The organism is Enterobacter sp. Ap-1006, from assembly GCF_011752835.1.
GTDB lineage: Bacteria > Pseudomonadota > Gammaproteobacteria > Enterobacterales > Enterobacteriaceae > Cedecea.
In genome coordinates this window covers 57,672-114,417 of the sequence record NZ_VWWU01000008.1, presented here as the reverse complement: position 1 = coordinate 114,417, position 56,746 = coordinate 57,672, and the positions used below count along the sequence as shown (strand labels likewise).

The following is a 56,746-nucleotide window of genomic DNA, read 5'->3' as shown; positions in this document are numbered from 1 at the left end:
GAGCCGCAGGGTTGGCGTAGTGAACCGCCAGCTCGTCATCCACGAGCAGGATGCTGTTGATGAGAGAATTCAGAATCTGCCCAGCATCGGGCAGCGCGCCAGTTGCCATACAGCAGTCTCCGTGCACCGTTTTAGTGCATTATAGTCTTTGAGTGACAAAAAACAGCGTCACAGGAGGATCCGATGGAGAAAAAAGCCCATCCGAAGATGGGCCAAAGTTTCCACGGCAACAAAAACTCCTAACGCCCTTCGCGCTACAGTTGCGTTGGCTGCCCTCACTCACCCTGGTCACATAGTTATCTATGCTCCCAGGGATTCACTCAGTTACCGTCTTACTGCAACACGAAACTCGTTGGATTTCTAAATTATTAGACGCTGTAGTACAGCTCGAACTCTACCGGGTGCGGAGTCATGCGAACGCGGTCGTTTTCTTCGATACGCAGCGCGATGTAAGCATCGATCGCGTCGTCGGTGAATACGCCGCCCGCAGTCAGGAACTCACGGTCTTCGTTCAGTGCATTCAGTGCTTCTTCCAGAGAGCCAGCAACCTGTGGGATCTCTTTCGCTTCTTCTGGCGGCAGGTCATACAGGTTTTTATCCATGGCTTCGCCAGGGTGGATCTTGTTCTTAATGCCGTCCAGACCGGCCATCAGCAGCGCTGCGAAGCACAGGTATGGGTTAGCCGCTGGGTCCGGGAAGCGCACTTCGATACGACGTGCTTTCGGAGACGCAACAACCGGGATACGGATAGAAGCAGAACGGTTACGGGCAGAGTAAGCCAGCATAACTGGAGCTTCGTAGCCTGGGACCAGACGCTTATAGGAGTTGGTGGTTGGGTTCGCCAGGGCGTTGATTGCTTTAGCGTGTTTGATAACACCACCGATGTAGTACAGCGCTTGCTCAGACAGGCCAGCATATTTGTCACCGGAGAACAGGTTTACGCCGTTCTTGGACAGGGACATGTGGCAGTGCATGCCGGAACCGTTATCGCCAAACATTGGTTTTGGCATAAAGGTCGCGGTTTTGCCGTAAGCGTGAGCCACGTTGTGTACAACGTATTTGTAGATCTGAATTTCGTCAGCTTTTTTGGTCATGGTGTTGAAGCGGGTTGCCACTTCGTTCTGACCAGCGGTCGCCACTTCGTGGTGATGAGCTTCAACAACCAGGCCCATCTGCTCCATGGTCAGACACATCGCAGAACGCAGGTCCTGAGAAGAGTCGACCGGTGGCACTGGGAAGTAACCGCCTTTCACCGCTGGACGGTGGCCTTTGTTTCCGCCTTCGTATTTGGTGCCGGTGTTCCATGCGCCTTCGATATCATCGATAGCTACGTGGGAGCCGGAGATAGAGCTGCCGAAGCGAATGTCGTCGAACAGGAAGAATTCTGGCTCTGGCCCGAACAGAACGGTGTCTGCGATGCCGGTAGAGCGCAGGTAGTCTTCAGCGCGTTTTGCAATAGAACGCGGGTCACGGTCGTAGCCCTGCATGGTGCCTGGCTCGAGAATGTCACAGCGGATAATTAGGGTAGAGTCCGCGAAGAACGGGTCGATTACCGCCGTGGTTGGATCTGGCATCAGCACCATGTCGGATTCGTTGATACCTTTCCAGCCACCAATCGAGGAGCCGTCAAACATTTTGCCTTCTTCGAAGAAGTCAGCATTTACCTGATGAGCAGGAATAGTGACGTGCTGTTCTTTACCTTTAGTGTCGGTAAAGCGCAGATCAACAAACTTAACTTCATGCTCATTCAGCATCGTCAAAACGTGTTCAGCGGACATACTTAAACTCTCCCGGATTGGTGTAGTCGTCGTGGTAACGAGGTAATCAAACACTTCTTAATGTGGCTTTTCGCCATAAAATGTTTAAAGCGAAATCTGTGCCAACTTTTAAATCACCCTAAAAAGGCGCTATCATGCGCACCATAGTGCAAAAGGGCTGCACCAGGATGAATAATTTGCACCAATATAGTGCTTCAGTATGAAACCTGAGCACCATATTGGTGCAATTTACGTTATGGCTCCCTTTTTAGCTCCGTGAAAGCGATCACAAACCCTTACTTTCTGCATTGTTTGTAAAGGTTCTTTGTGATCCTGTTCTGTCCTTCGATTAATACGTGTACAATAACGCGCTATTTCTAATGCCTGAGGCAAAGTTGTGATCGAAAATCTGCGTAATATCGCCATCATCGCGCACGTTGACCACGGTAAAACTACCCTGGTTGATAAGCTGCTGCAGCAGTCTGGTACCTTCAGTGAGCGTGCTGAAACTACTGAACGCGTGATGGACTCCAATGACCTGGAGAAAGAGCGTGGGATTACCATCCTCGCTAAAAACACCGCTATCAAATGGAATGACTATCGTATCAACATCGTTGATACCCCAGGACACGCCGACTTCGGTGGTGAAGTTGAGCGCGTAATGTCAATGGTTGACTCCGTTCTGCTGGTGGTTGACGCAATGGATGGCCCAATGCCGCAGACGCGCTTCGTAACCAAGAAGGCGTTTGCCCATGGTTTGAAGCCGATCGTGGTTATCAACAAAGTTGACCGCCCTGGCGCGCGTCCTGACTGGGTTGTGGATCAGGTCTTTGACCTGTTCGTTAACCTTGATGCGACCGACGAACAGCTCGACTTCCCAATCATCTATGCATCCGCACTGAACGGTATCGCGGGTATGGATCACACTGATATGGCGGAAGACATGACCCCTCTGTACCAGGCTATCGTTGATCGCGTACCGGCACCAAGCGTTGACCTCGATGGTCCACTGCAGATGCAAATTTCCCAGCTGGACTACAACAACTACGTTGGTGTTATCGGCATCGGCCGCATCAAACGCGGTAAAGTGAAGCCAAACCAGCAGATCACTATCATTGATAGCGAAGGGAAAACCCGTAACGGTAAAGTCGGTAAAGTGCTGACCCACCTGGGCCTGGAGCGTATCGAGTCTACCGAAGCTGAAGCTGGCGACATCATCGCTATCACCGGCTTGGGCGAGCTGAACATCTCCGACACCATTTGCGACCCGCAAAATGTTGAAGCGCTGCCGGCGCTGTCCGTAGATGAACCAACTGTTTCCATGTTCTTCAACGTCAACACTTCTCCGTTCTGCGGTAAAGAAGGTAAGTTCGTAACCTCTCGTCAGATTCTTGATCGTCTGAACAAAGAGCTGGTTCACAACGTTGCGCTGCGTGTTGAAGAAACCGAAGATGCGGACGCATTCCGCGTTTCCGGTCGTGGTGAACTGCACCTGTCCGTTCTGATTGAAAACATGCGTCGTGAAGGTTTCGAACTGGCGGTATCCCGTCCGAAAGTTATCTTCCGCGAAATCGACGGCCGCAAACAAGAGCCGTTCGAGAACGTGACTCTGGACGTTGAAGAGCAGCATCAGGGTTCCGTGATGCAGGCGCTCGGTGAGCGTAAAGGCGACCTGAAAAACATGAATCCAGACGGCAAAGGCCGCGTGCGTCTTGACTACGTTATCCCAAGCCGTGGTCTGATCGGCTTCCGTAACGAATTCATGACCATGACCTCCGGTACCGGTCTGCTGTACTCCACCTTCAGCCACTATGACGATATTCGTCAGGGCGAAGTGGGCCAGCGCCAGAACGGCGTACTGATCTCCAACGGTCAGGGTAAAGCGGTTGCGTTTGCGCTGTTCGGTCTGCAGGATCGCGGCAAGCTGTTCCTGGGCCACGGGGCTGAAGTTTACGAAGGCCAGATTATCGGCATCCACAGTCGTTCCAACGACCTGACCGTAAACTGCCTGACCGGTAAGAAGCTGACCAACATGCGTGCTTCCGGTACTGACGAAGCGACCACCCTGGTTCCTGCGCAGAAAATGACCCTGGAGCAAGCTCTGGAGTTCATCGATGACGACGAACTGGTAGAAGTGACCCCGCTGTCCGTGCGTATCCGTAAGCGCCACCTGACTGAAAACGACCGTAAACGTGCGGGTCGTGGTAGCAAAGAAGCTTAAGTTTCTTTTCCGCAGTCTGCTGAAGCCCTGCCTGTAAAGGCGGGGCTTTTTTATTTCTGCCTTAGAATGCGCAACCTCGCCTTCCTCTGATAGTCAAAGCCAGCCTTTCCCGCTACAGTTATTTCTCCATGTCGGAAAGGAGGTGCGCATGCTGTATATCTTTGATTTAGGTAACGTCATCGTTGATATCGACTTTAATCGCGTGCTCGGCGTCTGGAGCGATTACAGCCGGGTGCCGTTAGCCAACCTGCAGAAAAGTTTCGCGATGGGAGAAACCTTCCATCAGCATGAACGTGGGCAGATAACGGATGAAGTATTTGCCGAACGCCTGTGCCACGAAATGGACGTGGCGCTGAGCTACGAGCAGTTTGCCGCGGGCTGGCAGGCTATTTTTGTAGGCCTGCGCAAAGACACCATTGGCATCATGCAGAAGCTGCGCGAGCAGGGGCATCGCGTGGTGGTGCTTTCCAACACCAACCGCCTGCATACCGGTTTCTGGCCTGATGAATACCCGGAAGTGGCGCAGTCGGCCGATAAAATCTACCTCTCCCAGGAAATGGGGATGCGCAAGCCGGACGCGGAAATCTACCTTAAAGTGCTGCAGGAAGAGGGATTCTCTGCCGATCAGGCCGTATTCTTCGATGATAATGCCGACAATATTCACGGTGCACGAGCGTTGGGCATCACCAGCATTCAAGTGATCGACAAGCAGACTATCCCCGACTGGTTTGCTAAACAGGGATGATTAAAAGCGTGCCCCGTAAAACTGTGCATCGCCTCAGGCCTCTCTGGGCCTGGGGCAAACTGCTGTGGCAGCGTATCGACCAGGACAACATGACGACTCTGGCGGGTAACCTTGCTTATGTGTCATTGCTGTCTCTGGTGCCGCTGGTGGCGGTTGTCTTTGCGCTGTTTGCCGCCTTCCCGATGTTTGCTGATATCAGCGTTCAGCTGCGCCACTTCATCTTTGCCAATTTTATGCCCGCCACTGGCGACGTAATTCAGCGTTACATCGAACAGTTTGTCGCGAATTCCAACAGAATGACGGCGGTGGGGGCCATCGGTCTGATCGTCACCTCGCTGTTGCTGATGTATGCGGTAGATAGCGCGTTGAACACTATCTGGCGCAGTAAGCGCGTGAGGCCAAAGGTGTACTCCTTTGCCATTTACTGGATGATCCTGACGCTCGGGCCGCTGCTGGCCGGGGCCAGCCTGGCGATAAGCTCTTACCTCCTTTCTCTACGCTGGGCCTCAGAACTCAACAGCATGCTTGATGAAGTCCTGCGTATTTTTCCTCTGCTGCTTTCCTGGCTTGCGTTCTGGCTGCTCTACAGCCTGGTGCCGACGACCAGCGTGCGGGCAAAGGACGCCATGATAGGCTCGCTGGTTGCCGCGCTGCTGTTTGAACTGGGTAAGAAGGGATTTGCCCTCTATATCACCATGTTCCCCTCTTACCAGCTGATTTACGGCGTGCTGGCGGTGATCCCCATATTATTTGTCTGGGTCTACTGGACCTGGTGTATCGTGTTGCTGGGGGCGGAAATCACCGCTTCGTTGGGCGACTACCGTAAATTGCGACAGGCTGCAGAGCAGGAAGAACTGGAAGAACAATGATTGCATTAATTCAGCGCGTTACCCGTGCCAGCGTCACCGTGGAGGGTGAAGTGACGGGTGAAATTGGTCCCGGACTTTTGGTGTTGCTGGGTGTCGAAAAAGAAGATAACGAACAGAAAGCGAATCGCCTGTGCGAGCGTGTATTAGGGTATCGAATTTTCAGCGACGAGCAGGGCAAGATGAACCTGAACGTCCAGCAGGCGGGCGGCAGCCTGCTGGTGGTGTCTCAATTTACGCTGGCTGCGGACACGGAACGCGGGATGCGTCCGAGCTTCTCCGGTGGCGCAGCGCCACAGCAGGCTGAAGCCCTTTATGAATATTTTGTCGAGCGCTGCAAACAACAAGGTATCGACGCCCCAACCGGGCGATTCGCCGCCGATATGCAGGTTTCGCTAATTAATGACGGGCCGGTGACGTTCTGGCTGCAGGTGTAACCCTCGCCATCCGGCTCGCGCAACGAGAGAATAATGTATGTATCACCTTCGTGTGCCACAAACAGAAGAAGAACTAGATCGTTATTACCAGTTCCGCTGGGAAATGTTGCGCAAACCGCTGCATCAGCCAAAAGGTTCCGAGCGCGACGCCTGGGATGCAATGGCGCATCATCAGATGGTGGTCGATGAAGAGGGCAATACCGTTGCCGTGGGCCGCCTCTATATCAATGCCGATAACGAAGCCGCGATTCGCTTTATGGCGGTGCACCCGTCGGTTCAGGATAAAGGCTTAGGGACGCTGGTGGCGATGGCGCTGGAGTCCGTGGCGCGCCAGGAAGGCGTTAAGCGCGTGACCTGTAGCGCACGTGAAGATGCTGTTCCATTTTTTGCCAAGCTTGGCTTTGTGAATCAGGGGGAAATCACCACCCCGCAAACCACGCCGGTACGCCACTTCCTGATGATTAAGCCGGTCGCTACGCTTGATGACATCTTGCATCGGGGCGACTGGTGCGGGCAGCTTCAACAGGCATGGTACGAACATATTCCGCTGAGCGAGAAAATGGGCGTGCGTATTCAGCAGTATACCGGGCAAAAATTCATCACCACGATGCCGGAAACGGGCAACCAAAACCCGCACCACACGCTCTTCGCGGGGAGTTTGTTCTCGCTTGCCACCTTAACCGGCTGGGGGCTTATCTGGCTGATGCTGCGTGAGCGGCATCTCGGCGGGACGATTATTCTGGCCGATGCCCATATCCGTTATAGCAAACCGATCACCGGAAAACCGGGGGCTACGGCTGACCTGGGGTCGCTGAGTGGCGATCTGGACAGGCTGGCCCGGGGCCGCAAAGCTCGCGTAGCGCTTGAAGTCGAGCTTTACGGCAATGACACGCCCGGCGCGGTGTTTGAAGGTGTCTATCTGGTGCTGCCAGCTAAGCCGTTCGGCCCTCTGGAAGAGGGCGGAAACGAAGAGGAATAGGTCAGGATGCAGGCTACGCGCCGGGCACATCTCCGTTACGCATAGTCTGCTGAATCTGTTGCCCACTGGCGCTGGTGGCCTGCAGGGTGCCATTTACGGTGGGCTTCAGCGCAGTGCCTGCGGCCACCTGCCCGGTCGCCGAAAGCTGCAGATTTCCGTTCCCCTCGAGCGGCAGAGCAGGCCAGCCCCAGGCGTGCAACACATTCACCGGCACGCTCTGGCCCTTCAGGCTAACGCTCACCGCACGCAGAGGCGTCTGGCTTACGTTTGCCCTGGCTTCCAGTAAGCCTTCACCCGCGAACGCACTTAGCTCCGTTATCGCGACCTGGCTCTGGTTCGCCGTCAGCGACAGCGACGGGCGCCGCACGTCAACGCGGTTAAAGGTGGCCGCCGCGGCATTAAACGAGGCATTGCCGGACCAAATACCCCACTGATGATCTCGTGCCAGCTGGATATTCGTGGCGGTGCCATCCAGCCCGGTGAGCTGGAATGGCCAGTCTGGGTCGATATCGATAACCAGATTACGGTTTGCCGAAAACTTTTTCACCGTAACGCTGTTCAGCCAGTCAGGCAGTTTCTCCATCCACAGGGCCTTCCAGTTGGACGGGAGCGTGTATTCCAGCCCGCCTACGACCACTTCATCCATCACCGCTTGATTACCGTCGCGCAACCATTGCCCGGAAGCTCGAACCAGACCGCCCTCCCAGCGCGAGCTAAATTGCCGGAGCGTGGCACCTGCCGGGGCAAAATCGACGTTCACGATCGGATCCTGCAAATGCAGCGAACCGTTAATGAATTCGCTGGCGTTCATCGACAGCTGGCCGTCATCGCTTTGCCATCCCCCGTTCGCCAGCGACAGATTCCGCAGGCTAAGGGCAAGGTCGCTTACCGCCCACTCTTTCCCTTCCAGTCGTGCATCGGTTATTTCAAGGCGATCGATAGTTAACGAGGGAACAGATGTTACTGGCGCAAGAAAATCGGTGAGTGATTTTGCCGTTTGAAGGCGAATGTCATTGAGGCGCAGGCTGCCCACCTGCCATGAGCCGTCGGCGTTGCGGTGGGCATTACCCGTCAGCGAGCCGCGAGCAACGTCCGCCCCGATAGTGGTCAGCGTGACCTGTTCATTATTCAGCGTCCCTTGCAGCAGGACGTTGCTGGCGTTAATCCCGTTGAGCGTCAGAGAACCTGCGCTGAAAGCGATAGTGGCCTTGTCACCCAGCACTTTTCCGGCCTGCGGCAGCCAGGGGGCCACGCCGCCTTCAACGCGCTGGGCGCTGAGATTCCACTCGCTATCCGGGCTGTTAATCGCCATATCCTGCAACTGCAGCTTATCTGCCTCAAGCGGGAGTGGAACCGCATTTGCGCTGAGATTTAACGTCCCTTGCTGGAGCAAAATAGTGTCGACATAGAGAGGCTGAGAAAACTGGCGCGTACTCAGGCCAATATCCACGCTCTTCGCGACCAGAGTAGCGGGCTGGCCGGTGCGGCCAAAAGTAACGTTATGGAACACCAGATGGGTGGGCGAAGACCAGTCATGCGCCATCTCATTGAAAGAGAGGTGGTAGCTCGTTTTTTCATTCACCCAGCTGCTGATTTGGCCCGCGCCCCAGCGGGTTTGCAGCAGGATGTAAAACGCAACCAGCGCCAGTATCACAAGGCCCAACAGGATAAGAACCAGCTTTCCGAGGAATTTCATTGCCTTCCACCCCTTTCAGTTTCGCTAAGGGTGTTATGCCCGATTTACTGCTGTAGCTCAAGGAGGGGATTGTCAAAGGAGATTTCGCGCCGGCAAAAAATCATTGCCGGCGCGTAAGGGCGTTACTCTTTTTCTGGCGGGAAAATCAGATTAAGCACGATGGCCGTGATCCCACCGGCAGCAATGCCCGAAGAGAGTAGGGTTTTCAGCCAGTCAGGCGCGAACTGAAGGATCAGTGGCTGCTGGGACACGCCAAGGCCAACGGCGAGCGACAGGGCGATGATCATAATCGCGCGGCGGTTCAGCGGCTCGCGGGAGACGATACGCACCCCGGAAGCGGCAATGGTGCCGAACATCACAATCGTTGCGCCGCCGAGAACAGGTTCAGGAATATGCTGCACAAAGCCGCTTACTGCCGGGAAGAGGCCCAGCACGATCAGCATCAGGGCGACAACAAAGCCCACATAGCGGCTGGCGACGCCGGTCAATTGAATAACCCCGTTGTTCTGGCCAAAGCAGGAATTCGGAAAGGTATTGAACACGGCAGAAACGCAGGAATTCAGACCATTAGCCAGTACGCCTCCCTTCAGGCGCTTCATGTACAGCGGGCCGGAAACGGGCTGTTCGGAGACGTCGGAGGTGGCGGTGATGTCGCCGATGGTTTCCAGCGAAGTCACCATAAACACCAGCATCAGCGGGATCAGCAGGCTCCAGTCGATGCCAAGTCCGTAATACAGCGGCGTGGGGACCATGATTAGGTCGGTGTTCGCGGCCTGAGTCGTGGCTGGCAGCATGTCCAGAGCCCAGGCGAGCAGATAACCCACGGCCATCGCGATGACCAGGGACGCTACGCGCAGGTACGGATTACGCTGGCGGTTCAGCAGGATAATAACCAGCAGAACTGCGCCTGCCAGCAGCAGATTTTTCGGTGCGCCAAAAGTGTGATCGGCCATGGCGCCATAGCCACCGCCGATAGAGGTCAGCCCAACCTGAATCAGGGACAGGCCGATAATCATGACCACCACGCCGGAAACCAGAGGAGTGATGATACGACGAGCAAGATGCAGCACGCGTGAAATCAGCATTTCCGTGCAGCTGGCAAGCATCAGCGTGCCAAAGAGTGCCGCCATCATCGTCGGCACGTCCGCACCGCCATTTTTCAGCGCCATGCCGCCCATAATCAGCGGAGAGACAAAGTTAAAGCTGGTGCCCTGAATCGACAGCAAACCTGAACCTACTGGCCCCCAGGCTTTGATTTGAATAATCGAAGCCACGCCAGAGGCAAACAAAGACATGCTGATAATGTGCTGCGTGTCCGATGCCGGTAACCCCAACGCCTGGCAAATTAACAATGCCGGTGTAATCACAGCCACAAACATCGCCAGCAGGTGTTGGCAGGCGGCAAAAAGGGTTTGTGGCAGCGGCGGGCGGTCTTCAAGGCGATAAATTAGTTCGCTCGGGCGAGTCTGCGCAACCGGTTGCGCATTATCTGACTCTACGGCATTCACGGACATCAGTGACGATCTCATGGCTGGAAAAGCGCTGATTTTAACGGACTGAACGGCAAAAGCAAACGATTGCTAGCCTAATGGGATAAGAGCGAAATGTCATAAATTGAGCATTAGTTATAACGAAGGCGCATTTTTTGGTTAAAATGCGCCGGCTGATTTCATCCATGAAGGAAATAACAGCGAAGGATAATTAAGCGCGAATGATGGATGCGCAATAAAAGGAGCCCTGCAATGTTTCATCTTGATACCCTTTCTACCCTGGTGGCCGCCACGTTAGTGCTGCTTCTGGGGCGTAAAATGGTCCACTCGGTCCCTTTCCTCAAAAAATACACTATTCCTGAACCCGTGGCCGGTGGGCTGCTGGTGGCGATAGCCCTGCTTGTCCTGAAAAAGAGCATGGGCTGGGAAATTGAGTTTGATATGAGCCTCAAAGATCCTTTGATGCTCGCTTTCTTTGCCACAATCGGCCTGAATGCGAATATCGCCAGTTTGCGCAAAGGCGGGAAAGTGGTGGGGATTTTCCTGTTTATCGTCGTTGGGCTACTGGTCATGCAGAACGCCATTGGCATCGGTATGGCCAGCATGTTGGGGCTCGATCCGCTGATGGGGCTGCTGGCAGGTTCGATAACGTTGTCCGGCGGGCACGGTACCGGTGCAGCCTGGGGCAAACTCTTTACCGAACGCTATGGTTTCCAGAATGCGACGGAAGTTGCTATGGCCTGTGCGACTTTTGGCCTGGTGCTGGGCGGTTTAATTGGTGGCCCGGTTGCTCGCTACCTGGTTAAACATTCGTCTACGCCGAATGGTGCGCCTGAAGATAACGAGATCCCCGGCGCGTTTGAAAAGCCAGATGTCGGGCGGGTCATTACCTCTTTGGTAATGATTGAAACCATCGCCCTGATTGCTATCTGCCTGACGGTAGGGCGTGTCGTTGCTGAGTTATTGCAGGGCACACCTTTTGAGCTGCCGACGTTTGTCTGCGTGCTGTTTATTGGTGTGATTCTCAGTAATTTGCTCGCGGCCGTGGGCTTCTATCGTGTCTTCGAGCGGGCGGTTTCCGTACTGGGCAACGTCAGCCTTTCGCTGTTCCTGGCGATGGCGTTAATGAGCCTTAAACTTTGGGAACTGGCCTCTCTGGCGTTACCGATGCTGGCTATTCTGGCCGTACAAACGTTGTTTATGGCGCTGTACGCCATTTTTGTCACCTGGCGTTTGATGGGCAAAAACTACGATGCGGCGGTGCTGGCCGCCGGTCACTGTGGTTTTGGCATGGGTGCCACACCGACGGCGATTGCTAATATGCAGGCGATTACCGAACGATTTGGCCCGTCCCATATGGCGTTTCTGGTGGTGCCGATGGTGGGAGCGTTCTTTATCGACATCGTGAATGCGGTGGTGATCAAGCTGTTCCTGATGCTACCGCTGTTTGCTTAAGCGTTGGAGTAACGCTCGGTTTCCGGCATCCAGCGTTCGATCAGCGCCTTAGCCTGTTCAGGATAGCGTTCGTGGATATGGCGCGCCAGGCGCTGAACCTGCGGGATCATTCCCTGGTCCCGCAGCAGATCGGCCACTTTGAATTCTGCGTTACCCGTCTGGCGAGTTCCTAGCAGCTCGCCAGGCCCGCGGATCTCCAGGTCTTTTTGCGCAATCACAAAACCATCATTACTGTCTCTCAGCACCTGCAGGCGAAGCTGTGCCGTTTTGGATAGCGGGGATTTATACAGAAGCACGCAGTGAGAGGCCACGGCGCCACGGCCAACACGGCCGCGGAGCTGGTGGAGTTGCGCAAGCCCTAAACGCTCAGGGTTTTCGATGATCATCAGGCTGGCGTTGGGAACATCCACGCCGACTTCAATCACCGTGGTGGCGACCAGAAGATGCAGTTCGCCCTGCTTGAAGGCCTGCATTACCGCCTGTTTTTCCTGTGGCTTCATGCGCCCGTGTACCAGACCAACGTTAAGCTCCGGGAGGGCGGTTTTTAGCTCTTCCCAGGTCACTTCCGCAGCCTGGGCCTCCAGCAGTTCAGACTCTTCAATCAGCGTACAAACCCAGTATGCCTGACGTTTTTCGTCGCGGCAGGCGTTGCGTACTCGCTCAATTATCTCGCTGCGGCGGGTGTCCGCTATTGCCACGGTAGTGACTGGCGTTCGTCCCGGCGGCAATTCATCGATGACTGAGGTATCGAGGTCGGCATAGGCAGTCATCGCCAGCGTGCGTGGAATCGGCGTTGCGGTCATGATCAGTTGATGAGGATGGAAGCCCTGAATCTGACCTTTTTCCCACAGCGCCAGGCGTTGATGCACGCCAAAACGGTGCTGCTCATCAATGATAACCAGCGCCAGCCCGGCAAACTGAACCTGCTCCTGGAAAATAGCGTGAGTGCCAACCACCATCGAAACCTGGCCGCTGGCAATGGCTTCCTGTTGCGCAATCCGGGCTTTGCCTTTTTGCTTCCCGGCCAGCCAGCCTACCTCGATACCTAATGGTTCAAACCACTGACGGAAGTTATTGGCGTGTTGCTCAGCCAGCAACTCGGTGGGGGCCATCAGGCCAACCTGCTTACCGTGTGCGATAGCACGAAGGGCTGCCAGGGCGGCAACCAGCGTTTTACCGGAACCTACGTCGCCCTGCACCAGGCGCATCATAGGTACGTCCAGCGCCATATCTCGTTCTATTTCTGAGACTACTCGTTCCTGAGCCCCGGTAGGCTTAAAGGGCAGGGCAGCAAGTAACTGGTTTTTTAGTTCGTCGTGATTAACCAGCGGTAGCGCATGGTAGCGCTGTGCCCCGGCTCGTAGCGCCAGCATACTCAGATTATGGGCAAGTAGCTCTTCGAGGATTAATCTCTGCTGAGCCGGATGTTTACCGGTTTCCAGATCGGCCAGTTTCATGTCCGGCGGCGGCCTGTGCAAGGTGCGTAATGCCTCCGGCAGGCTCATCATGCCCTGACTCAGTTCGGCGGGCAGAAGTTCGGTAATTGCGCAGGTATCCAGCAGCTCGAGTGCCTGATCGGTCAACTTACGTAGCGTAGCCTGGCGGATTCCCTCGGTCGTCGGGTAAACCGGCGTGAGCGTTTCCTGCAGATCCGGCGTACTGAGGTCGCCCTGAATGCGGTATTCAGGGTGGAACATCTCGGCACCGTATTTGCCACGTTTGGCTTCACCGTAGGCGAGCACGCGCTTGCCGGCAGAAAGGCTGTTTTTCATCGCGGCGTTGAAATTGAAAAAACGCATCGTGAGAATGCCGGTGCCGTCGCTAATCTGGCAGGTCATCATCCGGCGTCCGCCGAAGGTGATATTGCTGTTCAGCACTTCGCCTTCCACCGTGGCGTACAGGCCCGGCTGAAGGTCGTTAATGGGGTAAAGATGGGTACGGTCTTCGTAGCGAAGCGGCAGGTGCAGCAGCAGATCCTGGATGGTATGCAGGCCTATTTTGGCCAGCTTTCCGCTCTGGCTGGCGCCCACTCCGGCAAGCGTGCTTAGCGGTATGGCATCCAGCAGGCGGCCTTTCATGGCTTATTTCGCCGACTGCATCGTGGCCCACCATGCGGCATCAGCTTCTATCTCACCCTGCTGATTCACATGTGGGTACGGTAAGCCTTTCCGGCGGGAAACGTTCGCCAGCACAGGATAGCCACCTTCAAACAGCAGTCTCTGTTGCTCAGCTTCCGGTAACGTACTGTTTTCACGCTGATACATGCCTGCGTTTTGGCGCTGGCGCTGGGCTTCGTACAAAATCAGCGCCGAGGCGACGGACACGTTCAGGGATTGCACCATACCGATCATAGGAATAATGATGTCCTGATCGGCAAGCGCGAGCGCCTCTTCGGTAATGCCGGTTTTTTCCTGACCCATCAGAATGCAGGTGGGGCGAGTGTAATCTATCTCACGGAAGTCGACGGCTTTATCGGAAAGATGAGTCGCCAGAATTTGCATGCCGCAGCTTTTGAGCTGCCGGACGGCTTCGCCGATAGTCTTGTGTGTTTTGACTTGAACCCAGGAATTACTTCCTGCGGCGGAAGACGCCATGGTGCGCATACGGCTTCCTGGCCAAACGGCGTGCACTTCATGCACGCCCACGGCGTCGGCGGTACGGATGATGGCGGAGACGTTATGGGGCTTGTGCACCTGCTCCATACAAACGGTCAGGTCCGGCTGGCGTCTGGCGAGCATCTCGCAAATACGCGCATAACGTTGAGGATTCATAACTCTAGTTTCTGTTGCGGGTCACTTTAATCACATCCGGCATCACGCGAATCTTGCGCATGATGTTCGCCAGATGGACGCGATCCCGGGCTGTCAGGCGAATGAAGGCGCTGTATACGCGGCCGTCTTTCTCTTCGGTGTTCAGGCTCTGGATGTTAGAGCCCGCAGTGTTGATTGCCGCGGTCAGGTTTGCCAGCGCACCCTGGTGGTTAAACATGTCCACCTTGATCTCGGTGATAAACTCTTGCTCGGTCTCTTTATCCCATTCCACGGCCATAAACTTCTCGGGCTCTTTCTGGTAGCCACGAATGTTTCGACAAGACTCATGGTGGATAACCAGCCCTTTACCTGGGCTGACGTGAGCGACGATAGGATCTCCCGGAATTGGGCGGCAGCACTTGGCGAAGGTAATCAGAACGCCGTCTGCACCTTTGATTGGCAGGTTGCTGTGGTTTGCTGCAGGCGCTGTGCCTGGCTGAGCAGCAACTGGTGATTCTCCTTGCAGGTTTTTCGCCACGACGACGCTCATTGCGTTCCCGAGGCCAATTTCGGCCAGCAGGTCATCAAGTGACGCAAGCTTCATGCGGTCCAGTTCACGCTGGAGATTTTCGGCAGGAATTTCAGCCAGTTTACGGCTGCCACCGAGCGCATGGTTGAGCAGGCGACGCCCTAAACTGACGGAATCATCACGCTTCAGATTTTTCAGCATTTGGCGAATTTTGGCGCGAGCTTTGGAGCTGACAACAAAATTAAGCCATGCGGCGTTTGGACGTGCCCCGGGTGCGGTGATGATTTCGATAGTCTGCCCGCTGGTCAACGACTGTGAAAGCGGGTAAGGCTGGCGATCGACGCGAGCGCCTACGCAGGCGTGACCGATATCGGTATGTACCGCGTAGGCGAAGTCCACCGGCGTTGCGCCTGCGGGCAACTCTACAATGCGGCCTTCCGGGGTGAAAACGTAAATCTCATCCGGGAACAGATCGGATTTTACGCTCTCAATGAATTCAAATGAGCTACCGGCGCTTTGCTGCAGCTCCAGCAGGCTTTGCATCCAGCGCTGAGCGCGGATTTGTGCCGTCGTGCTGCTTTCGCCTTGCTCTTTATAAGCCCAGTGCGCAGCAACCCCCATTTCCGCCATCTGATCCATGTCTTCAGTACGGATTTGCACTTCAACCGGGACGCCGTGCGGCCCAATCATTGAGGTGTGCAGGGACTGATAGCCGTTCGCTTTCGGGATGGCGATATAGTCTTTCACCCGCCCTGGACGAGGTTTATAGAGGCTGTGCATCTGCCCGAGGACGCGATAGCAGGTATCCATGTCGTGGACAATGACGCGAAACGCGTAGATATCCATGATCGAATGGAAACGCTGTTCTTTGAGCGTCATCTTGCAGTAAATAGAGTAAAGGTGCTTTTCGCGACCGCTAACGCGGCAGGCAATGCCTGCCTCCTGAAGACGCCCGTCGATTTCAGAGAGGATTTTTTGAATCATCTCTTTGCGGTTACCTCGCGCCGCTTTTACCACTTCTTTAATGACGCGGTAGCGGTTCGGATAAAGCGCTTCAAAGCCAAGCTCTTCCAGTTCGGTTTTCAGGTGATGAATACCGAGGCGGTGAGCGAGTGGGCTATAAATTTCGAGGGTTTCACGGGCAATACGGCGGCGTTTATCTGGGCGCAATGACCCAAGCGTGCGCATATTGTGCGTGCGGTCGGCAAGCTTGATCAAAATGACGCGAATATCCTGCACCATCGCCATGATCATTTTGCGGAAGTTTTCGGCCTGAGCCTCTTTCTTATCGCGGAACTTCAGTTTATCTAGCTTAGAAACCCCTTCCACCAGTTCGGCAACGCTTTTGCCAAACAGCTGTTCCATATCCTGGTAGGTGGCCGGGGTGTCTTCAATCACGTCATGCAGAAGCGCTGCCATTAGCGTTTCATGGTCGAGTTTCATCTCGGCCAGGATACAGGCAACGGCGACGGGATGGGTGATATAGGGTTCACCGCTTGAACGAGTTTGTCCCTCGTGAGCATCACGTGCGACAAGGTATGCCTGCCGGAGGCGCTTAATTTGCTCCTCTGGCAGATAGTTTTGAATCAGCTGATTCAGGCTTTCAAACAGATACAAGGGCTACCCGCAGGCTAATTAACGACGACCTTCAGCAATAGCAGTCACGGCCTGCAGTTCTGCGGCTTCCTGCTCTTGCTGTTCCTGGCGCTCACGAACATCGAGAATCTGGTTGGTGATCAACCCTTCTTCGATTTCACGCAGTGCGATAACGGTCGTTTTATCGTTTTCTTCCGGTACCAGCGGATCTTTACCGCCAACCTGCATCTGACGAGCGCGACGCGCGGCCACAAGTACCAGGTCAAAACGGTTACCAATTTTCTCTACAGCGTCCTGAACGGTTACGCGTGCCATAATTAAAATGCTCCACAGGTGAAGAAATGACTGGGCATGATACTGAAACTGGTGTCAGTCTGCCAATAGTTTGCTGATTAAAGCGTCATGTCGCATCTTTTGGCGACCCATTCGTAGACGCTCGGCACGAATGATTATCTTTAAATCAGACAGGGCAGTGTCGAAGTCATCATTAACGATAAGGTAATCATACTCCGCATAGTGACTCATTTCTGCAACGGCTTGCGCCATGCGTTTTGCAATCACCTCTTCGCTATCCTGACCGCGACCACGCAGGCGGCGGTCCAGTTCGTCTTTTGACGGCGGCAGAATAAAGATACTGCGGGATTGCGGCATTTTCTTACGAATTTGCTCTGCACCCTGCCAGTCGATATCCAAAAACACATCTACGCCGGTCGCCAGCACATTTTCGATCGCCTGGCGGGATGTACCGTAGTAGTTACCAAATACTTCCGCGTGCTCAAGAAAAGCGTCTTCAGCGATCATCTGCTGGAATTCGTCTTTGCTGACAAAGAAGTAATGTTCCCCGTGATTTTCACCTGGGCGTTCACCGCGAGTGGTGTGCGAGATGGAAACCTGGGTGTCATACAGCGGTTGCGTCTTTAACAAAGCCTGGATGAGGCTGGATTTACCCGCGCCACTTGGAGCGGAAACAATATAAAGCGTGCCTTGAGCCATGAGTTCTAACTTAATCGGTATGCATAAAGGGAAGAGCGTCTACCGGCATATTATACACACCGCTGCCTCAGTACGTAGGTTTTGTCATTGCCAGGTGCGTTTTTTCTCGTGTTTTAAGCGATGTTTTCCACCTTTTTGTCATTCTCGATGCAACGAGATTAGTTTTTAGGGACGTATCTCGTACGCAGGATCTTTCATGCTCGCGATTGATGCGGGACACGGTTATACCTCCCCGGAGAAAGGAAATGGAGGGTGGTATGAAAGGGGTCGCGTTAGCAGTTTTTGTCATTTTACTGGGAGTTTCATCAACGGTAATGGCATCTTGTCCAGCATGGTCTGATGTCAGAACACAGAAGGAGATTGAACGCCTTACGCACCAGCTATCCCTCTGGGATGACGCCTATTACCAGCAGGGAAAGAGTTTGGTGAGTGATGCCGTTTACGATGACTTAAAGGAGACACTGTCTGCCTGGAGGCGCTGCATTAAACAGGGGCAAGAGGCAGAATCTGCAAGGATGGGAGCAGCAGGAAACTCGTCTCATCCTGTTGCGCATACAGGGCTGAAAAAGCTACCGGATAAACGAGCTGTCGAGCTATGGGCTGCAGGCCGACAGAACTTATGGGTACAGCCCAAAGTAGATGGGGTGGCTATCACACTGGTCTATCAACAAGGGCGGTTAGTGAAAATGCTAAGCCGTGGCAATGGCATTAAAGGAGAGGACTGGACGCATAAAGCTGCCGGTATTGATGCCATACCCCTTCATCTTGCTGGACCTCTTGCCAACAGCGTGCTGCAAGGCGAGCTCTTCCTGAAACGGGAAGGCCATATTCAAAGCCTGGCTGGAGGTGTGAATGCGAGATCTAAAGTTGCCGGGGAAATGCTTCGTACCGGGGCGGTTAGCGATCCACACTCGCTGGGCATTTTTATCTGGGCATGGCCAGATGGCCCCAAAAGCTATGCTGAAAAAGGCAGTATATTGCGTGATGCAGGATTTTCTCTGACTGCTCTATGGTCCCGGCCTGTAACAAACATTGATGAAATTGCCCGCTTACGTGAGGGGTGGTTTCGCCAGTCTCTCCCCTTTGTCACGGATGGCATTGTGATTCGTCAGGAACGTGAACCCGAGGCTAAATTCTGGCAGCCGGGGCAGGGGGAGTGGGCCATCGCGTGGAAATATCCTCCTGCTGAGCAAATCGCCGTGGTCCGTAACGTTGATTTTGCCGTAGGGCGAACGGGTAAGGTGTCCGTCGTGCTTGAATTGGAAGAGGTTCAGCTCGACGATAAACGTGTTCGACGAGTGAATATCGGTTCTCTAAAGCGCTGGCAGGAATGGGATGTTGTGGCCGGTGATAAAGTAAAAATAAGTCTGGCGGGACAGGGAATACCTCGGATGGACGAAGTCGTCTGGCGCGTCAGTCAGCGAGATACATCCATACCGGAAATGGTGGCTTTTACACCGGTGACTTGCCTTTATGCTTCATCTGAATGCGCAGAACAATTTATTGCCCGTCTGACGGGGATGAGCCAAAAGCGAGTTCTGGATTTGGCTGGCGTTAGTCAAAGCACCTGGCGCCATCTACACATGACGTCACGCTTTCAGCACGTTTTTTCATGGCTGGATTTGAACAAGACAATTCTGTCTGGTTTACCGGGAATTTCAGTGAAAAAAGCCGAGCTGTTATGGCATCAGTTTTCTCTGTCCCGAAAACAGCCGTTTATCCGCTGGGTATTGGCCTTAGGGATGCCGCTGCCGCGAAGTGCGCATGCCGTTCTTAAAGACAAACACTGGCAGCAGCTTGGCGACTGGGATCAATCCCGATGGCAAACTTTACCCGGTGTGGGAGCTAAGCGGGCAAGTCAGTTAGTCGATTTTATGCAGCATCCACAGGTGATTGCCCTGGCCGCCTTCCTTGGCCAGCATAACATCCCGGGTTTTGGTCATCAGTGATCGGCGTGTTTGTAATGGAATACAGGTAGCCCAAGCCGCAGACGCAGTGCCAGTAGCCGAGTGCTAAAGCCGAATAATAAGGTTGCTATAACCACGACGTCATGGCTGCTGACGTAGTGCTGCAGCGCGATATACAGCACGGCTGAAGCAAAGGCGATACCAGCGTACAGTTCTTTCTGGAACACGAGGGGAATTCGTTTGCAGAACATATCTCTTAGCACACCCCCAAAGACGCCGGTGACAACGGCGGCAATGGTCGCAATGATTGGGCCTTCGCCCATATCCAAAGCAACCTGCGCACCGATAATAGAAAAGACAACGAGCCCCAGCGCATCCAGTACCAAAAAGAGTTTGCGTAGGTGCGGCATTACGGGAGCCATGATGGTTGTGAGTACTGCCGCAACGGCAACAATCACTACGTACTCAGGGTGTTTCACCCAGCCGAGGGGATAGTGGCCCAGCAGAATATCGCGAACAGAACCACCGCCCAGCGCCGTGGCAGTGGCGATAATAATGACGCCAAACGTATCCATGCGACGGCGCCCGGCGGCCAGGGCCCCGGTCATGGCTTCCGCCGTAATACCAATCAAATAAAGAATGTGTAGCAGCATATTTGTCCCCTCAGAATACCGGCAGAGGGTAACGTTTTGTGCACTATGTCACGATTGAGATTTTCTAAGCTGAATGAATATGGATTAGTTTTATTTATCCAAAATATAAAATTTGTCCTTTATATTTGGGTGTTTTCAGGTTCTTTTAAAATTAAATGGATTAGTAGAAGTATTTAAGGAGGCGCAATGAAAATATCGGCGATGTTAAAAGCGCTAGCAAATGGCATCAATCCAGAAACTGGAGAGGTGCTTGGCGCTAAATCAACAGCCAATAAGCCGGAAGCGATAAGAGCGCTGTTTGCCCTGGCTGAGGAGCTGTCGGTGAGCCCGGAAAAACAGAAAAAGCCCAGGCTAACCCCTGAGGAGAGACAGCAGCGTAACCTTGCCGAAGGACGTCCGGCTAAGTCTCATTTTCCCTGGGCCGAAGAAGAGAAACTGATTCTTGCAGAGCGATTTGAGCAAACTGGCGCTATCGAAACCCTGGGGGATGAGTTTGAACGTTCTCCGAGAGCGGTAGCTATTCAGCTTGAAAAGATGAGGCTTATCACTGCGGAGCAGCTATTGGCGTATACCTAGTACGCATCAAAAGAAAAAGCCTGCTGAACGCAGGCTTATGTCACGCTATTCGATATTGAATCTGAATGTTGAGTGTGGTTATAAGTATATTGATTTTTAATGTTTTTGTTTATTCTTGCTTTCGAGTAACTACACCCTTAAGTACAACGAAAACAGACGCTATACTTAATTGCTCAAAGTATAGCGGCCATTCTTGCGTGCAAAAACCAACCGAGAAAAAACAGCGCTCACTGAACAGCGATGACACGTTAGATGCTCTGAAAACGTTGTAGTCACGTTCTGAGCAAATTTTCGATAAAAGTAAATAGCTTCAATGATATGCTATATAAAAGAAAGCCTAGGTAAACCGCATTAGAGTTCGGGTGTCACAGAACCCCGAACCGCAAGCGGCTAAAATCTAAACCAAGTAGCAAAGATAGATAGACTACCCACGTAGCACAGGACGGGGGTTTTAGATATTACATATATTGAAAAAGGAAAAAATATGAATACATATGCAAAAGAAATCGGGGATAAGTTATTTAGAGAAACTAGTGACTTTCAATCAATAATTGATGATGCTGAAATGCAGATAGCATTAAATAATGAGGAGGATAAGGAGAGATTTTGGGATTTTTTAATTGCCGAGATAAATTCTTGGCCTTCATCTGGTTTAGAGAATTTCGGAGTAAGTAGTTTTAATAAGGAAGTTAAAGAGTCAAGAGAGAAAATAAAAAAAGCAATTGAGCTGAAAATGAAACAAAAAGGTAAAGACAAAAAATGACATCCGAAGAATATGCAAAGAAAATATCTGAAAGATTAAATGATAATGTTTCAGACTATGAAAACATATTGAATAATGCAGAAAGAGTATTGAATGATTCGAATATATCACAAATGAATAAAGATATATTTTGGATAACACTATCTAATATATTCAACTCAGATCAACAAATATCAGAAAATGTTAGTAATAAAAACTTAAATCGTGAGGTATTAGCTGCGAGACAAGCAATTGCAAATAGAATCATATCTTTAAAAAAATAGGTGGATTAGAGCATGGATCAAGAAACATATAACCTTTTTACTGTATGGATATATTCTATTTCTGGAGTTGTAGCAGCAGGAATGCTGATTGCTGCATTAGTTCAACTGGGCAGGATAAAAGACCAGTTAAATCAGGGGAATACACAACTATCAAACACGGCAACCCAAATAGGATTAGCCGTTGAGGCAAATGATGCGCTAACTAAACAAGTTAAAGAGGCAGTAGATGCCAATAAAATAAATAGACTTATAGCATTGCTCGATGTGGAAAAAGTGATAAATGCGAATAGAATGGAATTGTCAAAAGTATCAAACTATATAAGTTTGAATGTTAAAAACATGAGTAGTGATGAATTGGATAGTATGAGTTTACATCAAGCTCAATGCATTGAAAATTATTTGAACAGCGTAGATAGACTATGCTTCTGTTTATTAAATGCATATTTTGATGATACCGAATTAAGAAAAGAATTTAGAGAAATGATAACCGATACATATAAGGATTATAATGATGAAGTGATAAAAGGAGTTCACTTTAGGAATATAGTTCGACTATATAATAAATGGGCTGATAGCTAATAGATGCGCACAATGCATTTTATGCTAAAGATAAAACTTCGCCATTCCGGTGAACACAAACTGCATTCTACCGGAATGGATCAGAACCTTGTTCTAACATAAAATGATACATTATGCGCACCAAGATTGTAGAGGCTCAATGCTAATATCTATTCATGATTAGCACGGAGTTTTTCTTAAACGTCATTGATAAGATTATTGGCCATTTCACTGAGCATCTGGGTGTCTGCTATTCGGACGTCCTCCACGCAGTAACAGCGCAAGGTGAAGGACTTTTCCCAGAACTGGAAGCCCATCCCCAGAGCGTTGTTGTGGAAAATGAATAGACATTCCTGATGAGCCACTGACTAGACATTTTCACTGAGCTTTGACAAAAGGAGGTCTATGCCATGTTACGAATAGCAGTTTTGCCCAAAATGGGGCTGCAAAAGTTTTTTTGGGTGAAATCGGTCCAATAGGCTAATAATAATGAAAAATCGGGTTGACTATAGCTCAGAGATGTTGTTATTAATATATTTGGAAGGGCAGGTTTTTCCTCTTACCTACGTAAGGGTGGCTCTAATAAAGAACAGCTTACTTTTTGGCTGTTGTTGGGCTTCGGCTCACTGATCCTACGGGATGTTCAACGGTTCTCAATAGTTCCTGTCCCTTCTTTCTTCAAACTAACAGGGGGATTTGTGCGGGATAATATTTGGTTTACTTACAAAGCTCGTATAAACGCACATCATCGTCTTGAATTGATGGAAAAACATTCGCAGTTTCTTCTTGTCTGGTATGCTATTTTGGGAGCGGTGCTTTCTGTTATAACAATACGTTATCCTAAGATTATTGGAGATAATACAGATATTTGGGCTGCTATTCTGTCTATTGTTTTACTCGGTGTGTCGCTAGTAGTATCTAATCTGGATTTTCGTGGACGAGCTATTGCAATGCGAAAAAATTATTTAGCTCTCCAGAAATTATATGCTGAAATTCCTCAAGAACACTCTCTCACGTCAGCTCAAATTGCAGCATATAATGATCTCTTGAGTGAGGTTGAGAACCATAAAGAAATCGACGATAAAATGGCGAGAGTTTCCTCCCATTTAACATTAACAACGCGAAACCCAACTATAGAAGAGATAAAAGAAGTTAGACGTTTTAAAATAGTAAGGATCACCATTATATCTCTATTGTATTTAACTCCTTTGATTCTGATGTGGATTAATTATGAATGCGGCGCGTAAGTTTAAAGGGAAATTTTCCATAAGGAATCTTAAATCTATTTATCAAAACAAAATAAAAAGTTCTGGTGCTATTGGTATAGATAGAGTCCGTCCATCGAATTTAGAAAAAAACCTTAATGATGAACTGGAAATTATTTCAAAAAAAGTTAATGCTGGAATCTATAAATTCACAGCATACAAAGAAAAATTAATTTCAAAAGGTGCAAACTCTAATCCTAGACAAATTTCAATTCCCACTGCTAGAGATAGAATAACTCTAAGAGCATTATGTGAGTGCTTGTCAGATGTATTTCCCGAAGCGAGACTTAAGTTACCACATACCGTCATGGATTCTTTGAAAGAGGCATTGCACGAGAAAAAATTCACAGAATATGCCAAGATTGATCTTAAATCTTTTTACCCTTCAATTGAACACTCACTTATAGAACACGCGATAAAAAGCCGAATCAGGAAAAAAGAATTTAGAACACTAATTATGTCGGCATTAGCTGTACCTACAGTTAATGAATTTAAGGGTAGTAAGCATGCCATGCCGAATACAAAAGGCGTCCCTCAAGGTTTAGCTATTTCTAATATCCTTGCCGAAATATCACTTGGAAAGCTTGATAATGAATTGTCATCTGATCCTAATATATGGTTTAAAAGATATGTTGATGACATATTAATTTTAACTACTTCCGGTCAAGCAAGTATCGTAGCAGAAAATGTTATCAGAAAATTAGAATCAATAGAGCTGAAACCACATCCGCTCAACGAAGAAAACTCTAAATCAGTAGTGGGTGTGATAGGTACACCCTTTAGTTTTTTAGGGTATCAAATTATTGGTGAAGAACTTTTAATTAAAAGGGATAGTATTCTTCGTTTTGAGTCATCACTCGCAAAGATATTCACTGCCTATAGACACGCGCTTTCGCAGGCTAAAAATAAGCGGGATAAAGAAAAAGCAATCGCTTATTGTAAATGGAAACTCAATTTAAGAATTACAGGTTGTATTTTCGGTGGTAAACGTCTTGGTTGGGTTTCTTATTTTTCTCAGATTTCAAGTACCGCTCAATTACGAGCAGTTAACCATACTGTTACAAATTTTATTAAGCGGTTTGGACTGGGTGATGATATAAAAGCAAAATCCTTGATAAAGACATTTTATGAAATAAATCGTGGAGTGGCATTTACATCAAGATATATCCCCAATTTTGACAATCTCACTATAGAACAGAAACGTGAAGTAGTTTCTATGTGGATTGGGAGAGAGGCAGCTAACAAATTGAGGGACTCTGAGGTGGAAAGGAAGTTTAATTACAAGATAACATCCGCAGTTAAAGAGCTTGAAGAGGATATCACGGGGATATCTTAAGTAAAATATTTTTAAGTAGCATGACCTTTTTTATTACAGCCAATGTGTGTTTTTATAATGTAGCGTGACGTGGTAGCTATAGTGATTTCTAATTTTAATTACGGCAGTTACTGATGGGTGAAGTTGAAATAGATAAATTGCTTTATTATGGTGGTTATCCTGGAAAAGGCTATGATTAATCATAGCCTTTTCCTAATTGAAATTTTTACGTTAAATAAATAGATATGAAGTAATAGATTTTATCTTCTGGTTTGTGGATTTGTTCGATCTGACTCTTTGTTATGTAGAAAGAAAACAGACGATATGTTAAATATGCTGCTTAATCGTTCAACACAGAGCGACCACTGCTCCCAAATTGTATTCTTATTGAGTAGCTCAATTTCATGCTTAACGATTATGCCAATGACCTCACGGGGCAAACGTGAGTTCTGCATGTTTCGCACTATAGAGCGTTTCAATGCCGCTATGCTGGGTTCTGCTGGAATCGCGCGAATGTATCCCTTAGTTAGTAGCTCATATGCTAAATCGTCCGAGTAGACTTGAAGTCGTTCGAAAGGGTTTCCCATACTCAGAAGGTGAGCCAGCATCAGGGCATTACCTCTCTTGCTCGTAGGCGTGGCATTGGGTTGGTATCGGGACTCGATACGCAAGAATTGCCGATGCTCATTCAGATTGATATTAATGAATCTGGATTTCTCCCGAAAAGTGAGTTGTTTGCTTCCATGAGCATCTATCTTCTCATAGCAAAGAATATATAAAATAGAACGTGAACTGCCGATCCTGACACTCGGTAAACTCTTTTTATTATTGCGATACGATGTTTTTCCTGCTCGTTCCAATCCCCATATATAGTTATCTAACTGACAACCATAAATATCGACAGCAACATCTATTCGTGTAATCCATGATCGTGCCAATAGGTGATAAAATACTTCCCCTAATCGTTGATTCATCCACGATAGTAGATGATCGATCTTACTTGCAGTCAGATGTTGGGGGTGGAAATCTAAGCGTATACCTCCTGAGTTATGATTTATTGGTGAATAGTCAATTCGTAATAAAACAGGAGAGTTTTCTTTGATTCCCATGATTAATAGCGCGTTACGATAGGGTTTACCTTTTTTGTTTTTTATGTATCTCACTCTATATTTTTTATAGTTAAATTTTCTCATTTTTCTAAGTTTAGAATATACTCTCTTCTTCTCAGCTTTGTTGAGGAAGCAACTTACAATTGCAAGTCCATCAATTCGCATTTTTAATGAATGTCCAAAATTGTCCTTACCAATTCTCATAGAAGAACAAAATTCGATATTGTGCTTATTTAATAGCATTGTTATTCCTTACGGCTAATAGCCATATATAGAATAGAGAACAATGACAGTTGATACTTACCCTAATAGGGTGTAAATGCTCCTAATGGCTATTGAAGCATGTTTAACTGATATATTCTCTATTCAGACATACTATGTGTGTGTATATAACGTGCTATTAGACATACTATGTGTGTGTATATAACGTGCTATTAGAGCAACGGTATATTAGTTATGGGAGGGTTAATTCGTATGTTCCTGCGCTAAAGGTACTTTTTGGCGACTCATAATCCATTGAAGTATTTCTTCCTCTCGCCATGCAATCGCACGAGAAGAATTACTTTGGTCATTTGTCCCACCTGTTAAGCGAACTGGTTCAGGGAAGTGGCCTGCTTTGATCTGGCGATACAGCGTTGCACGGGATATAGCGCACAATTCAAGAACCATTTTCATCTTGATCAAACGTGAAAAATTCATCTCAAAACCTGTTCGATTTGCGTATCGGATTGATACGAAGATTCTTTACAGTTTTCGATTTATACGTTTTTATACTGGTTTTTGTAAATCTGACGATCAGATTTTTTGTTGTTTAATGCATTGATATTAAATGTTATTTTTTTCTGGATTTGGGGTTAAATTATCTGATCGTCAGATTTATAAAAAATGATTTTAATCTGATCATCAGATCCAATCTTGACAATCGTGTATCGAACATTAATCTGATCGTCAGATCTGATATTTTTAACGCGTGGTTGGAATAAGAATGACGAAAAAAACAAAAGCAGAAAAAGCTAATGAATTAGTTGTTAGAAGAAAAAGGGATGTTGAATATCAAAATAAGCGTAAAGAGAAACTTGAAAAACTTGGCGAACATAGTATTACAATAAGATTGGATAATACCGATTATGAGTCGTTATCGGATATTTGCGAAATTTTAGGATATCAACGTCCAGAGGCAAAAAAACGTAACCTGATAGAAATTTACTCAGCTAGTTTGATTCACTTGCTTCGTATTGAAAGGGAATCATCGATTTACAAACCTAAATCACGAACAGCTAAAAAATTTTATCGGTTATATAAAATTGTGAATCATTTAAAACATGATAAAAATTACTCTGATAATGAAATCATAGCAAAGATGACATCTGATAAAATGCTCACCCCCTTATCGGTGATTAAAGGCGGGAAAAATTCTTCGTGGAGTGAAAAAGCACTAAAAAGAGTGTTGGATAAAGAAAAGGTAATTGAGACGTTAAAGCAATTAGATCACGATTTTAAAAAACCTTTACCCATTAAGTCATCAGGAATAGAATAATATTCCTGTCTGAAATAACTCTTGATATTTATTACTGTTTGGTATATTCATCAAGAAGCATAATCAATATACGCCTCTGCTTATGTGTCAGCCGAGGCCAAATTTTTTCAAATCGGCTTTTCAGATCCGCATCCTTTACTGGTACATATTCGAGTTGTTTCTGTTTATGGCTATCTGGTTCCGTGAAACAATCAATGAAAAACCAGCTAATTGGTGTATCAAGTGTAATGGCGATATTCACCAGATGCGCCACGTTGATCTTGTTTGTTCCGCGCTCGTATCGCGATAGTTGTTGGTGAGATATATCAACGAGTTCTGCTAAATGCTGAGCTGTTATTCCCAGTTCTTTACGACGCATTTGAATGCGTTGGCCTACCTGTTTGTCTGCACTGTCCGAAGATAACTGAGCCATACGTACCACTCTTCACCTATAAAATGTCTATAGATGGAATTTTGTGGTCATTTTGCTCTTGTATGAACATCATCTATGGATTATAAATGTATTTTGCGCATCTATAGCCATAGTGATGAAGGGAAGGGAGCAAGAGATTGGATACCTCGTAATCAGCCGCTTTTACGAGAGCAAAAGTTCATTTTGTTCCCGTAATAAGAGATCTTTTTGATAAGTCTATAACAAACTCTTAAACGAATAGCTTGTTTGGCATGGCTGATGAGAAAACAAGAAATATTGATTATCGAATCACGCAGTGATCAGGATATTTATGATGGCAGATGCGAAGGAGATACATTAAAACGTGTACTTCAACTACAGGGTGTTAATGCAAAAAGCATAGAGGTGATTAATGAGAAAATGTTTATTAAAGCTTTAAACATAGCCAAGCGAGAAAATATAAAATACATTCATATCAGTGCGCACGGTTTTGATGAAGGTTTTTCTCTTACTGACGGTGATATTGTTACGTGGCGTGATTTCGACCGTCTTGCATGGCCAATTTTACGAGGGAAGTGTATTTGTTTCTCAAGTTGCTCTGTTGGCAATGGAGTAGCAGAATTATTTACTCTGCATAAATCTTTCTGCAATGCAATTGTTGCTCCAACTAGAAATATTAGTTGGGGGGAAGGGTTGGTTGCATATTCTGCATTTTACCATCGAACACAATCACACGAAAAGTCATCTTCCCAAAATGTAAAAGTAATGAATCATATCGTTGGTGCAGGAACTTTTAAACTTATCGAGTCACCTTATATTTTACGAACCTATACGATTGGAGCCTTCATGAACAATATTTTATGAATAAATCGCGTGTTTTATTAAAGTTAACTTGTCGTTAAGATAAACGACAAATTAACTAGGTTTAGAGATTAACTATTTTTGAATGGGTGGATTATGAGCGAGAATCTTTCTGCTTCACAGAAAAAAATCAAGAATGAAATAGTTCTTAGAGCTATCGGGTATGGCGCTGGCATCGCATTATTAATTGCGGGTGCTGTTTATTTTATTTTTGCTATTGAACCTATGTTTGCGAGAATAGGTTTGTCCTTAATAGTATTTACGGCATCTTTTTTTATTGCAACTAAGGTTACTATTTATTTTCTCTCTGGTGATTATCAATGTGAGGCTTGCAATGCAACATATAGTATTGAGCTTCTTGATACAGAAGAGATATTTTTATCCGCTATACCTCGTAGTGCAGTCAAAAATGGAGGTCGGGTAACATCAGGTGATCGTGAAGGTAAGCATATTTTAATACATGAAAATTGGACGGAAGAAAAATATGATGTCACCAGAAAATATCGTTGTGTTGTTTGTGGTGACACATATCAGGAGCAAGGGGTGGAAACAAGGAAAACTAGCTTTTCAAGTACCAAAACATATCGGTAACCATCTGTTATATAAAAGATAAATATTTTTATATTATAATGGAATTATGATGAAAAAGATAACGATAGCATTTATTTTAATCACGAGTGTATCTCTGGCACATGCTGGCGAATATGTTAAACGTAATGGTATTTTATCCCTTTCTCCGAGAGGTGAGATTGCTGAATTCAATATTAATGCTTCACATGGTGATACATCAATATGTGAAGTATATGGTGAAGCTATATCAATTGGGGCAGAGAAAGGGTTACGTAATCAATGGGTGTATAGCGATAAAGAAAGTATGTGCGCAGTAGTTATCAGTGAACAACAAAATGGCACTATACAGGTTATTACTGACAAATGTGACAACTACTGCGGCGTATCAGCTATAGGTGCTATGGATGGGAAATACAAGAAGAAGTAATTAGTTTGGGAATGCCAATTTCCAACCTGAAATAGTTCAGGTTGGAAATAAGGGGTTTAAAATAGAGGAAAACTTACGCAATATCCTTTCTTAATGGCGTTACGTTATAATTTTCACCTTTTTCTAAAGATAAGAGTAAATTAATCCATAGCTCTAATGCTGCTTTACGTTCATCAAAATATTGGTAACGATTATAAATACCTTCAACGCCCTTGATACGGTGATTTAAGCAACGTTCAGCAACTATGGGATCTATTCCCAGCGCGGCCAGATGTGAGCGTGCTGTACGCCGGAAATCATGAATAGTGAAGTTAGGGACGTTAGGCATGTTAGCTTTAATTTTTCCTAACGCTACAGATAATGTACTTTCCTGAATATGGGGGATCATTCGATGCTGCATTTTTCTGGCCGGAAGAACCCACTTACTATTAAATGACATACAATGAAGTTCCTGTAGCCATTCAAGCGCAGGAGCAGGAATAGGGATATCGATCGCATCGCCGTTTTTTACCCGTTCAGCAGGCAGATGCCAGATGGCATTTTTAAAGTCGAATTCTTCCCATGCAGCGCCGCAAAACTCCATTTTTCGGCAGCAGAAAACCAGAATAAGTTTCATGGTTAACTCATTTTGACGTGAGAAACCCTTTGTCTTTGGCATGGTCTGGAAGAACTGCACGAGTTCTTCACGACTGAGCCAGCGCTCCCGGCTTTGTTCCTGTCCACCAGCATCAGCGATTTCAAAAGCGCCAGTAGGATTCGTTTCCAACATATGCCGTTTTATGCCGTAATCGAATATGCGGCGAGTCCATCTCAACACATCGTTAGCGATTGTCGGTGCACCACGCTGAACGATTTTTTGCAGCATGTCATCAATATGGAAGGGACGAACATCTTCTATTCTGAGGTGCCCGATATTAGGGTTGATGTCCTTGTCTATGCGACGGCGCAGAATGTCCGGATGCTTCCAGCGGGTCAGGATCTGGCGTTCAAAGTATTCGGCGGCTAACTCTGAAACACGTAATGCGTGTTTTTCTTCCTCCATTTTCTTCAACGCTTCTGCTTTGCGTTCTTGCTTCTCTCCCGCTACGTCATGGCCCAGAGCGACACGAGCGGAAAGCTCTTTAGCGATTTCCCGCGCTTTGGCAAGTGAAATGCTGGAGTAGTAGCCAATGAGCATCACTCTGGCTTTACCCGCCATTTTGTAACGAAAGCGCCAGAATGGGGCGCTATATGTCTCTGGAAAACAGATATATAGCCCATTTCCATCGGAGCGTCCCGCGAAATTTTCTTTGTTTTTTATCCATGTACGAATCTGTATGTCTGTCAATTTGCTCATATGTCACTCGTTACCAGATGGGGTGTACTTAAAGTGGTGTGCATAAAACCGAGTAAGTACACCTTTAAGTACACCTAAAACATGCGCTGTAGTGATACGATATGAGACTATATAAAACAAAAAAAGCCATTTTTTACAATGGCTTTTTTAGGCGGTGAGATGCGATGAGACTCTATGAGATCGCGTGAAACACTACTCGATATTCTGAATCTGTTCGCGCATCTGCTCGATCAGGACTTTCAGCTCGATAGCTGAATTGGTCACGTCGGCATTGATAGACTTGGAGGCCAGAGTATTCGACTCGCGGTTAAACTCCTGCATCATAAAGTCGAGGCGACGACCAACGGCTTCTTTCTTTTTCAGGATGTTGTAGGTCTCTTTGACGTGGGCTTCCAGACGGTCCAGCTCTTCCGCGACGTCAATGCGCTGTGCCATCAGCACCAGTTCTTGTTCAAGGCGGTTGTTCTCAAGCTGAACTTCGGCCTCTTCCAGCTTGTTAACCAGGCGCTCGCGCTGCCATTTCACTACTTCTGGCATTTGTGCACGGACTTTAACCACTTCGGCGCTGACGCCTTCCAGGCGTTGTTCAATCAGCCCTTTCAGGGCCTGACCTTCGGTTTCACGGGCAACAATAAAGTCGTCCAGGGCGCCATCAAGAGCGGAAAGGATTTCAGCGGTGATCGCATCAAGATCCTGCTCCTGAGCGGCCATCACGCCTGGCCAGCGTAGAATATCAACCGGGTTGATTTCGCCTTCATCGCTTTGCATTTTGACCCAGTTAGCGGCCTCAACCAGCTGCTTAGCCAGCTTTTCATTAAGAATCAGCGATCCTTGTGAACGGGCATCGGGCTCAAAGCGCAGGTTGCATTCAATTTTGCCGCGGGTGAGGCGGTTGCGAATGCGCTCACGAGCAACAGGCTCAAGACTGCGGAACTGTTCCGGCATGCGGATATACGTTTCGAGATAGCGCTGGTTTACCGAGCGTAATTCCCAGGAGGCGGAGCCCCATTCACCTTTTACTTCACGCCGGGCGTAGGCGGTCATACTGCGGATCATAGTACGTACCCGTTTTCAGCTAATGTATGGGGGGATTATAGCCATCAGGGGTCTTGCAGGATAGGAATAAGCGCCTGAAGTCCGTATAATGCGCAGCCACATTCGTTTTAGCCGGAGAAAAGCCCATGCGTCCATCAGGTCGTAGCGCCGAACAAGTGCGCCCAGTTACCCTGACCCGTCATTACACTAAACACGCTGAAGGTTCCGTGCTTGTCGAGTTCGGTGATACCAAAGTGTTGTGCACCGCGACCCTTGAAGAAGGCGTGCCTCGCTTCCTGAAAGGTCAGGGCCAGGGCTGGATCACCGCTGAATACGGCATGCTGCCGCGTGCAACCCATAGCCGCAATGCCCGTGAAGCGGCCAAAGGCAAACAAGGTGGCCGTACTCTCGAGATTCAACGTCTCATCGCCCGTTCATTACGCGCAGCGGTGGACCTAAAAGCATTAGGTGAATTCACCATCACCCTGGACTGCGACGTTCTGCAGGCCGACGGCGGCACTCGTACCGCGTCCATCACCGGTGCCTGTGTAGCGCTGGCCGATGCGTTAAACGGTCTGGTCGCTTCTGGCAAACTGAAAACTAATCCTATGAAAGGGATGGTTGCGGCGGTTTCCGTTGGTATCGTCAACGGTGAAGCTCTCTGCGATCTGGAATATGTCGAAGACTCGGCAGCCGAAACCGACATGAATGTTGTCATGATGGAAGACGGGCGCATGATTGAGGTGCAGGGTACTGCGGAAGGCGAGCCGTTCTCCCACGAAGAGTTACTGGCGCTACTGGCGTTGGCTCGAGGGGGCATTGATTCCATCATCGCGTCGCAGAAGGCGGCGTTAGAAAATTAATTTTTTAAAAGCGACTGAGAAGTCGCTTTTTTTATGTCCGTGTCACAATGCTAAGGAGCAAATCCATGAAACCGTATCAGCGCCAGTTTATTGAGTTTGCGCTTAACAAACAGGTACTCAAGTTTGGCGAATTCACGCTGAAATCCGGGCGCACTAGCCCCTATTTCTTCAACGCCGGGCTGTTTAATACCGGGCGCGATCTGGCGTTATTAGGGCGTTTCTATGCTGCCGCTCTGATGGACTCCGGCATCGATTTTGATCTGCTCTTTGGCCCGGCCTATAAAGGCATTCCTATCGCGACAACGACCGCGGTGGCACTGGCTGAGCACCACGAGCGCGATGTGCCTTACTGCTTTAACCGCAAAGAAGCGAAAGATCATGGCGAAGGCGGTAATTTGGTGGGCAGTGCGCTTCAGGGCCGCGTTATGCTGGTGGACGATGTGATAACTGCTGGGACCGCTATTCGTGAGTCAATGGAGATCATTGCCGCGAACGGTGCGAGCCTTGCCGGGGTGCTTATTTCTCTCGACCGACAGGAGCGTGGCCGTGCGGATATCTCCGCCATTCAGGAAGTTGAGCGCGACTATCAGTGTAAAGTCACTTCGATCATCACGCTCAAAGACCTGATTTCTTACCTGGAAGAGAAGCCAGAAATGGCGGACAAGCTGGCTGCAGTGCGTAAATATCGCGAAGAGTTCGGCGTCTAAGTCGGAAAATAAATAAGGGCCTTCCGGCCCTTATCTACTAGTAAAGCTGAGCAGCAATCAGCGGCCAGCGGGTATCAAAATCATCCGTAGGCAGATAGCGGAAATCACTTCTCACAAATCGTGACAGCATTCCTTCACAGAAAGCCAGTAGCTGGCTCGCCAGCAAGGATTCATCGGTGCTAAACCCTTCGCCTTCGCGCATTTTCTTTTCACGCATAACCTGGCGCAGCTGAACCTCAATGCGTTCAAAAAGCTGGTTGATGCGATCCTGCAGGCGATCCTGCTCAAACATCAGCGCGTGCCCGGTGAGGATACGCGTCAGACCTGGGTTCCGTTCACCAAAACCCAACACCAAAAGTACGATCAACCGCAGGCGGGCCAGCGTGTCTTTTTCATCTTTTAGAATCAGGTTAATGCGGGTAATCAGGCTATCTTCGATAAACTCAATCAGGCTATCGAACATTTTCATTTTGCTGGGAAAATGCCGATAAAGTGCGGCTTCGGACACGCCAACGGTTGCCGCTAGTTTAGCGGTCGTAATGCGCTGGCTGCCGTCGCTGGATTCGAGCATTTGGGCCAGAGACTGAAGTATTTCCTCGCGACGATTCCTTTTCGCGGTCTGTTTTTCTACCATGTTCTAAAATACCCCTGAAAAATACCTTGTCAGGTAAGCACCGAACCGCGCCCGCAAACGCTTGGTTTGCGGTCTGTTTTAACGTTATCTACGCGGTAGGGTTACGTTGATAAAACGGTATTACTGGCGGCCTGAATGACCAAATCCGCCTTCGCCACGGTCGCTGGCGTCAAAATCTTCAACCAGGTTAAATTCGGCCTGCACAACAGGTACAAAGACCATCTGCGCAATGCGTTCGCCGGGCTGAATGGTGAAGCTGTCCTGGCCGCGGTTCCAGACAGAAACCATCAGCTGGCCTTGATAATCGGAGTCAATCAGCCCCACCAGGTTACCCAGCACAACACCGTGTTTGTGGCCCAGGCCAGAACGAGGCAGGATGACCGCTGCCAGAGAGGCGTCAGCAATGTGAATAGCCAGGCCGGTTGGCAGCAGCGTTGTTGCACCAGGCGCAAGTTCTACGGCGTCATCCAGGCAAGCGCGCAGGTCAAGACCGGCAGAGCCGGAGGTGGCGTAAGTTGGTAACGGGAATTGCTGACCAACTCGCGGGTCCAGAATTTTAACGTCGATTTTTTTCATCATAGCGGGTAACGATCTCGTCCAGTAAAAGGTGGCCAAGGAGTGCTTTACGCTCAAGCGGTAAGACTTTGTCTCCCTCCTGCCAGAAAAGGTGCAATGCGTTATTATCGCTATTAAACCCTTGATTATTCTGAGATACGTCATTGGCGCAGATCAGATCCAGGTTTTTAGCGGCACGCTTTTTCCGGGCGTATTCTTCCACATTATTTGTTTCGGCGGCAAACCCTACTACATAGGGACGTCCTTCAGAAAGCGCCGCAACACCCGCAACAACATCCGGGTTTTTGACCATTTTTAGCGTAATTTCATCGCCTTGCTTTTTAATTTTCTCGTCAGCAACCACGGCTGCTCGATAGTCGGCAACGGCGGCACAGCCAATGAATATATGCTGCCCGGCGACGCGTTTTTGGACCACTTCATTCATTTCCAGCGCCGTAGTGACGTCAATGCGGTTGACCCATGCCGGAGTAGGCAGATTTACCGGACCTGAAATCAGGGTTACGTTTGCCCCGCGCGCTGCCGCTGCGGCGGCTATAGAAAACCCCATCTTTCCTGAGCTGTCGTTAGTAATGTATCTGACGGGATCCAGGCGTTCGCGCGTTGGGCCGGCGGTAATCATGACGTTCAGATGTTGCAGATCTTTGACTACGGAGAAATGTTCAACGGCCATATCAACCAGCGTTAGCGGATCTAACATTCGGCCTGGTCCAATATCGCCGCAGGCCTGGCTTCCGCTATCCGGGCCCCAAATCAGGAGACCACGAGCGTTTAGCACGTCCAAATTATGTTGAGTGGCTGCCGCGCGGAACATTTGTTGGTTCATTGCCGGAACAACGGCAACCGGTGCGGCGGTTGCCAGGCAGATAGTGCTGACCAGGTCGTTTGCCATGCCTGCGGTCACGCGCGCAATCAGGTCTGCTGTCGCAGGTGCGAGTATCACTAAATCTGCCCATTTGCCGAGTTCGATGTGGCCCATGGCGGCTTCTGCTGCGGGGTCTAGCAAACTGTCGGACACCGGATAACCGGACACTGCTTGCAAACTTAGTGGCGTGATGAAGGCCTTTGCCGCCTCGGTCATTACCACTCGTACATCCGCTCCGCGATCGCGCAGACGACGAACCAGCTCAGGTGTTTTATAGGCTGCAATACCGCCGCTCACACCAAGAACAATTTTCTTGCCGGAAAGTCCCATCATGATTTTTATCCGTTGGAAGTCACAGTCGAATGGCCATTTTATCACAATCCCTGACAGGCGACTTTTTGCAGTTTGCGAGGCACTACGCAAGACCAAAACCCGCTCATCGCCTGATAATAAAAAAGGCCGCATCATGAGAGGGTTAAGAGAGGGAGAGGTGCGATGGACAGGGATAATGAGATTGAAAACGCGTATTTACCCAGGGAAAAGTTGCTGCAATTCGGTGTGGGTGCTCTCACCGACACTGAGCTGCTGGCGCTCTTTTTACGTACTGGCCACCAGGGAATGCACGTTTTGGTTTTTGCCAATATGCTGCTGCGTGAGTTTGGTTCCCTGCATCGCTTGTTGTCGGCAGATTATTCCCATTTCAAGGATGTGAAGGGGATTGGTGAAGCGAAATACACTCAACTAAACGCGATTGCCGAGCTGGCGAGGCGTTATTACTCGTCTCAGGGTATCAAAGAACTCTCATTGCTTACGCCTGGAAAGGTGCGGGAGTATGTGCAGAGTCAGTTGACGACCGAGCAGCGTGAAATCTTTATGGTGCTGTTTTTGAATAATCAGCATCAGGTTATTAAATGTGAGCGGTTGTTTGCCGGAACGCTAAGTCACGTTGAAGTTCACCCGAGAGAAATTGTCCGTGAAGCGATGAAATGCAACGCCGGTGCCATTATACTGGCGCACAACCACCCGTCAGGTAAGGCCGAACCCAGTAAAGCAGACCGGGCTATTACGGAACGCATCGTGAAAGTTTGCCTGTTTATGGAAATTCGAGTGCTTGATCATCTGGTTATTGGTCACGGAGAATACGTTTCTTTCGCTGAACGAGGGTGGATTTAAGCCATCAGGCGCGATCCATTGGGATCTTTGTCTGTTCGGGACTTGAGCACATGCCTCACACAGCGTATACTACGCCACCTTTGAGAATCTCGGGTTTGGCATTATGCGCCTGGCACTGTGGTTCACATTGAACCGCCAGGGACCAGGCTTGCAGCCTGACGAGGCGCCTAACCCTATACGAAGCTCGAGCTAATTTGATTTTTGGAGAATAGACATGTCCCGAGTCTGCCAAGTTACTGGCAAGCGTCCGGCGACCGGTAATAACCGTTCCCACGCACTGAACGCGACTAAACGCCGTTTCCTGCCGAACCTGCACTCTCACCGTTTCTGGGTTGAGAGCGAGAAGCGTTTTGTCACCCTGCGTGTATCTGCTAAAGGTATGCGTGTAATCGATAAGAAAGGCATCGATACAGTTCTGTCCGAACTGCGTGCCCGTGGCGAAAAGTACTAAGTACTTAGAGGAAATAAATCATGGCTAAAGGTATTCGTGAGAAAATCAAGCTGGTTTCTTCTGCTGGTACTGGTCACTTCTATACCACCACGAAGAACAAACGTACTAAGCCGGAAAAACTGGAACTGAAAAAGTTCGATCCAGTTGTCCGTCAGCACGTTGTATACAAAGAAGCCAAAATTAAATAATTCTGGTAACTTTGTTGAAGAAACCCGGCTCAGGCCGGGTTTTTTTATGCCTGCTTCCCGGAGGAGAGATGCCTGAATTACCAGAGGTAGAAACCAGTCGTCGCGGTATTGAGCCGCACCTGGTGGGTGAAACCATCCTGTATGCCGTTGTGCGCAATGCTCGACTGCGCTGGCCGGTTTCTGATGAAATACATGCTCTGAGCGATAAGCCAGTGTTGAGCGTACAGCGGCGGGCGAAGTATTTGCTGCTGGAGCTACCGGATGGCTGGATCATCATTCACCTGGGAATGTCCGGCAGCCTGAGGATCCTCGCGGAAGAACTTCCTGCGGAAAAGCACGATCATGTCGATCTGATCATGGGTAACGGCAAAGTTCTGCGCTATACCGATCCCCGCCGCTTTGGCGCCTGGCTGTGGGTCAAAGAGCTGGAAGGGAGCAATGTATTGTCTCACCTTGGTCCGGAGCCTTTGAGCGACACATTCAGTGCAGAATACCTGCGCGAAAAATCGGCCAAAAAGAAAACGGCTATCAAGCCCTGGCTAATGGATAACAAACTGGTTGTTGGGGTGGGGAATATCTATGCCAGCGAATCCTTGTTCGCAGCGGGGATCCATCCCGACCGTAGCGCGCAGTCGCTATCAAATAAAGAGTCTGAAACTCTGGTCGCAGCTATCAAAGCTGTATTGCAACGCTCAATAGAACAAGGTGGAACCACTTTAAAAGACTTCCTTCAGTCCGATGGCAAACCAGGCTATTTTGCTCAGGAGCTGCAGGTATATGGCCGGGAAGGAGAGCCTTGCAGGGTATGCGGTACGCCGATCTCCGCCGCTAAGCACGCCCAGCGTAGCACTTACTATTGTCGCCGCTGTCAGCGATAGCTATTTAAGCCTTTCGATAAGCGCTTTACAAACATGCTCTGGCAGGAAGTGGGCGACATCTCCGTGATGGCGCGCCACTTCTTTGACAAGGGAAGAAGAGACAAACGACCACTCTTTAGATGGCATCAGGAACACGCTTTCAAGTTCAGGCATGAGATGGCGGTTCATGTGGGCCAGCTGCATTTCATATTCAAAATCAGCCGCGGTACGCAACCCACGCACCAGCACGTTTGCCTGCTGGTTACGTGCAAAGCTTGCCATTAAATCGCTGAAACCGAGAACCTGAACGTTGGGTAAATGCGCAAGTGCCTGCTGCGCCAGCGCAACGCGTTCATCCAGGGTGAACAAGGCATTCTTGCTGGGGCTTGCTGCAATCGCAAGGATCACCTGGTCAAACATACTGGCTGCACGGGTAACGATATCAATATGGCCGTTGGTGATGGGATCGAAAGTCCCCGGATAGATTGCCCGCTTTTGCATATCTGACCTTAGTGTGTTTTAGGGGGGAGATAAGGTTCCAGTAGCTGTAACAGGCGCTGCAATGCACCCTGGTTCTGGTAAAGCACTTCCACAGCATGGCGCCCGTAGAAGTTACGATAATCCTCATCTGTGAGCAAAGACGCAATCTCTTTTACTAATGACTGCTCGTCCGTCACGGTGATTAGGCCATCTGCCTGCGACAGGCGCGCGCAGATATCTTTGAAGTTAAAGGTATGTGGACCCATTAACACTGGAATAGCGTGTGCGGCTGGTTCGAGGGGATTATGGCCACCGCGCTCAACTAACGAGCCGCCAACAAAAGCCAGATCGGCAATCCCGTACAGTAACATCAACTCACCCATAGTATCGCCAATGACGACCTGCGTACTGGAAGACGGTACCTCTCCAGAAGAGCGAGTGATGTAGCTTAATCCAGCATTTCTGACCAGATTGATTGCATCCGGGAAGCGTTCCGGGTGACGTGGTACAAGGATCAGCAATAAGTTAGGAAACTGCTTTAAAAGCGACTGATGAGCTTGCACGACGATGCTTTCTTCGCCTTCGTGCGTGCTGGTAGCTATCCAGACCGGGCGGTGCGGCGCCCACTGCCGGCGCAGCGTCACGGCTCGAGCCGCCAGCTGTGGTGTCACCGAAATATCAAACTTAAGGCTACCGGTAACCGTCAATTGGCTCCGTTTTGCACCCAGTGAGATGAAGCGTTCACCATCTTCTTCGTTCTGTGCGGCAATAAGCGTAATACGCTGCAGCAGCGTTCTGACAAAGTCACCAAGTTTTGCGTAGCCCTTTGCCGAACGCGCGGAAAGCCTGGCATTGGCAATCACTAATGGAATATAGCGTTTGTGCAGCGCGGCTATCAGGTTTGGCCAAAGTTCGGTTTCCATAATAAGCACCAGCTTTGGATCGACTTTATCCAGGAAGCGGTTTAGCGCACACGGTAAATCGTAAGGCAGATAGACGTGCTGGACGTCTTCTCCGAAAGCGGACATGACCCTTTCTGAGCCGGTTGGTGTCATTGTCGTGACGGTAATCGGCAATTCTGGATAGCGGTGGCGAAGCGCGCGAACCAGAGGTATGGCGGCCAGCGTTTCCCCAACGGAAACCGAATGCAACATAATACCACCTGGCTTGAGCGGCTTTTTATAGAAGCCGTAGCGCTCGCCAATGCGTTTGCGGTATGCAGGAGCTTTACGACCGCGCACCCATAATCGCAGCCAGATGAGTGGCTGTATGAGGTAAAGCAGTACGGTGTAAAGCAATTGGAGCATAGGACACGGCTGGCATTATGAATGTGCTGGGGATTCTATGTATTTAACCTGAGCTTTGCCATTACTTTTGCGGAAATTGGGCGAAAACCAGGTTGATGGCTTACGTCAAAGGTATGTATTGCCAGGCAATTGTTGGATTGAGCAGTTGTGCAAAAGTCAAAAGTGAATGGTCTTTGAGTTTAAGGGAAATAAATTATTTTAATTCATATGGTTATCAATGAGTTGTCTTGGCTTGCGTATCCTTCGGAATGGGCGCGATAAGTGGTACACTACACGTAAAAATGAACACGTTGTCAGTGAACAGGTAGCTGTGGAGCCTGGGGCGGTAGCGTGTTTTTTATTTTTCGGTATTGCTGATATTAAGAGCTGACGGTGAATACGACATTTAAAAGAATTTTAGTGATTAAAATGCGCTTTCACGGCGACATGTTGCTGACAACGCCTGTGATCAGTACCCTTAAGCGCAACTATCCTGAAGCAAAAATAGATGTCCTGCAGTATCAGGATACCCTTCCCATTCTTTCTGGAAATCCAGAAATAAATGCGCGCTACGGTATAAGCAACAAAGGCGTTAAAACAGGAAAGAAAATCAGTAATTTTCTCTCTTTGATTCGCCGCTTGCGGAGCAATCATTATGACCTGATTGTTAACCTGACCGATCAGCGGAGCGTGGCATGGATGGTTCGCTGCCTTGGGCCGGCAGTAAAAATTTCCCAGGATTACGCTCACCGGCAGTCTTCATTCTGGAAAAAAAGCTTCACTCACCTTGCCCCTGTCGTTGGTAAGCATGTCGTTGAAGCTAGCCTCTCAGTGCTCTCTCCTTTAGGAATTACGGATTTTTTTACAGAAACAACGCTGTACTACACTGAGGCCGATTGGCAAAAGATCCGTGAAGTGCTTGATGCTGAAAGCGTTGCTGACAAGTATGTTGTCATTCAGCCCACGGCCCGACAGCTCTTCAAGTGTTGGGACAACGATAAGTTTTCTCAGATCATTGATTACTTGCAGGATGAAGGATTCCCGGTTGTATTGACCTCTGGACCGGGTCGTGACGATCTCGCCTGCGTTAATGAGATAGCTCAAGGATGCAAAATAACGCCCGTTGTGGCGCTTGCCGGCAAAACAACCTTCCCGGAGTTGGGTGCTTTAATCGATCATGCAGCATTGTTTATTGGGGTGGACTCAGCGCCTGGGCATATCGCTGCGGCGGTAAAAACGCCTGTCATTAGCCTGTTTGGTGCAACGGACCATGTTTACTGGCGTCCATGGACAGAGCAAATTACGCAATTCTGGGCAGGTAACTATCAATCTATGCCGTCCCGTGCTCAACTCGACCGCAATAAAAAATATATGTCGGTGATCCCTGCTGAGGATGTTATTGCCGCCATTTCTAAAATGCTTCCTGCCGCTGCGGCGCTATCACTAAGAGACGAAGCATGATGACAGTTGCTTTTTGTCTGTATAAATATTTTCCCTTTGGCGGCCTGCAGCGCGATTTTATGCGTATTGCCGGGGCTGTTGCATCGCGTGGGCATAACGTCCGGGTTTATGTGCAGTCCTGGCAGGGCGAGAAACCTGATGCCTTTGATATCGTCATCGTTCCTGTGCGGTCAAAAACGAACCACGGTCGTAATGCTGAATATTATCAATGGGTGAAGGCTCATCTGAGTCAGCATCCGGTAGACCGCGTAGTGGGTTTTAATAAAATGCCGGGTCTCGATGTTTATTATGCAGCAGACGTTTGTTACGCCGAAAAAGTAGCACAAGAGAAAGGTTTCTTTTATCGCCTGACCGCCCGATATCGGCATTATTCACAATTTGAAAAAGCCACATTCGAGCAAGGAAAATCAACCAAGTTGCTGATGCTGACTGATAAGCAAATTGCTGATTTTGAAAAACACTATGGTACGGAATCTTCGCGTTTTCTGATCCTGCCTCCAGGTATTTACCCCGATCGTCGATTCGACAACCATCCGCAGGGTAGCCGGGAGCGTTACAGAGAAAAAAACGGCATTGGTGTGAATGACTACCTCGTTTTGCAGGTAGGCTCCGATTTCTCGCGTAAAGGCGTTGATCGCTCTATTGAAGCGTTGGCTGCTTTGCCTGAGGCCATCCGTAGTCGAACCACTTTGTTTGTTGTAGGGCAGGATAAACCCGGGCGGTTTAAGGCATTAGCGCAGAAACGTGGCGTAGAGAGCCGGGTTAGTTTCTTCTCCGGAAGAGATGACGTCTCTGAACTGATGATGGCTGCTGATGTTTTGATTCATCCTGCCTATCAGGAAGCTGCCGGTATTGTCTTACTTGAGGCTATAGCTGCCGGATTGCCAATCCTTGTGACGGAAGTTTGCGGCTATGCACATTATATTGCAGACGCTGAATGTGGGGTTGTTATCAAAGAACCGTTTAGCCAGGCATCGCTTAATGCGGCTTTATCTGACGTTCTGGGTAATGCAGAGCAGCGCCTGAGCTGGGCGAGTCACGCTCGTCATTATGCCTCAACCCAGGATATTTATAGCCTGGCCGAAAAGGCAGCAGATATCATTGTGGGAGAGCCGCGTGGTTGAGTTAAAAGAACCTTTTACCTCTCTTTGGAAAGGAAAGGACGTTTTTGCTGAAGTCAGAAAACTTCAGGGGGAAATTTTCCGCGAACTGGAAACACGCCGTACGTTACGTTTCGAGGCCGCAGGAAAAAGCTATTTCTTAAAATGGCACCAGGGAACGTCTATCAAAGAAGTGATAAAAAATCTTATTTCGCTGCGAATGCCGGTTTTAGGGGCCGATCGCGAGTGGAAGGCGATTCACCGGCTGAAAACTCTGGATGTCGATACGATGCAGGGCGTTGGTTTTGGTGAAAAAGGGCTAAATCCAATCAACAAAACGTCGTTCATCATTACTGAAGATTTAACGCCTACGATCAGTCTCGAAGATTACTGTGCTGATTGGGCGACGAATCCACCTGACCTAAAAATCAAGCGGATGCTGATTGAGCGTGTAGCCACGATGGTGCGTAAAATGCACGGTGGTGGCGTAAATCATCGGGATTGTTATATTTGCCATTTCTTATTGCATCTCCCCTTTTCTGGTCGGGAAAGCGAACTGAAGATTTCGGTGATTGACCTGCATCGTGCGCAGATTCGAACAAAAGTACCTCGACGCTGGCGGGATAAAGATCTCATTGGACTCTATTTTTCATCGATGAACATTGGGCTGACACAGCGTGATATTTGGCGCTTTATGGTGACGTATTCTAATCAGCCACTTAGAGGTGTGCTAGAAACGGAACATGCATTACTGGCTAAAGCAGAAGATAAAGCGGAAAAAATCAAAGAACGAACGATTAGAAAATCGTTGTAGTAGCCTGTAAGGGGCGTCATTGCCGGTTACAGTCGTCTATTCATCTTAGTCGGATAAGAATCAATATGTCTCAATTCAGTGATGAAGATATCATCCTCTCTGTTTTCGATTTTAACTACCAGGAAAAGAAAGCTGCCAATGTTCTCAATATAGCATTTGGTATTGATAAGAATTTCCTTTTCGGCTGTGGTGTTGCTATCTCCTCAGTCTTGTTGAGTAATGCATCTGCATTTTTTGAGTTTCATGTGTTCACTGATTCACTCAGTGAAGCCGATAAGGCTCGATTCGAAGCATTAGCTAAACAATATAAAACACATATTAATATCTATGTCATTAACTGTGAGAAGCTAAAATCATTACCGAGTACAAAAAACTGGAGTTATGCGACATACTTCCGTTTTATTATTGCAGATTATCTCTATCACAAAGTTGATAAACTTCTTTATCTGGATGCGGATATCGCCTGTAAAGGAAGCATTCAGCCGTTAGTTGATTATGTTTTTGCAGAGAACGAAATTGCCGCTGTGGTTGTGGAAAGGGACATTGAGTGGTGGTCGAACCGGGCTGCAACACTTTCAACACCGGAGTTAGTGTCTGGTTACTTCAATGCGGGTTTTTTGCTTATAAACATCAATGAATGGAATATCAACAATATTTCTTATAAAGCAATCGAGATGCTGCGGGATCCTCAGTGGGTAGAAAAAATTACTCACCTTGACCAGGATGTGCTGAATATCTTGCTGGTAGGGAAAGTTAAATTCATTGAAGGGAAATATAATACTCGTTTCAGTATTAATTATGAGCTTAAAGACAACGTAGTGAATCCTGTCAATGATGAAACTGTTTTTATTCATTATGTTGGTCCGACGAAACCGTGGCATGACTGGGGCACTTATCCCGTCTCTCAGAGCTTCTTAACGGCGAAAGAGGCTTCACCCTGGCGCAATGTCGAACTTCTAAAACCAATTAATAGTCACCAATATCGATACTCTGCAAAACATAAGTTCAATCAAAAGCTTTATCTGCAGGGGCTGTCGAACTACTTTAACTATTATGTGGCTAAATTTAAAGAATAGTTGTGCTCGCGACAGTATTGCTGGCATGGAATGTTATGAAAATAACCATGCTACACGACTAATGGTGATGAAAGGTAATTGACATTGAACTTTAAACAAATCACGCAATTTAACGATATCATTGTTCTGGATCGGCGCCTTGTAAAGTGTGATGACCGGGAAACATTCAATATTTCATGGGGTATCGATAAAAATTATCAGATAGGTGCCGCGATATCGATTGCTTCCATTCTTGAAAATAATAAAAAGAGTGATATTGATTTTACCTTTCATATTATCGCTGATTACTTAGATAATGAGTATGTTGAGCTTTTAACACAGTTAGCTGAGCAATATAAGACGGTTATAAAAATCTATCACATTGATTCTGCGCCGCTAAGGTCTTTGCCGAAAACAAATATTTGGCCAGTATCAATATACTATCGCTTGCTTTCTTTTGATTATTTCTCTGAGCGTCTTGATAGTCTTTTATATCTGGATGCCGATGTTATATGTAAAGGCTCATTGCAATCTCTAGCTTCTTTAGAATTTAATGAAGAGTACGGCGCGGTGGTTATTGATGTTGACACCATGCAAAAGAAAAGTGCTGTGCGTCTACAAAATCCAGAATTTGAAGGGAATTACTTCAATTCTGGTGTAATGTACATAAACTTAAATCAATGGCTAAAATCAAGCTTAACGGAAAGATTTTTCAACTTACTTTCAGATGAGAGTGTGGTTGGGAAATTAAAGTATCCGGACCAGGATATTCTTAATATTATATTCCTTCATCACGCAAGAATACTGCCCCGGGAATACAATACCATTTACTCTTTAAAATCTGAGTTTGAGAATAAAAACAGTAAATATTACAGTGAGTTCATTAAGGAAAGCACGGTATTTATACATTATACGGGCGTGACAAAACCCTGGCATGACTGGGCTAATTATCCGTCGGCACAGTTTTTCCGTAACGTTTATGATGTTTCCCCGTGGCAGAATATACCTTATCAAAGTGCAGTGAAAAAGCATGAGTATAGAGAGAAATATAAACATTTGCTTTATCAAGGCAAAGTTTTTGGTGGCCTCTGCGCTGCGATTAAATATAATTTAATGCAGGGTTAAAAATTATATGGCTGATAAAATTATATTTACTGTCACACCTATATTTTCTATTCCTCCGCGCGGTGCCGCTGCAGTTGAAACGTGGATGTACCAAGTCGCTCAGAGAACGTCTATTCCCAATCGCTTGGTGTGCATTAAAAATGAAGGGTATACAGATTTTACCCCTGTAAACGATAACTGTAGTATCCATCGCATTGGATTCAGCCGCATTTATAAGCGCATCTTCCAGAAATGGACTCGCCTTGATCCACTGCCGTATTCGCAGCGAATACTGAATATTGCGAAAGATTTTCATATTACGGATGACAGCATTGTCGTTGTGCATAACAGCATGAAGCTTTATCGGCAAATCAGACAACGTGCTCCTCAGCAGAAAATCGTCATCCATATGCATAATGCGTTCGAACCCAAAGGGTTGGACCAGGATGTAAAAATGATTGTGCCGAGCAATTTTTTAAGAGATTTTTATCAGAATCTTTTGCCGAAAGCCGATATTAAAGTGGTTGCTAATGGCATTGATTTGGATGTTTATCAATCTGCTTATACACCTGTTTCTAAAGCAGATCTGGGCATTTCTGAGAATGATAAAGTCCTCTTCTATGCGGGGCGTATTGTTCCGGATAAGGGGATTTTATTGCTCATGCAGGCGTTTGAAAAGCTGGCCAGAGAACATGAAAATATGAAACTCGTAGTGGTTGGCGATCACCTGGAGGTGAACAAAGCGGATAATGGAGCTTATCAGCGTGAGGTCAGAGAGATTGCCGAGCGTTTGCAGGGGCGATGTATTATGTTAGGAAGCATAGCGCCGGAAAACATGCACCGTTACTACCCTCTGGCTGACCTGGTTGTCATTCCTTCTCAGTTTCAGGAACCATTTTGCATGGTGGCTATTGAGGCAATGGGGGCAGGAAAGCCGGTATTGGTCAGCACCCGTGGCGGCATGGTTGAATTCGTCAGGGAAAAAGAGACAGGTTTTCATCTGCGAGAGCCCATGACTGCAGACTCTGTTGCTCAGGATATTATGAGCACACTGCAAAGTCCGGATATAAATGACATGGCAAAATGTGGGCAAAACTTTGTTTATAATCATTTTAGTTGGGCCGGAGTCACTCAGAGATTTGAAGACGTGATTAATAATTGGTTTCACTAGCTATAATCTCTCCCGTTCTTTGTGATTTTAATAAAAAAGGCTACTTGATGTAGCCTTTTTTATTGTCATTCACTTTTTATGCATTGCAATCAGTAACCCAACCAATATGCCTAGCAGGTCTAGCTGTATTTGTTCAACATTCCCTCGAACGATGAAGTAGCCGATAAATGATAACAATATTATCATGTGGGCATTTATTGGAGATGACTGACTTCTGTTAAAAGCGTTGGCAATACACTCTTTAACTATCGCTGCATAAGTCGTCAACAGGGCAACTAATCCGAGCAAACCGGTGCCAAACCAGACAAATAGTGCCAGATTGTGAGGTCCGATAGATTCACGGAAAGTCCAGTCTGGATAATCAACCACACGCTTATTGTAAACGTCTTTATAGGCTATATTTCCAAAGCCATAGCCAATAACAGGATTTTCCATAATAAGATCCCAGGCGCTACCTTGAGTACCGTTGGTGTAGCGATAGGAGCTGTCGGTCTGTTGAAGTTTAAATATAAGGGTGGTGGAGGCTTGCTTGTGCGTAAATATCAATGCAAGCGCAACGGTTGCGATAATAGCACCCGTAATCAATAGCTTCCATTGCTTATTAAGCAAAATCCACAGAAGGCTAACGATCAGTACCGAAAGCCATGCACCGCGGGAAAGTGTGCCTAAAATAAGGAATAAATAGGCAATGCTGAGGATAATAAATGCAACTCTGTATTTGGTTGATTTTATTAACCACATGCTCAAAAGTGCAGGTAGAAGAAATACCATAGCATCTGATATACCACGATGCCGGTAATCGATAAATGGCATCACGCCTTGCTTATAATCCTGATAATAAAGCACGAGTTCTGTTAAGCAACGCAGGCTCAATGCCGTAATAAATGAAAAGAAGATAAGTTTAGAAATAAACTCTTTGCTTTCATTCCTCAGCAGGACAGGGATAACTATTGTACATAAGAGCGTGTTTTCCAGGACCGATCGACTGATTTCTTTCAGGCTTGCTTTGAAATCAGGTGTCTGAAACAGCGAAAGCAATACGGCGACAGTCAAAAAAGCTATACTGTAGAAGAGTGATGTTTTGAAAACAGACAGGATGTGCTTCGGTTGCTTACATAGGTATATGATCGTTGTTATGGCCATCAGGATAACAATCAGATGTTTATAACGAGTGATATTACCTAAAAAATAAGTGGCAATAAATAAGAATACAAGCGTTCTATTCCAGTATAAGGTCCAGTTTTTTTTCTCATTAGAAAAAAATAATGTAAGGGCCATCTCTTCTCCGATATCGAAATTCGAGTACTTACAGGATCGCCGTAAGTTGATTAAATACTGTAGGGGCCGTTAAATCATCAAGTTTGTTACCCGGTGCGCGACACACAACCTGATTTTTCCCATACCCACCAATAAGGCCCGGATCTGTAGGTCCGTAAAGCGTTACATTCGGTCGATCTAATGCTGCAGTAAGATGGCTTAATCCTGTATCAACAGAAACCACAAATTCGGCATTAGCCAGAACTTTGGCGACCTCTTCAAGCGTTAATTTTGGCAGAACATCCACAAAGCTAAATCCTGCCGCCAGTCGTTTGGCTCTTTCTTCTTCGTGCGGTGCCCCCCAAGGGAGTTTTATCCGCAGTCCGGTTGCTTTCAATAGCTCAATCAGCTCCCGCCAATTTTCTTCTGGCCAGTGTTTATCATCTCGAGTTGTTGCGTGTAAAAATACCGCATACTTTTCCGCACTTTCTTTCGGATTAGTAAGAAAATGCCCTGAAATCGCATAATCACCCTGAGATTGCGGTTTTGCGTAACCCAAACTTTTGGCAAAAAGTTCACGAGTACGTTCCACGGCGTGCTGCTGCCTGGCCACATTATGGCGTTTGTTATAAAACAGGCTTGCCAGAGGTTCACGGGCACTGTTCCAGTCCATGCCATGCTTGATGCCATGTGCTTTTCGAGTCACCAACGCTGCGCTTTTTACCAGGCCCTGAGCATCAATGACGCAGTCGTACTTTCTTGCTTCAAGCTGATAATAAAAAGCTTTTCGTTCCGCGCGAGTTTCAGCGGAGAACCAGCTTTTACGCCAGCGACGGATCGCGACGGGAATCACTTTATCCACGGCGGGGTGCCAGCCTGGTATCTGTGCGAAACCTTCTTCTACCGCCCAATCGAACGAAATTCCCGGCATTGCCAGCATTGCGTCTGTAAGCGCAGGAAGAGAGTGAAGAACATCGCCCATCGAAGACGTTTTAACGAGAAGGACGCGCATTAGTCTTCCTTGCTGCTGGTTAGCAGTTCAGTCAATGTAACCAGCACGCTTTCTGGTGTGATATCGATCAGACTTTGATGATAGCCCTCAGCAGCATCGCCTTTACGCACTTTATGGTAGCCGCTGATCAAGCGAATAACTCTCGCTTTGTGGGAAAGTGGTGGGGTGAAATCCGGGCTGCTGGGGCCATAAAGTGCGACCAGAGGACGGTTGAGCGCAGCTGCGACATGCATCAGGCCGGAATCATTGGTGACCACACCCTCGCAAGCGGCAAGCAATATCACGGCCTGTTCAAGCTGGGTATCCCCGGCAAGGTTACGGCACCATGCCTGCTGTTCAGTGGTGAGAGCAGCAAGAATCTCTTTACCTGCGTCCTTATCCTTGGCAGAACCGAAGAGCACAACCTGATAGCCCGCATCGATGAGTTTTGCTGCGAGCGCGGCGTAATGATAGTGCGGCCAACGCTTTGCAGGGCCGAACTCTGCTCCAGGGCAGAAACCAATCATCGGACGCTGTGGATCAAGATTAAAAGCAGCGCAAGTCTGTGTTTTTTCACCTTCACTAACATGTAGTTGAGGCCACAGGAGCGGCTGCGGGAGGTCTTTAGCCGACTGCATTATGCCTTTTTCATAACCCAGGGCGACGTAGCGCTCTACCATCAATGGCCAGGCTTGTTTGTCCAGCTTACGGCTGTCATTCAGCAGGCCGTAACGCATCTCGCCCAACCAACCCGTACGGTGAGGTATGTTGGCAAAAAAAGGCACCAGAGCGGATTTAAACGAGTTTGGCAGAACGTACGCATGGTCATAGCGTTTGTCCCGCAGGCTGTGTCCAAGGCGACGACGCTCTGTGATTTGCAACGCACCGTGGCCCAAAGGCATGGCGATGGCTTCGTTCACTTCCTGCATACGCGATAATAGCGGACGGCACCAGGCGGGTGCCATCACGTCAATGATCGCCTGGGGATAACGCGCCTTGAGCGTGCGATAAAGACTTTGCGACATCATCATGTCGCCCACCCATGACGGGCCAATCACCAGAATTTTCATGCTTTCCCTGTGCAGCTTATGCGTCGCGATTTAACCATTTCATGTATTCCGCAACCCCTTGGGCAACGGTTTTGAACGGCTTGTCGTAACCTGCAGCGCGCAGATTGGTTAAGTCAGCTTCAGTATAAGCCTGATAGCGACCTTTTAGCTTTTCCGGGAAAGGAATGTACTCGATGCTGCCTTTGTTGTGATACGCCAACGCTGCGTCTGCCACGGCCTGGAAGGATTCCGCACGACCGGTACCGCAGTTGAAAATACCGGAAACGCCATTTTGCCAGAACCAGAGGTTAACGGCGGCAACATCACCCACATAGATGAAGTCACGCTTGAAGCCGTCGCTGCCTTCAAACAGTTTTGGGTTCTCACCGTTATTCAACTGAGTATTGAGATGGAATGCCACGCTCGCCATGCTGCCTTTGTGGCCTTCGCGCGGCCCGTAGACGTTAAAGTAGCGGAAGCCGGTCACCTGAGAGTTTGCTTCTGGCAGGATCTGGCGAACATATTCATCAAACAGGAATTTTGAGTAACCGTACACGTTCAGCGGCTGTTCATATTCGCGGGATTCGATGAAATCTGCATTGCGCCCGCCGTAGGTGGCGGCAGAAGAGGCATACAGGAACGGAATTTCGCGCTCCAGGCAGTAGTGCAGGATTTCTTTAGAGTACTGATAGTTGTTGTCCATCATGTACTTGCCGTCCCACTCGGTCGTGGACGAGCAAGCCCCTTCATGGAAAATGGCGTCGATATCACCGAACTCTTCCCCGGCCATAATTTGGATCAGGAAGTCTTCCTTATCCATGTAGTCGGTGATGTCCAGATCAACCAGGTTAACAAATTTAGTCCCATCCTTCAGGTTATCTACCACCAGGATATCGCGATAGCCTTGTTCGTTCAGTGACTTAACAATGTTGCTGCCGATCATGCCGGCGCCGCCAGTAACGATGATCATAACTGTAGCCTTAAAATTATGGAGTCAGAGACAATCTCAGACATGAATGTGCATAATCATACCATTACATTTGCATCGCTTCAGCCATTTACACAATGCGCCAGGTTTGTCATCCAGGTGGTTTAAGCCCGATTGACTTTTCCTGGGTTTACCTGCTATTTAATTTCATATTATTTTTATTTTAATGTTTGCCGGGGAATTATTGTATTCGTTACGGCCGATCTGAACGCAAAGTGTACTGTGTACAGAGGGTAAATGATTGTGATATAATATTTATTTATATTAATGGTTTTTATTAGCGATGAAATCATCTACCACAATTGTAACGGCTTATTTTGACCTCGGTAGAGGGGAGTGGACTGCTAATAAAGGGTTCCGTGATAATCTTGCCCGCTCTGTAGATGTTTATTTTAATTACTTCGAGCGATTGGCCGCTTTAGAAAATGATATGGTGGTATTCACTTCACCCGATCTCAAGGAAAGAGTTGAAGCCATTCGACAGGGAAAGCCTACTACGGTTATTGCCATTGATATAAAAAACAAATTTAAACATATTCGGCGTCTTATTGAGAGGGTTCAGCAGGACGAGCGTTTTACCAATCAATTAGAGACCCATCAGTTAAAAAACCCTGAATATTGGTCGCCAGAGTACGTGTTAGTCTGTAATTTAAAATCCTACTTTGTTAACAAAGCCATTAATGATGGGTTAATAAAAACACCACTGGTTGCATGGATTGATTTTGGCTATTGCCGAGAGTCTAAAGTAATTCGTGGTTTAAAAATTTGGGATTTTCCATTTAATAAAAATACTATGCATCTTTTTACCATCAAGAAAGGGCTAAATGTTACGTCGTTGAAACAGGCATTTGACTTTATGATTGGTAACCATGTTTATATTATCGGCGGTGCTATTGTCGGTTCTCAGAGTAAATGGCAAGAGTTTTATTCTCTGGTAACGGAAAGCCAGAGAATTACGCTGAAAAATAATATCGTGGATGATGACCAGGGCATATTTGTTCTCTGTTATTACAAACGCCCTGAATTATTCACCCTGAATTATCTTGGGAAAGGAAAATGGTTCGACCTGTTCCGTTGCTTCAGGCACTCCGCTTTAGGCGCCAGACTGCAGGCGCTTAGAATTTTTCTCTCGAGGAAGTAGCCCCTGCTGAGGGAATAAATCATCTGAAGATGATTTCAACAGGTCAGATAAACGGGAATTTATCTGACCTGTCAGGATTTTAATGATTTCAATATTTATATTATTATTCAATGTGTTAATGATGATTCCTGCACGGCCTTCATACCGCTTAAAGCCCCTGTCGGCCTGGCATTCTAGCGTGATTTATCCTGCAAAATTAAGAATCCCTGAAGCGTCATCTCGCCTGGTGATATAGGTTTGGGTAAGATGTGCCAAAACTTGCCATGCCTGGAGAATCGCGATGCGCGAAGATTTTTACCAACAGCTGACTTCCCAACTCGAAACCGCTCGAGCAGAAGGGCTTTTTAAAGAAGAACGTATTATCACCTCTGCCCAGCAAGCGGACATCACCGTCGCGGACGGTAGCCACGTTATTAACTTCTGCGCCAACAACTATCTGGGTCTTGCTAACCATCCGCAGCTGATTGAAGCGGCTAAACAGGGGATGGATAAACACGGTTTTGGTATGGCTTCGGTCCGCTTTATCTGCGGTACTCAGGACAGCCATAAACAGTTGGAAAGCAAGCTGGCCGATTTCCTGGGAACGGACGATGCGATTCTTTACTCCTCCTGCTTCGACGCCAATGGCGGCCTGTTTGAGACGCTGCTCGGGCCGGAAGATGCCATCATTTCTGACGCACTGAACCATGCCTCAATTATCGACGGTGTGCGCCTGTGTAAAGCACAGCGTTATCGCTATGCCAACAACGATATGCAGGAACTGGAAGCTCGCCTGAAAGAGGCTCGTGCTGCCGGTGCTCGCCATGTGATGATTGCCACCGATGGCGTGTTCTCAATGGACGGTGTGATTGCCAACCTGCAGGGCGTTTGTGATCTGGCGGATAAGTACAATGCGCTGGTTATGGTCGATGACTCCCACGCCGTGGGCTTTGTTGGTGCCAATGGGCGCGGTACGCACGAATACTGCGATGTCATGGACCGGGTTGATATTATTACCGGCACGCTGGGTAAAGCGCTGGGCGGTGCTTCTGGTGGCTATACCGCAGGTCGCAAAGAAGTTATCGAATGGCTTCGCCAGCGTTCCCGTCCTTACCTTTTCTCAAATTCACTCGCGCCAGCCATTGTTTCCGCCTCTATCAAGGTACTGGAAATGCTGGAGTCAGGCGAAGAGCTGCGTGAGCGCCTGTGGTCAAACGCTCGTCTGTTCCGTGAAAAAATGAGCGCTGCCGGATTTACGCTTGCAGGTGCAGATCACGCCATTATTCCAGTGATGCTTGGTGAAGCAGTTGTGGCGCAAAACTTTGCGCGCGAGCTGCAAAAAGAAGGTATTTATGTCACCGGTTTCTTCTACCCGGTGGTGCCAAAAGGTCAGGCGCGTATTCGCACCCAAATGTCGGCGGCGCATACTCCTGAGCAAATTGAACGTGCGGTAGATGCGTTTACTCGCATCGGTAAGCAATTAGGCGTTATCGCTTAAGGGAGCGGTCATGAAAGCATTAGCAAAACTGAAGGCGGAAGAAGGTATCTGGATGACGGATGCTCCCAAGCCGGAAATGGGTCATAACGATCTGCTGATCAAAATTCGTAAAACGGCGATTTGCGGGACCGACGTCCATATTTACAACTGGGATGAATGGTCGCAAAAAACTATTCCTGTTCCTATGGTTGTGGGCCACGAATACGTGGGTGAAGTGGTCGGCATAGGCCAGGAAGTGAAAGGCTTCAAGATTGGCGATCGCGTTTCCGGCGAAGGGCACATCACCTGTGGACACTGTCGTAACTGCCGCGGCGGGCGCACCCACCTGTGCCGTAACACTACCGGCGTGGGCGTGAACCGCCCTGGCTGTTTTGCTGAGTATTTGGTTATCCCGGCGTTTAATGCGTTCAAGATCCCGGACAATATCTCAGACGACCTGGCTTCCATCTTCGACCCGTTCGGCAACGCAGTGCACACGGCACTTTCGTTCGACCTGGTGGGCGAAGATGTTCTGGTCTCCGGCGCGGGCCCTATCGGGATCATGGCGGCGGCAGTAGCAAAGCATGTCGGTGCGCGTAACGTAGTGATTACCGACGTGAACGAATACCGCCTCGAGCTGGCGCGTGAAATGGGAATCACCCGTGCGGTCAACGTCAGCAAAGAAAGCTTGCAGGACGTGATGAGCGAGCTGGGGATGACCGAAGGGTTTGACGTGGGTCTGGAGATGTCCGGCGCACCACCGGCATTCCGCACCATGCTTGACACCATGAATCACGGTGGCCGTATTGCGATGCTGGGGATCCCGCCGTCAGATATGTCTATCGACTGGACCAAAGTTATCTTTAAGGGGCTGTTTATTAAAGGTATCTATGGCCGAGAGATGTTTGAAACCTGGTACAAGATGGCCGCCCTGATTCAGTCTGGCCTGGATCTGTCCCCGATTATCACCCACCGCTTCTCTATTGATGAGTTCCAGAAAGGCTTTGACGCGATGCGCTCCGGGCAGTCCGGCAAAGTTATCCTGAGCTGGGATTAATCATTGAACCAGAGGGCATCGCGCCCTCTGGTTTTTCAATCACGCCTGTTTGGCCCAACCCTGCCACTGATGCTGGAGATATTTCACCAGCGTGCTCTCGGCAATACTTTCACTGATGACTTTAAAGTAGGTGGTGGCGTACACCGGCTCAAGAGGCTGTTTCGGTTTACACACCTTCACGCCACGGAACGGGTTACGCGGCGGTGGCTGTTTGCCCGGCTGAGTATTATTCGGCGTTGAGGTATCTACCTGTGGCTCATTAAGCAGGCTGCTCGGCCGCACCAGCGTGATGTCCGGTGGCAGGTTGTACACCATCTGCTGGAGGACACGAACCGTTGAAGGGTGGGGGTGACCGATGGCGATTGCTGACCCGGTTTTGCGAGCAAGCTGGATAGCGCGATTGAACTGAAAGCGGATATCCGCTTCGTTCTGAGTATCGTCGAGGAACACTTTCCGCTTAATCACTTTGACACGAGTGCCGGCCGCGGCGCGCGTGGCCTGGCTGTTACCGATGGTCATGCTGTCCAGGAAATAGAGATTGTATTGCTCCAGCGACTGCATCACTTTTTGCATACCGAACAGGCTGGAGGTCATCGCGCTGCCCATATGGTTATTCATCCCAACTGCATAAGGGACTTTGTTCACCGCGTCGCGGATAATTCTCTCGATTTCGCTGCTGCTCATGTCCGGGCGGAGCGTATCTTTCTCTAGCGGTTGTTTGCTAAGTGGTGCCATCGGCAGATGGATCAGAACTTCGTGCCCGGCATTATGGGCTTTAGTGGCCATTTCGCGAGCGTGTGGTGCGTTGGGTAGCACGGCGACAGAGACGTTAGTCGGCAGGGCCAGCACCTGGTTTTCCTGTTGAGGACGATAGCCGAAGTCGTCGATGACGATTGAGAGCTTACCGGCCCACGCGGAGGTTGCCAGCATTAGCCCGCTGGCGGCGGCGAAAAAAACGGTGCGGAACTGAGGCAAAACTTATCTTCCCAACCACGGTTGTGGATTCACTGCCTGGCCCTGGCGACGAATTTCGAAATAGAGTGACGGACGGCCCTGGCCGCCACTGCTACCGACCAGTGCAATAGGTTGCCCGGCACGTACCTGGGTGCCGACGCTGACCAACGCGCTCTGGTTGTAGCCGTAGAGACTCATATCGCCTTTACCGTGTTCAATGACGACAACAAGACCATAGCCCTGAAGCCAGTCGGCAAGGATCACGCGTCCGTCGGCAATGGCTTTAACTTCTGTGCCTTCTGACGCCGCAATAACGATACCTTTCCAACGTAGTTCACCTTGCAGCTGTTCGCCATAGCGATGCAGTAACGAACCGCGAACCGGCCAGTATGCCTGCCCACGTGGCGCACCCAGGCCACCTGTTCTCGACATTAAGGAACGTTCGCTTTCGGTTGGCTTGTAGGTTGTGCCTTTGTTGGAGGCTTCCTGCTGTTTATTGCGAACCTGCTCTGCTTCGCGTGCCTCACGCTCGGCTCGAGCTTTTGCCGCTGCTTCTGCGCGGGCTATCTGATTTTGTAAACGCGTCTGGTTCTGGCGCATCTCACTCAGCTTCTGCTGATCCTGCTGAATGGAGGATTCCAGGCCTGCCAGCGTCTTTTTGCGTTCGTTGCGGGCGCTCTCCAGCCTGGCCTGTTGCGCCTGCTGGTCATACAGCAAGGTTTGCTGCTCGCTTTGCTTACTTTCCAGCTCGGTTTTCTGCTGTGCGGCTTCTGCTTTGGTCTGTTTTAACGCTTCGATAGTCTGCTGACGCGCAGCATTAAGGTAACCGAAATAGGCCTGCAGGCGCTGGCCACGCTGGCTTTCTTCGCCGCTAAGAATCAACTGAATACCAGTATGCTGACCCTGACGAAACGCCGCATCTAGCTGGGCAGCCAGGTTACGTTCCTGGGTTGCCTGCTGTTTTTGCAGTTTGGCGAGGGAGTTGTTCAGC

Annotated in this window: 58 protein-coding genes (2 of these 58 only partly in view); 32 read left to right on the top strand and 26 right to left on the bottom strand. The window is 48.5% G+C overall.

The annotated features are described in order from the left end of the window. Positions 1-109, bottom strand: partial view of a nitrogen regulation protein NR(II) gene (gene glnL, locus F3J28_RS20900; RefSeq protein ID WP_166879417.1) — the 5' end (the start) only. Its footprint begins 941 nt before the window's first position; only the first 109 of its 1,050 coding nucleotides appear in the window; it begins with the start codon at positions 107-109; the stop codon falls past the left edge of the window. 259 nt (positions 110-368) lie between these two features. After that, complete coding sequence (gene glnA, locus F3J28_RS20895) at positions 369-1,778, bottom strand: glutamate--ammonia ligase (protein WP_039289129.1); 1,410 nt, start codon at positions 1,776-1,778, stop codon at positions 369-371. Between the two features lie 376 nt (positions 1,779-2,154). Here glnA and typA point away from each other — a divergent pair, with 376 nt between their 5' ends. The 5 genes from typA to fabY all read left to right on the top strand — a co-directional run bounded on the left by typA (position 2,155) and on the right by fabY (position 7,005). Next, the gene (gene typA, locus F3J28_RS20890; RefSeq protein ID WP_039289131.1) at positions 2,155-3,978 is read left to right on the top strand and encodes a ribosome-dependent GTPase TypA; all 1,824 of its coding nucleotides are present in this window, start codon (positions 2,155-2,157) and stop codon (positions 3,976-3,978) included. Between the two features lie 148 nt (positions 3,979-4,126). Next, positions 4,127-4,723: a glucose-1-phosphatase gene (gene yihX, locus F3J28_RS20885; RefSeq protein WP_166879414.1), complete on the top strand. Its 597-nt coding sequence runs from the start codon at positions 4,127-4,129 to the stop codon at positions 4,721-4,723. Continuing rightward, on the top strand, positions 4,720-5,592 hold the full coding sequence (locus F3J28_RS20880; protein ID WP_039299070.1) for a virulence factor BrkB family protein: 873 nt from the start codon (positions 4,720-4,722) through the stop codon (positions 5,590-5,592). Before yihX ends, F3J28_RS20880 begins: the two co-directional genes overlap by 4 nt. Then, the gene (dtd, locus tag F3J28_RS20875; protein ID WP_008457399.1) at positions 5,589-6,026 is read left to right on the top strand and encodes a D-aminoacyl-tRNA deacylase; all 438 of its coding nucleotides are present in this window, start codon (positions 5,589-5,591) and stop codon (positions 6,024-6,026) included. Before F3J28_RS20880 ends, dtd begins: the two co-directional genes overlap by 4 nt. 37 nt (positions 6,027-6,063) lie before the next feature. Further along, a complete protein-coding gene (fabY, locus tag F3J28_RS20870) occupies positions 6,064-7,005 on the top strand; it encodes a fatty acid biosynthesis protein FabY (protein WP_008457400.1) in 942 nt (313 codons plus the stop codon). 13 nt (positions 7,006-7,018) lie between these two features. Here the strand turns inward: fabY and F3J28_RS20865 are convergent, their stop codons facing one another. Both F3J28_RS20865 and F3J28_RS20860 read right to left on the bottom strand, forming a co-directional pair. Then, a complete protein-coding gene (locus F3J28_RS20865) occupies positions 7,019-8,701 on the bottom strand; it encodes an AsmA family protein (RefSeq protein WP_166879411.1) in 1,683 nt (560 codons plus the stop codon). A 122-nt stretch (positions 8,702-8,823) separates the two neighbouring features. Continuing rightward, positions 8,824-10,215: a nucleobase:cation symporter-2 family protein gene (locus F3J28_RS20860; RefSeq protein WP_008457403.1), complete on the bottom strand. Its 1,392-nt coding sequence runs from the start codon at positions 10,213-10,215 to the stop codon at positions 8,824-8,826. A gap of 228 nt (positions 10,216-10,443) precedes the next feature. Between F3J28_RS20860 and gltS the strand changes: the two genes are divergently transcribed. Next, positions 10,444-11,646 carry a sodium/glutamate symporter gene (gltS, locus tag F3J28_RS20855; protein ID WP_166879409.1) on the top strand — a complete coding sequence of 401 codons (1,203 nt, stop codon included), beginning with the start codon at positions 10,444-10,446 and terminating at the stop codon, positions 11,644-11,646. Here gltS and recG read toward each other — a convergent pair. The 5 genes from recG to gmk are packed head-to-tail and all read right to left on the bottom strand — an operon-like array spanning position 11,643 to position 17,514. Then, complete coding sequence (gene recG, locus F3J28_RS20850) at positions 11,643-13,724, bottom strand: ATP-dependent DNA helicase RecG (protein WP_166879406.1); 2,082 nt, start codon at positions 13,722-13,724, stop codon at positions 11,643-11,645. The two genes, gltS and recG, sit on opposite strands and share 4 nt — an antisense overlap. A 3-nt stretch (positions 13,725-13,727) precedes the next feature. Then, the gene (gene trmH, locus F3J28_RS20845; RefSeq protein ID WP_166879403.1) at positions 13,728-14,417 is read right to left on the bottom strand and encodes a tRNA (guanosine(18)-2'-O)-methyltransferase TrmH; all 690 of its coding nucleotides are present in this window, start codon (positions 14,415-14,417) and stop codon (positions 13,728-13,730) included. A 4-nt stretch (positions 14,418-14,421) separates the two neighbouring features. After that, positions 14,422-16,542 (bottom strand): bifunctional GTP diphosphokinase/guanosine-3',5'-bis pyrophosphate 3'-pyrophosphohydrolase, encoded by a 2,121-nt coding sequence (spoT, locus tag F3J28_RS20840; RefSeq protein WP_039289139.1) that lies wholly within the window; start codon positions 16,540-16,542, stop codon positions 14,422-14,424. A gap of 18 nt (positions 16,543-16,560) precedes the next feature. Then, positions 16,561-16,836, bottom strand: coding sequence for a DNA-directed RNA polymerase subunit omega (gene rpoZ / locus F3J28_RS20835; protein WP_008457417.1), 276 nt, complete (start codon positions 16,834-16,836; stop codon positions 16,561-16,563). A 54-nt stretch (positions 16,837-16,890) separates the two neighbouring features. After that, positions 16,891-17,514, bottom strand: a complete 624-nt coding sequence (gene gmk / locus F3J28_RS20830; protein ID WP_008457418.1) for a guanylate kinase — start codon at positions 17,512-17,514, stop codon at positions 16,891-16,893. Between the two features lie 245 nt (positions 17,515-17,759). Between gmk and ligB the strand changes: the two genes are divergently transcribed. Beyond that, positions 17,760-19,463, top strand: a complete 1,704-nt coding sequence (gene ligB / locus F3J28_RS20825; RefSeq protein WP_502706916.1) for an NAD-dependent DNA ligase LigB — start codon at positions 17,760-17,762, stop codon at positions 19,461-19,463. Here ligB and F3J28_RS20820 read toward each other — a convergent pair. Then, the gene (locus tag F3J28_RS20820) at positions 19,457-20,074 is read right to left on the bottom strand and encodes a trimeric intracellular cation channel family protein (protein ID WP_039289141.1); all 618 of its coding nucleotides are present in this window, start codon (positions 20,072-20,074) and stop codon (positions 19,457-19,459) included. The genes ligB and F3J28_RS20820 overlap by 7 nt on opposite strands. Before the next feature lie 186 nt (positions 20,075-20,260). Here F3J28_RS20820 and F3J28_RS20815 point away from each other — a divergent pair, with 186 nt between their 5' ends. From F3J28_RS20815 to F3J28_RS20790, 6 genes are all read left to right on the top strand, one after another. After that, positions 20,261-20,650 (top strand): hypothetical protein, encoded by a 390-nt coding sequence (locus F3J28_RS20815; RefSeq protein WP_166879400.1) that lies wholly within the window; start codon positions 20,261-20,263, stop codon positions 20,648-20,650. Between the two features lie 484 nt (positions 20,651-21,134). Next, positions 21,135-21,413, top strand: a complete 279-nt coding sequence (locus tag F3J28_RS20810) for a hypothetical protein (protein WP_166879398.1) — start codon at positions 21,135-21,137, stop codon at positions 21,411-21,413. Next, complete coding sequence (locus F3J28_RS20805; protein ID WP_166879395.1) at positions 21,410-21,676, top strand: hypothetical protein; 267 nt, start codon at positions 21,410-21,412, stop codon at positions 21,674-21,676. The genes F3J28_RS20810 and F3J28_RS20805 overlap by 4 nt, the downstream gene beginning before the upstream one ends. A gap of 12 nt (positions 21,677-21,688) precedes the next feature. Further along, positions 21,689-22,255 (top strand): hypothetical protein, encoded by a 567-nt coding sequence (locus F3J28_RS20800; RefSeq protein WP_166879392.1) that lies wholly within the window; start codon positions 21,689-21,691, stop codon positions 22,253-22,255. A 677-nt stretch (positions 22,256-22,932) separates the two neighbouring features. Further along, positions 22,933-23,481 carry an SLATT domain-containing protein gene (locus F3J28_RS20795; RefSeq protein ID WP_050110121.1) on the top strand — a complete coding sequence of 183 codons (549 nt, stop codon included), beginning with the start codon at positions 22,933-22,935 and terminating at the stop codon, positions 23,479-23,481. Then, positions 23,465-24,835 (top strand): reverse transcriptase domain-containing protein, encoded by a 1,371-nt coding sequence (locus tag F3J28_RS20790; protein WP_166879389.1) that lies wholly within the window; start codon positions 23,465-23,467, stop codon positions 24,833-24,835. The genes F3J28_RS20795 and F3J28_RS20790 overlap by 17 nt, the downstream gene beginning before the upstream one ends. 239 nt (positions 24,836-25,074) lie before the next feature. Here the strand turns inward: F3J28_RS20790 and F3J28_RS20785 are convergent, their stop codons facing one another. Further along, the gene (locus F3J28_RS20785) at positions 25,075-26,166 is read right to left on the bottom strand and encodes a hypothetical protein (protein ID WP_166879386.1); all 1,092 of its coding nucleotides are present in this window, start codon (positions 26,164-26,166) and stop codon (positions 25,075-25,077) included. A 222-nt stretch (positions 26,167-26,388) separates the two neighbouring features. Next, complete coding sequence (locus F3J28_RS20780) at positions 26,389-26,622, bottom strand: helix-turn-helix transcriptional regulator (protein WP_032623043.1); 234 nt, start codon at positions 26,620-26,622, stop codon at positions 26,389-26,391. 286 nt (positions 26,623-26,908) lie between these two features. On the opposite strand from F3J28_RS20780, the gene F3J28_RS20775 reads away from it, so the two are divergent. Continuing rightward, positions 26,909-27,460: a hypothetical protein gene (locus F3J28_RS20775; RefSeq protein WP_166879384.1), complete on the top strand. Its 552-nt coding sequence runs from the start codon at positions 26,909-26,911 to the stop codon at positions 27,458-27,460. A gap of 31 nt (positions 27,461-27,491) precedes the next feature. Here F3J28_RS20775 and F3J28_RS20770 read toward each other — a convergent pair whose 3' ends face one another. Further along, the gene (locus tag F3J28_RS20770; protein WP_032623044.1) at positions 27,492-27,872 is read right to left on the bottom strand and encodes a helix-turn-helix domain-containing protein; all 381 of its coding nucleotides are present in this window, start codon (positions 27,870-27,872) and stop codon (positions 27,492-27,494) included. A gap of 258 nt (positions 27,873-28,130) precedes the next feature. On the opposite strand from F3J28_RS20770, the gene F3J28_RS20765 reads away from it, so the two are divergent. The 3 genes from F3J28_RS20765 (at position 28,131) to F3J28_RS20755 (ending at position 29,709) form a co-directional block, all read left to right on the top strand. After that, a complete protein-coding gene (locus F3J28_RS20765) occupies positions 28,131-28,715 on the top strand; it encodes a hypothetical protein (protein WP_166879381.1) in 585 nt (194 codons plus the stop codon). Between the two features lie 93 nt (positions 28,716-28,808). Next, a complete protein-coding gene (locus F3J28_RS20760; RefSeq protein ID WP_166879378.1) occupies positions 28,809-29,303 on the top strand; it encodes a hypothetical protein in 495 nt (164 codons plus the stop codon). A 49-nt stretch (positions 29,304-29,352) separates the two neighbouring features. Next, positions 29,353-29,709, top strand: coding sequence for a hypothetical protein (locus tag F3J28_RS20755; RefSeq protein ID WP_032623045.1), 357 nt, complete (start codon positions 29,353-29,355; stop codon positions 29,707-29,709). Between the two features lie 73 nt (positions 29,710-29,782). Here the strand turns inward: F3J28_RS20755 and F3J28_RS20750 are convergent, their stop codons facing one another. Together F3J28_RS20750 and F3J28_RS20745 are read right to left on the bottom strand one after the other, a co-directional pair. Further along, positions 29,783-31,045 carry a tyrosine-type recombinase/integrase gene (locus F3J28_RS20750; RefSeq protein ID WP_166879375.1) on the bottom strand — a complete coding sequence of 421 codons (1,263 nt, stop codon included), beginning with the start codon at positions 31,043-31,045 and terminating at the stop codon, positions 29,783-29,785. 192 nt (positions 31,046-31,237) lie between these two features. Beyond that, a complete protein-coding gene (locus F3J28_RS20745) occupies positions 31,238-32,101 on the bottom strand; it encodes a YicC/YloC family endoribonuclease (RefSeq protein WP_008457425.1) in 864 nt (287 codons plus the stop codon). A 125-nt stretch (positions 32,102-32,226) separates the two neighbouring features. On the opposite strand from F3J28_RS20745, the gene rph reads away from it, so the two are divergent. Next, positions 32,227-32,943 carry a ribonuclease PH gene (gene rph / locus F3J28_RS20740; protein ID WP_008457427.1) on the top strand — a complete coding sequence of 239 codons (717 nt, stop codon included), beginning with the start codon at positions 32,227-32,229 and terminating at the stop codon, positions 32,941-32,943. Positions 32,944-33,008: 65 nt separating this feature from the next. Then, positions 33,009-33,650, top strand: a complete 642-nt coding sequence (pyrE, locus tag F3J28_RS20735) for an orotate phosphoribosyltransferase (protein WP_166879372.1) — start codon at positions 33,009-33,011, stop codon at positions 33,648-33,650. A gap of 37 nt (positions 33,651-33,687) precedes the next feature. On the opposite strand, the gene slmA is transcribed toward pyrE, so the two are convergent. The 3 genes from slmA to coaBC form a co-directional block, all read right to left on the bottom strand. Beyond that, on the bottom strand, positions 33,688-34,284 hold the full coding sequence (gene slmA / locus F3J28_RS20730; RefSeq protein WP_166879369.1) for a nucleoid occlusion factor SlmA: 597 nt from the start codon (positions 34,282-34,284) through the stop codon (positions 33,688-33,690). A gap of 120 nt (positions 34,285-34,404) precedes the next feature. Then, positions 34,405-34,863 carry a dUTP diphosphatase gene (dut, locus tag F3J28_RS20725; RefSeq protein ID WP_034808728.1) on the bottom strand — a complete coding sequence of 153 codons (459 nt, stop codon included), beginning with the start codon at positions 34,861-34,863 and terminating at the stop codon, positions 34,405-34,407. Further along, entirely contained in the window at positions 34,841-36,052 is a 1,212-nt protein-coding gene (gene coaBC / locus F3J28_RS20720) for a bifunctional phosphopantothenoylcysteine decarboxylase/phosphopantothenate--cysteine ligase CoaBC (RefSeq protein ID WP_205247273.1), read from the bottom strand. The genes dut and coaBC overlap by 23 nt, the downstream gene beginning before the upstream one ends. 165 nt (positions 36,053-36,217) lie before the next feature. Here coaBC and radC point away from each other — a divergent pair, with 165 nt between their 5' ends. The 4 genes from radC to mutM all read left to right on the top strand — a co-directional run bounded on the left by radC (position 36,218) and on the right by mutM (position 38,412). Beyond that, positions 36,218-36,895, top strand: a complete 678-nt coding sequence (gene radC / locus F3J28_RS20715) for a RadC family protein (RefSeq protein WP_166879364.1) — start codon at positions 36,218-36,220, stop codon at positions 36,893-36,895. 214 nt (positions 36,896-37,109) lie between these two features. Continuing rightward, positions 37,110-37,346, top strand: a complete 237-nt coding sequence (gene rpmB / locus F3J28_RS20710) for a 50S ribosomal protein L28 (RefSeq protein ID WP_008457442.1) — start codon at positions 37,110-37,112, stop codon at positions 37,344-37,346. 20 nt (positions 37,347-37,366) lie between these two features. Further along, positions 37,367-37,534: a 50S ribosomal protein L33 gene (rpmG, locus tag F3J28_RS20705; protein WP_002436700.1), complete on the top strand. Its 168-nt coding sequence runs from the start codon at positions 37,367-37,369 to the stop codon at positions 37,532-37,534. Positions 37,535-37,602: 68 nt separating this feature from the next. Beyond that, a complete protein-coding gene (gene mutM, locus F3J28_RS20700) occupies positions 37,603-38,412 on the top strand; it encodes a bifunctional DNA-formamidopyrimidine glycosylase/DNA-(apurinic or apyrimidinic site) lyase (RefSeq protein ID WP_166879361.1) in 810 nt (269 codons plus the stop codon). On the opposite strand, the gene coaD is transcribed toward mutM, so the two are convergent. Together coaD and waaA are read right to left on the bottom strand one after the other, a co-directional pair. After that, positions 38,413-38,892 carry a pantetheine-phosphate adenylyltransferase gene (gene coaD, locus F3J28_RS20695; RefSeq protein WP_008457448.1) on the bottom strand — a complete coding sequence of 160 codons (480 nt, stop codon included), beginning with the start codon at positions 38,890-38,892 and terminating at the stop codon, positions 38,413-38,415. Positions 38,893-38,900: 8 nt separating this feature from the next. Then, complete coding sequence (gene waaA / locus F3J28_RS20690) at positions 38,901-40,178, bottom strand: lipid IV(A) 3-deoxy-D-manno-octulosonic acid transferase (RefSeq protein WP_166879358.1); 1,278 nt, start codon at positions 40,176-40,178, stop codon at positions 38,901-38,903. Positions 40,179-40,550: 372 nt separating this feature from the next. Between waaA and rfaQ the strand changes: the two genes are divergently transcribed. The 6 genes from rfaQ to F3J28_RS20660 all read left to right on the top strand — a co-directional run bounded on the left by rfaQ (position 40,551) and on the right by F3J28_RS20660 (position 46,862). Then, complete coding sequence (rfaQ, locus tag F3J28_RS20685) at positions 40,551-41,618, top strand: lipopolysaccharide core heptosyltransferase RfaQ (RefSeq protein WP_166879354.1); 1,068 nt, start codon at positions 40,551-40,553, stop codon at positions 41,616-41,618. Continuing rightward, positions 41,618-42,742: a glycosyltransferase family 4 protein gene (locus F3J28_RS20680; protein ID WP_166879452.1), complete on the top strand. Its 1,125-nt coding sequence runs from the start codon at positions 41,618-41,620 to the stop codon at positions 42,740-42,742. Before rfaQ ends, F3J28_RS20680 begins: the two co-directional genes overlap by 1 nt. Continuing rightward, positions 42,735-43,532 carry a lipopolysaccharide core heptose(I) kinase RfaP gene (gene rfaP / locus F3J28_RS20675; RefSeq protein WP_166879352.1) on the top strand — a complete coding sequence of 266 codons (798 nt, stop codon included), beginning with the start codon at positions 42,735-42,737 and terminating at the stop codon, positions 43,530-43,532. Before F3J28_RS20680 ends, rfaP begins: the two co-directional genes overlap by 8 nt. 65 nt (positions 43,533-43,597) lie before the next feature. After that, on the top strand, positions 43,598-44,608 hold the full coding sequence (gene waaO, locus F3J28_RS20670) for a lipopolysaccharide 3-alpha-galactosyltransferase (protein WP_166879349.1): 1,011 nt from the start codon (positions 43,598-43,600) through the stop codon (positions 44,606-44,608). 84 nt (positions 44,609-44,692) lie between these two features. Then, positions 44,693-45,712 carry a glycosyltransferase family 8 protein gene (locus F3J28_RS20665; protein WP_166879347.1) on the top strand — a complete coding sequence of 340 codons (1,020 nt, stop codon included), beginning with the start codon at positions 44,693-44,695 and terminating at the stop codon, positions 45,710-45,712. A gap of 7 nt (positions 45,713-45,719) precedes the next feature. Then, the gene (locus tag F3J28_RS20660; RefSeq protein ID WP_166879344.1) at positions 45,720-46,862 is read left to right on the top strand and encodes a lipopolysaccharide N-acetylglucosaminyltransferase; all 1,143 of its coding nucleotides are present in this window, start codon (positions 45,720-45,722) and stop codon (positions 46,860-46,862) included. Between the two features lie 69 nt (positions 46,863-46,931). On the opposite strand, the gene rfaL is transcribed toward F3J28_RS20660, so the two are convergent. The 4 genes from rfaL to rfaD are packed head-to-tail and all read right to left on the bottom strand — an operon-like array spanning position 46,932 to position 51,129. Beyond that, positions 46,932-48,140 carry an O-antigen ligase RfaL gene (gene rfaL, locus F3J28_RS20655; RefSeq protein WP_166879342.1) on the bottom strand — a complete coding sequence of 403 codons (1,209 nt, stop codon included), beginning with the start codon at positions 48,138-48,140 and terminating at the stop codon, positions 46,932-46,934. A gap of 28 nt (positions 48,141-48,168) precedes the next feature. Further along, positions 48,169-49,131, bottom strand: coding sequence for a lipopolysaccharide heptosyltransferase RfaC (gene rfaC, locus F3J28_RS20650; RefSeq protein WP_166879339.1), 963 nt, complete (start codon positions 49,129-49,131; stop codon positions 48,169-48,171). Further along, positions 49,131-50,180 (bottom strand): ADP-heptose--LPS heptosyltransferase RfaF, encoded by a 1,050-nt coding sequence (gene rfaF, locus F3J28_RS20645; protein WP_166879335.1) that lies wholly within the window; start codon positions 50,178-50,180, stop codon positions 49,131-49,133. The genes rfaC and rfaF overlap by 1 nt, the downstream gene beginning before the upstream one ends. A 16-nt stretch (positions 50,181-50,196) precedes the next feature. Beyond that, positions 50,197-51,129 (bottom strand): ADP-glyceromanno-heptose 6-epimerase, encoded by a 933-nt coding sequence (rfaD, locus tag F3J28_RS20640; protein WP_008457465.1) that lies wholly within the window; start codon positions 51,127-51,129, stop codon positions 50,197-50,199. Positions 51,130-51,430: 301 nt separating this feature from the next. Between rfaD and yibB the strand changes: the two genes are divergently transcribed. The 3 genes from yibB to tdh all read left to right on the top strand — a co-directional run bounded on the left by yibB (position 51,431) and on the right by tdh (position 54,801). Then, complete coding sequence (yibB, locus tag F3J28_RS20635) at positions 51,431-52,288, top strand: protein YibB (protein WP_166879332.1); 858 nt, start codon at positions 51,431-51,433, stop codon at positions 52,286-52,288. 280 nt (positions 52,289-52,568) lie between these two features. Then, complete coding sequence (gene kbl / locus F3J28_RS20630; protein ID WP_166879329.1) at positions 52,569-53,765, top strand: glycine C-acetyltransferase; 1,197 nt, start codon at positions 52,569-52,571, stop codon at positions 53,763-53,765. Positions 53,766-53,775: 10 nt separating this feature from the next. Then, the gene (gene tdh, locus F3J28_RS20625) at positions 53,776-54,801 is read left to right on the top strand and encodes an L-threonine 3-dehydrogenase (protein WP_008457475.1); all 1,026 of its coding nucleotides are present in this window, start codon (positions 53,776-53,778) and stop codon (positions 54,799-54,801) included. A 39-nt stretch (positions 54,802-54,840) separates the two neighbouring features. Here tdh and F3J28_RS20620 read toward each other — a convergent pair whose 3' ends face one another. Both F3J28_RS20620 and envC read right to left on the bottom strand, forming a co-directional pair. Further along, on the bottom strand, positions 54,841-55,731 hold the full coding sequence (locus F3J28_RS20620; protein WP_286178413.1) for a divergent polysaccharide deacetylase family protein: 891 nt from the start codon (positions 55,729-55,731) through the stop codon (positions 54,841-54,843). Between the two features lie 48 nt (positions 55,732-55,779). Further along, positions 55,780-56,746, bottom strand: the 3' portion of a protein-coding gene (gene envC, locus F3J28_RS20615) for a murein hydrolase activator EnvC (RefSeq protein ID WP_166879322.1). 296 nt of this gene lie beyond the right edge of the window; only the last 967 of its 1,263 coding nucleotides appear in the window; its start codon lies beyond the right edge, outside the window; it ends in the stop codon at positions 55,780-55,782.

Excerpts from the sequence above, each read along its gene's own strand:
- glnA (WP_039289129.1), bottom strand. The coding sequence starts at position 1,778 with ATGTCCGCTGAACACGTTTTGACGATGCTGAATGAGCATGAAGTTAAG.
- yihX (WP_166879414.1), top strand. The coding sequence starts at position 4,127 with ATGCTGTATATCTTTGATTTAGGTAACGTCATCGTTGATATCGACTTT.
- F3J28_RS20880 (WP_039299070.1), top strand. The coding sequence starts at position 4,720 with ATGATTAAAAGCGTGCCCCGTAAAACTGTGCATCGCCTCAGGCCTCTC.
- dtd (WP_008457399.1), top strand. The coding sequence starts at position 5,589 with ATGATTGCATTAATTCAGCGCGTTACCCGTGCCAGCGTCACCGTGGAG.
- fabY (WP_008457400.1), top strand. The coding sequence starts at position 6,064 with ATGTATCACCTTCGTGTGCCACAAACAGAAGAAGAACTAGATCGTTAT.
- F3J28_RS20865 (WP_166879411.1), bottom strand. The coding sequence starts at position 8,701 with ATGAAATTCCTCGGAAAGCTGGTTCTTATCCTGTTGGGCCTTGTGATA.
- F3J28_RS20860 (WP_008457403.1), bottom strand. The coding sequence starts at position 10,215 with ATGTCCGTGAATGCCGTAGAGTCAGATAATGCGCAACCGGTTGCGCAG.
- gltS (WP_166879409.1), top strand. The coding sequence starts at position 10,444 with ATGTTTCATCTTGATACCCTTTCTACCCTGGTGGCCGCCACGTTAGTG.
- recG (WP_166879406.1), bottom strand. The coding sequence starts at position 13,724 with ATGAAAGGCCGCCTGCTGGATGCCATACCGCTAAGCACGCTTGCCGGA.
- trmH (WP_166879403.1), bottom strand. The coding sequence starts at position 14,417 with ATGAATCCTCAACGTTATGCGCGTATTTGCGAGATGCTCGCCAGACGC.
- rpoZ (WP_008457417.1), bottom strand. The coding sequence starts at position 16,836 with ATGGCACGCGTAACCGTTCAGGACGCTGTAGAGAAAATTGGTAACCGT.
- gmk (WP_008457418.1), bottom strand. The coding sequence starts at position 17,514 with ATGGCTCAAGGCACGCTTTATATTGTTTCCGCTCCAAGTGGCGCGGGT.
- ligB (WP_502706916.1), top strand. The coding sequence starts at position 17,760 with ATGGAGGGTGGTATGAAAGGGGTCGCGTTAGCAGTTTTTGTCATTTTA.
- F3J28_RS20820 (WP_039289141.1), bottom strand. The coding sequence starts at position 20,074 with ATGCTGCTACACATTCTTTATTTGATTGGTATTACGGCGGAAGCCATG.
- F3J28_RS20815 (WP_166879400.1), top strand. The coding sequence starts at position 20,261 with ATGAAAATATCGGCGATGTTAAAAGCGCTAGCAAATGGCATCAATCCA.
- F3J28_RS20810 (WP_166879398.1), top strand. The coding sequence starts at position 21,135 with ATGAATACATATGCAAAAGAAATCGGGGATAAGTTATTTAGAGAAACT.
- F3J28_RS20805 (WP_166879395.1), top strand. The coding sequence starts at position 21,410 with ATGACATCCGAAGAATATGCAAAGAAAATATCTGAAAGATTAAATGAT.
- F3J28_RS20800 (WP_166879392.1), top strand. The coding sequence starts at position 21,689 with ATGGATCAAGAAACATATAACCTTTTTACTGTATGGATATATTCTATT.
- F3J28_RS20790 (WP_166879389.1), top strand. The coding sequence starts at position 23,465 with ATGAATGCGGCGCGTAAGTTTAAAGGGAAATTTTCCATAAGGAATCTT.
- F3J28_RS20785 (WP_166879386.1), bottom strand. The coding sequence starts at position 26,166 with ATGCTATTAAATAAGCACAATATCGAATTTTGTTCTTCTATGAGAATT.
- F3J28_RS20780 (WP_032623043.1), bottom strand. The coding sequence starts at position 26,622 with ATGAATTTTTCACGTTTGATCAAGATGAAAATGGTTCTTGAATTGTGC.
- F3J28_RS20775 (WP_166879384.1), top strand. The coding sequence starts at position 26,909 with ATGACGAAAAAAACAAAAGCAGAAAAAGCTAATGAATTAGTTGTTAGA.
- F3J28_RS20770 (WP_032623044.1), bottom strand. The coding sequence starts at position 27,872 with ATGGCTCAGTTATCTTCGGACAGTGCAGACAAACAGGTAGGCCAACGC.
- F3J28_RS20765 (WP_166879381.1), top strand. The coding sequence starts at position 28,131 with ATGAGAAAACAAGAAATATTGATTATCGAATCACGCAGTGATCAGGAT.
- F3J28_RS20760 (WP_166879378.1), top strand. The coding sequence starts at position 28,809 with ATGAGCGAGAATCTTTCTGCTTCACAGAAAAAAATCAAGAATGAAATA.
- F3J28_RS20755 (WP_032623045.1), top strand. The coding sequence starts at position 29,353 with ATGAAAAAGATAACGATAGCATTTATTTTAATCACGAGTGTATCTCTG.
- F3J28_RS20750 (WP_166879375.1), bottom strand. The coding sequence starts at position 31,045 with ATGAGCAAATTGACAGACATACAGATTCGTACATGGATAAAAAACAAA.
- F3J28_RS20745 (WP_008457425.1), bottom strand. The coding sequence starts at position 32,101 with ATGATCCGCAGTATGACCGCCTACGCCCGGCGTGAAGTAAAAGGTGAA.
- rph (WP_008457427.1), top strand. The coding sequence starts at position 32,227 with ATGCGTCCATCAGGTCGTAGCGCCGAACAAGTGCGCCCAGTTACCCTG.
- pyrE (WP_166879372.1), top strand. The coding sequence starts at position 33,009 with ATGAAACCGTATCAGCGCCAGTTTATTGAGTTTGCGCTTAACAAACAG.
- slmA (WP_166879369.1), bottom strand. The coding sequence starts at position 34,284 with ATGGTAGAAAAACAGACCGCGAAAAGGAATCGTCGCGAGGAAATACTT.
- dut (WP_034808728.1), bottom strand. The coding sequence starts at position 34,863 with ATGATGAAAAAAATCGACGTTAAAATTCTGGACCCGCGAGTTGGTCAG.
- coaBC (WP_205247273.1), bottom strand. The coding sequence starts at position 36,052 with ATGGGACTTTCCGGCAAGAAAATTGTTCTTGGTGTGAGCGGCGGTATT.
- radC (WP_166879364.1), top strand. The coding sequence starts at position 36,218 with ATGGACAGGGATAATGAGATTGAAAACGCGTATTTACCCAGGGAAAAG.
- rpmB (WP_008457442.1), top strand. The coding sequence starts at position 37,110 with ATGTCCCGAGTCTGCCAAGTTACTGGCAAGCGTCCGGCGACCGGTAAT.
- rpmG (WP_002436700.1), top strand. The coding sequence starts at position 37,367 with ATGGCTAAAGGTATTCGTGAGAAAATCAAGCTGGTTTCTTCTGCTGGT.
- mutM (WP_166879361.1), top strand. The coding sequence starts at position 37,603 with ATGCCTGAATTACCAGAGGTAGAAACCAGTCGTCGCGGTATTGAGCCG.
- coaD (WP_008457448.1), bottom strand. The coding sequence starts at position 38,892 with ATGCAAAAGCGGGCAATCTATCCGGGGACTTTCGATCCCATCACCAAC.
- waaA (WP_166879358.1), bottom strand. The coding sequence starts at position 40,178 with ATGCTCCAATTGCTTTACACCGTACTGCTTTACCTCATACAGCCACTC.
- F3J28_RS20680 (WP_166879452.1), top strand. The coding sequence starts at position 41,618 with ATGACAGTTGCTTTTTGTCTGTATAAATATTTTCCCTTTGGCGGCCTG.
- waaO (WP_166879349.1), top strand. The coding sequence starts at position 43,598 with ATGTCTCAATTCAGTGATGAAGATATCATCCTCTCTGTTTTCGATTTT.
- F3J28_RS20660 (WP_166879344.1), top strand. The coding sequence starts at position 45,720 with ATGGCTGATAAAATTATATTTACTGTCACACCTATATTTTCTATTCCT.
- rfaL (WP_166879342.1), bottom strand. The coding sequence starts at position 48,140 with ATGGCCCTTACATTATTTTTTTCTAATGAGAAAAAAAACTGGACCTTA.
- rfaC (WP_166879339.1), bottom strand. The coding sequence starts at position 49,131 with ATGCGCGTCCTTCTCGTTAAAACGTCTTCGATGGGCGATGTTCTTCAC.
- rfaF (WP_166879335.1), bottom strand. The coding sequence starts at position 50,180 with ATGAAAATTCTGGTGATTGGCCCGTCATGGGTGGGCGACATGATGATG.
- rfaD (WP_008457465.1), bottom strand. The coding sequence starts at position 51,129 with ATGATCATCGTTACTGGCGGCGCCGGCATGATCGGCAGCAACATTGTT.
- yibB (WP_166879332.1), top strand. The coding sequence starts at position 51,431 with ATGAAATCATCTACCACAATTGTAACGGCTTATTTTGACCTCGGTAGA.
- kbl (WP_166879329.1), top strand. The coding sequence starts at position 52,569 with ATGCGCGAAGATTTTTACCAACAGCTGACTTCCCAACTCGAAACCGCT.
- tdh (WP_008457475.1), top strand. The coding sequence starts at position 53,776 with ATGAAAGCATTAGCAAAACTGAAGGCGGAAGAAGGTATCTGGATGACG.
- F3J28_RS20620 (WP_286178413.1), bottom strand. The coding sequence starts at position 55,731 with ATGCTGGCAACCTCCGCGTGGGCCGGTAAGCTCTCAATCGTCATCGAC.